Source organism: Acinetobacter gerneri DSM 14967 = CIP 107464 = MTCC 9824 (assembly GCF_000368565.1).
GTDB classification, from domain to species: domain Bacteria; phylum Pseudomonadota; class Gammaproteobacteria; order Pseudomonadales; family Moraxellaceae; genus Acinetobacter; species Acinetobacter gerneri.
The window spans coordinates 95,064-152,734 of the sequence record NZ_KB849544.1 but is presented as its reverse complement, the minus strand read 5'-3'; the positions used below and the strand labels follow the sequence as shown (position 1 = coordinate 152,734).

The following is a 57,671-nucleotide window of genomic DNA, read 5'->3' as shown; positions in this document are numbered from 1 at the left end:
TGTTTGACGCATTTCGTGGCTGTAACTCAAAAAACTCCTTTAAACGACTTGAATTGCTTTTACACAAAACTCTGAAATTTGTTGCACAAAGTTATCTCGATATTCCTCATCAAAATCAACTTCTTGTGATGGATTTAGGGGTTCAACCACAACATAAGTCATCGTAGCAACCACACACTGAGCCGCTGTATTTAAATCTCTAAAATGAAATACGCCCTGCTGTTTTCCTTCATCCAAAATTTGAGTAATGCTTTGTTTTATGCGCTCCTTACTTCGAAAACGTTCATGTTCAAGCTCAGGGTCAACAGGTTCAAACATCAATGAATAAGCCAACTGAGGACGATTCATTGCACGTTTTACAAATGTCGTGACCGCTTTATCGAGCTTTTGTACGGGATCAAGTTCACTTTTTGCGATGCTAAATAAAATCCCAATTTCATGGGTAATCGCATCAGATAAAACTTCGATCAAGACCTGACTTTTATTTTCAAAATAACGATAAACCAAACCGCTAGATACACCAGCTCGTTCAGCAATCGCTTGAATTTGCGCATCCTTAAAGCCCCCTTGGGCAATAAGGTCACGAGCGGATTGCAAAATAATTTTGCGATTTTGCTCCATTCGCTCTTGCATTAAAGTTGATCGTTTATAGCTCATAAAAACCATTCTCATCTATTTAAAATGAATTGTAAATCATTTTCTGAATATGTATTCACTTTTTTTAAAAATTAAAGTATGTTAGTTTAATCGTAACGAAGTTTCCGTAGATGATTTCGTTTAGGAAATAACAAATATAACGCGTTTTAGGATAATAGAAAGGACAAACAACATGGAACTACGCAGTATTGATTTTGGTTTAGATGAAACGCTGATCGCATTACGTGATTCTGTTGCAGCATTTTGTGCCAAAGAAATCGCGCCGATCGCTAAACAAGTCGATAAAGACAATCTTTTCCCACACGATCTTTGGAAAAAGTTTGGTGATATGGGACTACTCGGTCTGACAGTCAGTGAAGAATACGGTGGTTCTAACCTAGGTTATCTGGCTCATATTATTGCAATGCAGGAAATTTCACGTGCATCTGCATCTATTGGTTTGTCTTATGGCGCACATTCAAATTTGTGTGTAAATCAAATTAAACGTAATGGAAATGAGCAACAAAAACAAAAATATTTACCAAAACTTGTCTCAGGTGAATTTGTCGGTGCCCTTGCGATGTCTGAGCCAAATGCAGGTTCTGATGTGGTGAGCATGAAATTGCGTGCTGAGGAAAAAGATGATCATTTTGTTTTAAATGGTTCAAAAATGTGGATCACTAATGGCGGTGATGCCGATGTATTAGTGGTTTATGCAAAAACAGACATTCATGCAGGTGCGAAAGGCATGACTGCATTTTTGGTCGAAAAAGATATGCCAGGATTTAGTCATGGTACGCATTTAGATAAATTGGGCATGCGTGGCTCAAATACTTATCCGCTATTTTTTGACAATGTCAAAGTACCCAAAGAAAACGTGCTCGGTGGTGTGGGCAACGGTACAAAAGTACTGATGAGTGGTTTGGATTATGAACGTGCAGTGCTTTCAGCAGGCCCTCTAGGCATCATGGATGCTTGCTTAGATGTGGTCATTCCTTATGTTCATGATCGTAAACAATTTGGTCAAGCACTGGGCGAATTTCAACTCATGCAAGGCAAAATTGCAGATATGTATTCGACTTGGTTAGCGTGTAAAGCATTGGTTTATGCCGTTGGTGCAGCCTGCGACAAAGCAGATCATGATCGTAGTCTACGTAAAGATGCTGCAAGTGCCATTTTATATGCTGCTGAAAAAGCCACTTGGATGGCAGGCGAAGCGATTCAAACACTGGGTGGCAATGGTTATATCAATGAATATGACACAGGTCGTTTATGGCGTGATGCAAAACTCTATGAAATCGGCGCAGGAACTTCAGAGATTCGTCGCATGTTGATTGGTCGTGAACTTTTCAATGAAACGGCATAACTGAGAGTGGAATGAGGAGCACACGATGAATCAATTACAAAGCAAAATAAATACAAGAAGTGAAGATTTCAAATCTAATCAAACGGCTATGCAAAATTTAGTTGAAGATTTGAAAAATGTTTCACATAAAATCGCTCTCGGTGGCGGTGAAAAAGCACGTGAAAAACATTTAGCTCGCGGTAAATTATTACCAAGACAACGTATAGATCAACTGATTGATGCTGGAACAGCATTTTTAGAAATCGGGCAATTTGCCGCACACAATGTTTATCCTGATGAAGTCCCTGCTGCGGGTATGGTGGCTGGTGTTGGTCAGGTTCAAGGCATTAGCTGTATGATCATTGCCAATGATGCAACAGTTAAGGGTGGAACCTATTATCCATTAACCGTCAAAAAACACTTACGTGCACAAGAAATCGCTGAACAAAATCATTTGCCTTGTATTTATCTCGTGGATTCTGGTGGTGCATTTTTACCACTTCAAGATGAAGTCTTCCCTGATCGAGATCATTTTGGTCGTATTTTTTACAATCAAGCACGCATGTCGAGCATGGGCATCGCCCAAATCGCTGTGGTCATGGGCAGCTGCACAGCGGGCGGTGCTTATGTGCCTGCAATGTCTGATGAAACCATTATCGTCCGCAATCAAGGCACCATTTTCTTGGGTGGCCCACCACTTGTCAAAGCTGCGACTGGTGAAGTTGTAAGCTCAGAAGACTTAGGTGGTGGTGATGTGCATACTCGTCTTTCAGGTGTGGCTGATTATTTGGCTAAAAACGATGAACATGCAATTGAACTTGCACGTAATATTGTGTCAAATCTCAATAAAAAACCACAACAATTTAAAGCCAATATTGATGCCCCACTTTTTGATGAAAATGAACTGTATGGTGTTGTTCCAAGTGATGCCCGTAAGCCATTTGATGTCAAAGAAGTCATTGCCCGTATCGTTGATGGATCACGTTTTGATGAGTTTAAAGCACGATTCGGTACGACTTTAATCACAGGCTTTGCAGAGTTATATGGCAATCCAGTGGGTATTGTTGCCAACAACGGAATTTTATTTTCAGAATCTGCACAAAAAGGCGCACACTTTATCGAGTTGTGCTGTCAACGCAACATTCCTTTACTTTTCATTCAAAATATCACTGGATTTATGGTGGGTCGCCAGTATGAAAATGAAGGGATCGCAAAAAATGGTGCAAAACTGGTTATGGCTGTTGCCAATGCCAATGTTCCGAAATTGACTTTGATTATTGGTGGATCATTTGGTGCAGGTAACTACGGCATGTGTGGTCGTGCTTATTCTCCACGTTTTTTATGGACTTGGCCAAATTCTCGTATCTCGGTCATGGGCGGTGAACAAGCCGCCAGCGTTTTATCTACTTTGAAACGTGATCAAATCGAAAGTAAAGGCGAACAATGGTCGGCTGAAGCAGAAGATGAGTTTAAACAACCGATCCGCAATCAATATGAAAAACAAGGCCATCCTTACTATGCCTCTGCCCGCCTTTGGGATGATGGCGTAATTGATCCTGCCCAAACCCGCCATGTACTGGGGTTGAGTTTAGCTGCGACATTAAATGCCCCAATCGCCCCAACAAAGTTCGGCGTGTTCCGTATGTAAGGAGTTTAGGAAATGGATTTTCAATACATACAATTAGAAATAGCAGAACAAACTGCAACGATTTGGTTGAATCGACCAGAAGTACACAATGCCTTCAATCCAGTTTTGATAGAAGAACTGCAATCTTGTTTTGACGCTTTAAATCAAAATAACCAAGTTCGTGTGGTGATTTTGGCAGGTCGTGGAAAAAGCTTTTCAGCTGGGGCTGATCTCAACTGGATGAAAGCGCAAGGTGAAGCTGAACTCGCAGAAAATGAAGCGGATGCTCTTAAACTCGCACAAATGCTAAATGCTTTGGCGACGCTAAAACAACCCACTATTGCACGTGTGCATGGTGCAGCGCTAGGCGGTGGCATGGGACTCGCCTCAGCTTGTGATATGTGTATCGCAAGCTCGGAAGCTAAGTTTGCAACTTCAGAGGTTCGCTTAGGTTTAGCACCCTCAACCATTAGCCCTTATGTCATTCGTGCTATCGGGGCACGTCAAGCATCACGATATTTTTTAACAGCAGAACGCATTTCGGCAAAACATGCACGTGATATTGGTCTGGTACATGAAGTGACTGAGCCTGAACAGTTGGATCAGAAAATACAAGACATTATTGATGCATTATTACTGGGTGGCGCAGCCGCACAAACAGCCTCAAAGCAATTAATCGCAATGGTTGCAACTGAGCAAGTGAATGCCGAACTTTTACAAAGTACAGCCAAACACATTGCCCATCTCAGACAAGGTGCAGAAGCCAAAGATGGACTCAATGCATTTTTAAATAAACAAAGCCCAAGTTGGGTGAAAACAACATCAGAACAATGATAAGGATAAGCAAATGTTTGAAAAAATATTGATTGCAAACCGTGGTGAAATTGCTTGCCGAGTGATAAAAACAGCGAAGAAATTAGGTATCGCAACTGTTGCTGTATATTCTGATGCTGATAAAAATGCGCAACACGTCAAACAAGCGGATGAGGCCATTTATATCGGTGCATCACCTGCGGCTCAAAGTTATTTACAAGTTGAAAGAATCATTCAAGCCGCACTTGATACAGGTAGCCAAGCTATACATCCAGGTTATGGTTTTTTATCTGAAAATGATCAATTTGCACTCGCATGTAAAAAAAATGGCATCACTTTTATCGGTCCACCAGTAGATGCGATCCTAAAAATGGGATTGAAAGCAACCTCTAAACAACTGATGGAAAATGCGGGTGTGCCATTAACACCGGGTTATCATGGCTCAAATCAAGATCCTGAATTTTTAAAACAACAAGCTGACCAAATTGGCTATCCTGTCCTGATTAAAGCTTCGGCAGGTGGTGGCGGAAAAGGCATGAGTTTAGTTGAAAAATCAGATGATTTCTTGGCTTCTCTCGCCTCTTGTAAACGTGAAGCAAAAGCAAGTTTTGCCAATGATGATGTACTCATAGAACGCTATGTGGTCAATCCACGGCATATTGAGGTACAAGTTTTTGGTGATCAACACGGCAATTATGTACATTTTTTTGAACGTGATTGTTCAGTGCAACGCCGTCATCAAAAAGTCCTTGAAGAAGCTCCTGCACCAAAAATGCCAGAAGATAAATTGAGTGTCATACGCCAAGCCGCTGTAGATGCTGCCAAAGCTGTAAACTATGTGGGCGCAGGCACGGTAGAATTTATCGTCGAGCAAGATGGTACAGCTTATTTCATGGAAATGAATACCCGTCTACAAGTTGAGCATCCTGTTTCTGAAATGATCACAGGGGTCGATTTGGTTGAATGGCAACTTCGAGTAGCTTTTGGTGAACGACTCCCGAAACAGCAAGATCAATTGAAAATCAACGGTCATGCGATCGAAGCAAGGGTTTATGCTGAAGAACCTGAAAAAGGTTATCTACCTGCGATTGGTCAGATCAGTTACCTACATTATCCTGAACAAAATCAAAATGTTCGTATAGACAGTGGCATCATTCAAGGTGATGAAATCACGACTTTTTATGATCCTATGATCGCCAAACTGATCGTATGGGGTGAAAATCGTCAAGCTGCATTGGTTCAAATGCAACATGCACTAGGACAGTTTTATGTAGATGGGCTTGGCAATAACATTGCATTTCTAGATCGTATTATCCGTTCTGAGTCATTTAAAACTGCAAATCTAGATACCAATTTGATCCAACGTGAAGACGATTTTCTATTTAAAAAAATCGCCACAGCGAGTCCTGACACTAAAGTCGCTGCTGCATTTATCGCGCTGCTGTTAAAGTTTTCGGCTGTACCAAACAATCCAATTTGGCAAAATCACAAACTTTGGCGTGTCAATTTAAACAGTAGTTATACCGTAAAACTTGAATATTTAAATGAAACGATTCAAGTTGAATTTACGCAAGAACAAAATACTTATCTTGCGAAATTCCAAGATCAAACATTTGAAATATCAGGTGAATTGGCTGATAAAAATACATTATCACTTTTGATTAATGGCAAACAAATCAAACAAGCTTTCAATCAAAATCAAGATGGTTTGACGCTATATCAAAACGGTCAAAGCTTTATATTTGGCTATATTAAACAAAATTTTGCAGCGGCAGATACGCAAGATAATGAAGCCAATCTTAAAGCTCCGATGCCTGGCGTGATTACACAAGTCTTGGTAGAAAAAAATGCGGCTGTGAAAAAAAATGACGTCTTAATCACTTTAGAAGCCATGAAAATAGAATACTCTATTCGTGCTCCGAGAGATGGCGTGATTAGCCAAGCTTATTTCCAAGTCGGCGATCAAGTTAAAGCTGGGGATGAATTGGTGGAATTTGAACCTATTTCAGAGGATGCAGCATGAGCGATGATGTAAAAATTGTTGAAGTTGGTCCACGTGATGGCCTGCAAAATGAAAAAATGCCACTCACATTAGAACAACGTAAAACATTGATTTTAGCGTTAATGCAAACAGGACTACAGTCGATTGAAGTCGGTTCATGTGTCTCTCCAAAATGGGTTCCACAGATGGCAAATAGTACAGAACTGTTTGCCGAGCTTCCTCAAAATACAGGGATAGCACTGAGTTTATTGACCCCAAATTTAAAGGGTTTTGAACAAGCATTGGCGTGTGGCTGTAAGGAAGTTGCTGTTTTTACAGCAGCTTCAGAAAGCTTTACCCAAAAAAATATTAACTGTTCTATCGCTGAAAGTTTTGAAAAATTTGCTGATGTCATTGCGCTTGCTAAGCAAAATGATATCAAAGTTCGAGGCTACGTTTCATGCGTTGTAGATTGTCCTTATGAAGGTGCAATTTCACCGCAACAAGTCACTCAAGTCGTCACCAAGCTGTTTGATATGGGCTGTTATGAAATCTCTTTGGGTGAAACCATAGGCACAGCAACACCAGATCGAGTGAAGCGATTGTGGGCGAGTGTATTAAATGAAATTGACAGTAAATTTTTAGCAGGACATTTCCACAATACTTATGGCATGGCGATAGCCAACATTTACCAATCACTTGAGCAAGGTATTCGTACATTTGATTCATCTGTTTCTGGCTTGGGTGGCTGTCCTTATGCCAAAGGAGCTGCTGGAAATGTCGCAACTGAGGATTTGTATTATTTACTAAACAATATGGGTTTCAAAACAGGTATTGATATCGATGCCTTAATGCAAGCCAGCCATGATATTAATCAAGTATTACAACGTCATAATCCATCAAATTATGCTCAAGCCTATTTTCAAAATAAAGCCTGATTCACATAGTTTATAGAACGATCAGATCATCATATTTATTGAAAAGTGAATTAAAAAATAAAGTTTTACTTTATTGCTGAGGAAGCAGGATAAATAACAACAATAGTCTATGAATAATTATGATTTGATCATAAATTATTGCTTTGGTTATTGTTATAATTTGAACAACGGATAAATTTGGTCGAGTTTACAAATGATGTAAATTTCGACCAACGACAACAAACAATAGATGTTAGATGACCAAATTAATATGTGTATTTCTGTAGTCTAATTTTAATTATCATTTATAAATCAATTTGATGAGATAAAACAATCACTGTAAATACAATATTATTCACATTATTATTACAACTATTTATAAAGAATGTTAACATTCTTTGGCAGCTTTTGCTGATTCAACAGGAAGTTGAAATACGAAAAAAAATAGGAGGAGTCAAAAGTGAGTGATTCACAAAATATCTTACAAAAATTTGCCATCAAAGTCAGTGATTGGTCAGAAAAATGGTTCCCTGATTCATATATTTTTGCCTTACTTGGTGTCGTGATCGTAGCAATTGCATCGATTGCGATCGGTGCTCCAGCAAAACAGGTTGCACTATCATTTGGTGATGGTTTTTGGAGTTTGATCCCATTTACTATGCAAATGTGTATGCTCATCGTGGTCGGTTACGTCGTCTCAGTGTCTAAACCCGTAGGCTTTCTCATCCAAAAATTGGCGCATATTCCTCACTCTGGACGCAGTGCGATCGTTTTAGTTGCCACTGTGAGTCTCACAGTTTCACTCATTAACTGGGCAATGAGTACCGTTTTAACAGCTTTACTGGTGATCGCACTGTCAAAACGTAAAGAACTGAATATGGATTATCGTGCAGCCGCGGCAGCAGCGATTATCGGTATGGGTGCGACTTGGGCACTTGGAATTAGTTCTTCAGCTGCGCAATTACAAGCAAATAAAGCCAGTTTACCGGACTCACTTTACCAACTTACTGGTGTAATTCCTTTTACAGAAACGATATTTTTACCACAATCTATGCTGATGACAGGCATTTTAATTGTGTTATCTATTGCAATCGCTTTTTGGTCTGCACCTAAAGGAAATGACATCAAAACGATTGACGATTTTGATGTGAAATTGGATGAAGAAAAAACTGAAGTTAGTACTCAAAAACGTCCTGGCGACTGGTTAGAAAACTCCCCTATTCTCTCAATTTTAATCGTCATTCTTGGTTTAATTTGGATGTTTAATGAATTTACAAAAAGCAATCCAATCATGGCAATTTCAGGTTTAAATACCTACAACTTTATATTTTTGATGTTAGGCATTGCCTTACATGGTACACCTAGAAATTTTCTAAATGCTGTATCTAAAGCGATTCCAGCCATATCTGGTGTTTTAATCCAATTCCCATTGTATGGCAGTATCGCTTTTATCATGACTCATGCCATGAACAGTCAAGATTTGTCATTATCACATTATATTGCTGAATTTTTCGTTTCCATTTCATCTAAAGAAACCTTTGCTGTCGTTATGGGGATTTATTCAGCCATTTTAGGATTTTTTATCCCTTCAGGTGGTGGAAAATGGATCATTGAGGCACCTTATGTGATTCAAGCTGCACATGATCTGAAATATCATCTCGGTTGGTCTGTACAGATTTACAATGCTGCTGAAGCTTTACCAAATTTGATCAATCCATTTTTTATGCTACCAATGCTGGGCATATTAAAGCTAAAGGCAAAAGATGTGATTGGTTTTACCGTAACACAGTTAATTTTCCATTTTCCAGTGGTCCTGTTCTTGCTCTGGATTTTAGGAAGAACACTCAGTTATGTACCACCTACATTTTAAATTAATTGAAAGAAAAAGAGCTTGAATATTCAAGCTCTTTTTTTATGTTTTATACAAAGGTAAAGATCTTAATCTAAGTCGGACTGAGTTGACTGTTCAAATCATCTTCTTGATCAAAATCATTTTTCACTGTTGTAAAAATATAATCAGGATGCAGTGAGATTTTGATATTGTACAATACGATATTTAACTCATTTTCAGCTATAGTACCTTGATATTGCGACATTAATTCATCAATATATCTAAATATCTGCTCTCTTGGCATGCTGTTTTTATGAGCCAATTTCAACTCTAAATAATCAATAATATTGCCTAAGAGCCGCTGTACTTGAACTTTCTGTGTCTGATTTTTGCTTTGAAGCAAATACTGCTTGAGATCCAAAAGATTGATCCCTAGTCGAATATCATTTAACAAATGTGTATCTTCATAGAGCTTTTTCTTAGTCGGATGCTTAACTCGGGGCAAAAGTTGATAGGTTTTATCTAGCATTCGATTGATAAAACTTTCACGCTCTTTCCAATATTTTTTAGCGGAAATATCACGTTTTATCGTATTGATAATATCTCTTAAAGCATATTTTTCGATTTGACTAGCAACCCAAATTGGCTTTTTGGAACGCATGGCATAAATCATGAAAAATGCAATACCTATACCTAAAACTGTTGTTAAGCCACTGTTTATCGTAAATAAAAAATCAGAGTGATATTCATTTTTCAATCCCATCAATGAAGCCAAATTAATTGCCAATATCATGCTGATAAAAGCAGTATTTGGAACTGTCATAAATAAAGCTAAGGCAATAAATAGTGGAACAATCACCAATAATAACATTTCATAACTATTGATACTCGGCAGTACCATCACAGCATAAAACAGCACAATCAAGATTGAAACAACGGTAGCATTAATAAACATTTTTAGAGGTGGTAAAGCACTATCAAAGGTTGCAAAAAGTGAACAGGAAATCGCTGCCATCATTGGCATGGATGAGGCTGTGCTATCCCAACCACAAAAAATCCAAAGTAAACAGGTCACCATGATCGTGCAAAAAACAGTAAGTGCAGATAAAAGCGCCAATTTTTGATCTACAAAATAATGTTTTTTAGGTGCTTTTTCATTTGATTTGTACTGATCATTAGTCAAATTTTCATGCAAAATTTGAACTTTATGCATAAAGTGTGTCAACTCGATCAATCTGATGATTAAGGCATAAATCGAAATATTAAACTGAGTTGTTTGTAAATTTGAATATTGCTTTTTTAGCGCGTTCAGTTCAGTTTTTATTTGATGAAATTCATTTTGATTTAATTCAATTTCAGATGATTTTTTTAATTTGTTAAAAATACCTTTTAATTCTTGAGGAATATTTTCTTCGCCCAACAGATTAATTCGTAAAAAAATAGAATCTACAAGCGGTACAATTTGACGCATACTACTTTGTATATTTTCTACAACTGCCGCTTGCTGTCGTCCACGTCGCCCATCATAAACAAGGTGATCCGCTAAGCGTTCAAGATTCATCGGATAGTTTGCAACATTATGTAGAAGGTCATAGCCTTTCCCTTCAGGGTTATTTTCTCGACCATTTAGACTCATTCCAATTAACTGATAAGCATCATTTATCCACTTATCTATCGTCGCTTTAACCGCATTAAATATGTTATTTGGAAACAAAACACGATGCACCAGTGCACTCGACACAACACCAAGTAAAATTTCCTGAAATCTATCCGTCGCAGTCGTAAAAATAACATCTGGCGCCATGACACTTGGAAAGCCAATAATCGTGGCAGTGTAGCCTGCGAGCATAAACATATAACTGCGTGGCGAGCGATCTTGTAATGAGACATAAAGGCACAAAGCAACCCATAAAGAGAATGCTAAACATAAAATAATGGGGGTTTGCACTAAATTTGGCACTAAAAAAAGTGCAACGAGTGCACCGCAAAAAGTACCGATAATTCGGTATAAGCCTTTAGAAAATGTCGATGATGAAAATGGTTGTGATGCGATAAATACTGTTGCAACTGCCCAACTTGGATTAGTCAAATCAAAAGCTAATGAAATATAGAGAGCTAACATTGCTGCGATTGTGGTTTTTATGGCAAATAACCACGAATTTTTTGTTAACCCTAACTTCATATTTTATCCTAATCATATAATCCTAGCATTTCGCTCGGAATTATATTATCAAATTACGATAAAATTGAATAAAAAATATTGTATATTTTTATGTAAATTACAGTATATATCACATATGGATCATTCGACTAAAACGATATGGATTAAAAAACTTTAAGTAGCAAATGCTATTTCCAAACCATATCTAAAGCGTCGATAAGTTTCATATTTAAGTCTTTCTGGTTGATTTGCCAAGCATCGATTTCTGCTTGAGTTGGCTCATTTTGTCCATCACTAGCACTCAAAAAGCGTTTGAAATGATTTAGATAGTGATAAGCAGACACATCGCCTGTTATATCTGCCCCTATTAATTGTCCTTTACATTGTTCAATAAGATTTAATAAATGCTCTGCTAAAAAATGACCTTGATCCCAATTTGTCATTACAACCTCTTTAGACAACACATCTTTATCTATTGACAGATAAATAGGCAAATTAATTTGGCTCATTTCATGTAAAAAATCATCCATTAATTCATCTGGGTTTTGATAGCCGTGCCAAGCCTTTGCAGCACCTATCCACTTCATCCAATGAGCATCCTGTTGGATACTCCAATAATGAACTTTCATTTTACATAGTGGTCTCCAGTGATTTTCCCATGCATGCGCAAGGCTTATATCACTTGAGCTGATCCCCAATACATCAATTCGAGCAACTTGTGGCAATTTACTTGCCCAATTGACCCAAGAACCGCAGTGTATCCCAAATGGATAGCGCATGTTGTCCGGATGATTATCACAAACAATTAAGTGAAATGGCTCGTGATGATTCATTCTTTTTAACAGCAATTGGGTAATATGATGATAGTCACCACTCCCCATCAATACACAACCCAAATTTTCTTGAGCAGGTAATTTAGAACTTAAATAATTTTCTAGCTGACTAAATTGTTTCCATTTACATCCAAATCGAATCATCTCCTGCCATTGATCTAGCTCAATATTTAGCGCTCCATCTGGAATACCTGCAGAGTGATCAAAATTGAGAATAATATGTTGCTTATTCAAGTGATTATTCATGTTTCAATTCCTGCATTTTTTCATGCCAATGACTATCTGATTCAAAGAGGTGCTTTAATTTTCCTAAGACAAATCGCAAAATAGGTTGGCGAATCCAAACAAGATGACGGGTAAATGTAAATTTTGCACCCAGTTGTGATTTCACTTCTGGATCAGTCCAACCTGCAATATAAAAATTTAAACCTTGTTGTTTGGCATAATTTAAATTGATAAACCAACTCACAAAATACAAATTGTGCTCTAATGCGAGAGAATAATTTAAACCAATATATTTATCGATTAAATTGTTTTGGTATTCAAAGCAAATGTTAAAACCAACCAAAATCTCTTGATCCCAATAGAAAAATACTCGCCCACCATTTGAAGCATTAAGTAATATTTCATCAAAAAATTGCGGTGTTAATAAGTCAAAATGTATATCACTTTGCTCATAAACGGCGAGATAGAGTTGATATAATTGCTGTCTAAATTCTGGATTTTGAAACTTTTGATCTCCCGTTTTGAGGATTTCAATATTAAGATTATCAAGACTTTTTAGCTTACGCTTTAAGTTTTTTCGGCGACTTTTCGACAATCTTGATAAATAATCTTCTTGATCCTTAAAATCAATCGGAACATAGGCCAAAGCTTGGCCTTCAACTGAGATAAAACCGTATTTTTCGGCTGTTGTAATGAGTTCTTGGCTAAAATCATTCTCTTTTCTAGACAGCAGTGGTGAATTGATTGGTAAATCTTTAATAATCGTGAGTGTATGATTTTGTGCAATTTGCTTAAGCTTTAAACTCATTTCAATAGCAGAAATATCACTTGATAATGGTGTATATTCACTAACAGTTGTGCCAATAAAACAAGTAGAAAGATTAAGTAATTTTCCCCAATACGGATATGCAAAAAATGATTCTATTTTCTTACGATCTGCAGCATCTAAAGTCGTAAGCAAATTAAATTTGGTAGTAAAAAAAGGTAAAAAATCTGCAGAATTTTGAATACGAAAAGTTTCTGGTGGATATTTTAAAAAAGCGTCTACTAAAGATTGTGGCTCAAGTTGATTTAAATCTGTTCGCATTTTTTTAACTTTATCCAAATAGCTAGGTTTTAAAAATGACATTAATAAATTTTATACTTCTTGAAAATGTGAAAATTACACCGAAATGTAATTTTCACTGTTGCTAGAATAAATTACATTTCTTTTTTTGCACGATTGAACAATTGTTCTAACAATACCATTGCTTGATCAATTTCTTCACGTGAAATTTCCAAGTTAGGTGCAAAAGTGATGACGTTTTTGTAGTATCCACCGACATCAAGAACTAAGCCACATTTTTGGCCTTTATACTCAAGTGTGCCTGATAAACCAATATCCACCATCTTGTCTAAAAGTTCTTTGTTCGGGGTAAAACCATCCGCCTGACAAATCTCAGCACGCAAAGCAAGACCTAGACCATCAACATCACCAATTTCAGGATGGCGAGATTGTAAGTCTTTTAAACCTTCAAGGAAGTATGCACCACTTTCCATGATTTGTTTTTCATAATCTTTTTCTGCAAGCATTTGCATAACTTCCAGACCAACAGCCGTACCTAATGGATTTGAGGCAAAAGTCGAATGTGTAGAACCAACTGGGAACACTTCAGGATTAATCATTTCCTCTTTCGCCCATACACCAGCCAAAGGATTTAGACCGTTTGTCAATGCTTTACCAAACACTAAGACATCAGGTGTAATTCCAAAATGTTCAAACGACCATAGCTTACCAGTACGATAGAAGCCCATTTGAATCTCATCTACCACCAATAAAATACCGTGATCATCCAGTACTTTTTTCAATTCAGGATAAAAATTCATCGGTGGAATAACATAACCACCTGTACCTTGAATTGTTTCAATATAGAAAGCAGCAAATTCACTTTCTCTTACTTTTGGATCCCAAACACCGTGGTATTCATTTTCAAATAAACGTTTAAATTCAGCAACCAATTTAACAGCATACTCTTCAGGAGTCATACCTTTTGGACGTCTAAACGGATATGGGAATGGGATAAATTGAGCACGATCACCAAAATGACCATAACGACGACGATATCGGTAACTTGAAGTAATTGAAGATGCACCTAAAGTACGTCCATGATAGCCGCCTTCAAAAGCAAACATGCGACTTTTACCATGTGTAAAATTACGCACTATTTTAAGTGAATCTTCAATTGATTGAGAACCACCAACATTATAGTGAATACGCCCTTTTACCCCTGTTTTTTTCAGCATATCTTCAGCAATAACTTTACTGAGTTCGATTTTTGTAGGGTGTAAATATTGACTGGCGATTTGAGGTAATATATTGATTTGTTTGATAAGTGCTTGATCTAATCGCGGGTTTTTATAACCAAAGTTGACCGCAGAATACCACATTTGTAAATCTAAATACGGTGTCCCATGATCATCAAAAATGTAGCTACCTTGGCAATCAGTAAATATTTTGGGAGGATTCACATAATGCACAGTATCACCATGTGAACAATATTTTGCTTCGTCTGCCAACAGCTGAGCTTCATTGATTGACATATGACTTATCCTTTAATTTGACCTATTTTAATAGTCCTAATCACAGTCGAATAATTAATATTTTCTATTATTTCAAACTGTTACTTAGAAAACGATGCTATCTTGCTGCCAACTAAGTAAAAATCACTTTGCTGAAATAAAACTTAAAATTTAAAAATAAACCCTAAAGAAGGCTCTATATCAAACCTTCGTTCAACGATTGGGCTATTATGTTGCTGATTAGAAAGATAATTCACTTCAAGTCCTCCAAATAAATTCCAAGTGTTATTTAATTTATAATTCACATTTATATTGGCATAAGGCTGTATGCTATCTTTTGGATGGTATTCAGAGATTCCGGCAGATTTTGCTTCTTGAGCTGATACACCGTAGTAGTAATCATTGTATTTTTTATCATTCCAAGCAAACCCAAGTTCTGGATAAAATGACCAGTCCCCTTTTTTTAGCTCGGCAAGATAAGATAAAGTCCCAACTGTACCATCACTTCGTGACAAAATATCAGTACCAATTTGCGCTTTGAAGCCACCAAATGGTGTAATCCTCATATAACTCGCACCAGCCATTGCAGACCATTTTCTAGATTTTAGAGTACGCAAAGATCCCTTAGGATCAAAACTACTACCGTCATAATACGCATTGATGCGCAGCTCATTCTTATCATCATTGAGCAGATAAAATCCGGCTTCATCACCTTCGATATAGAACTTGTCATTATCATAAAAAAAGGCTGGAAGGATGCTAGAGACAGTAGTATCACCTTGATATGCTTGAAAATCTAAAGAAGTACTTAAACCTACACCGAGCTGATTTTTTTGGTCTTCGGCATGTGCAAATCCTGTAGTAATGCTTAAAATGACCATGCAACTTAAGCTGCTACAAAATGAAAGAACATTATTTTTACTACTTTTCATATCCTCAACCTATTATTTTTAAGACATAAAATTGATTAGTACAGCTAATGAGATATAAGTCTATTTTTAATAGTTTTAAAATCAGATCAGAAAATTAAATTTAAAAAATAGATGATATTTCACATAACTCATAGAATAAATTGATGTATTCAACAGAGGCTAAATCAATAATATTTAAATTAGCTTAATAATTTAAAATTTGAGTATGGTTTAGATGTTTTATAAAGTATATTGTGGTTAAATATTAATCCTCGCTCATGCAATTGTCACAAACTTACGTCCTTTTTCACGTATTAGCAACCTTATTTTCAGTGATTAAAAATAGTAATTTGTTTTATAACAACTCATTTTTATTTGAATAAAGTAAGGATTATTTAAGATTTGAGCGTTATGTTAAAACAGTCCTTCATCACATGTATGAAGAAAATTATTACTATCCACCTGTGAGGCGATGTATGTTCCTTATCAGCCATGATACCTATCCTTCAGCTGTACAATGGCACATTTTATGTGATTTTGACGGTACTATTAGCCTAAATGATACCACTGATTATCTATTACAAAAATTTGCGATGCCCGGTTGGGAGGAAATAGAACAGGAATGGGAACAAGGTAAAATCGGTTCTAAAGTGTGTATGCAACGACAAATCGCATTATTGGATATGTCAAAAAAAGAATTACATCAATGTCTAGACCAAATCGAAATTGATCAAGGGTTTATTGATTTAGTTAAAATGACTATTGCTCAAAAAATTCCATTAACCATTGTAAGCGATGGAATGGATGCTGTAATTCATTATATTTTAAAGAAATATGATTTACCATCGCTACCGGTGATTGCCAACAAACTGGTTCAAACTGGTGACAGGTCATGGCAATTAGAATTTCCAAATGCCAATATTCACTGCGTGAGTCAAAGTGGTACATGCAAGTGCAAAATTGCGCAGCAACATTCTTATGAGCAAATCATATTAATTGGTGATGGCCGCTCAGACTTCTGTTTAGCTGAAACTGCAGATTTTGTATTTGCTAAAAAATCATTGATTAATCACTGTATTAATAACAATATTATGCATGTTGCATTTGAGACTTTTTCTGAGATTCAGAAACCATTGACACAATTGGTTCGCAGTGAGTTTCAACCAGATGAATCAAATTTGGTGACTGCATGACCCCTGATCATTCTTTCTTTTTATCTGGTAATAAAACCGGAATTTTATTGATTCACGGGCTTACCGGTACGCCCAATGAAATGCGCGGTATCGCCAGAACTTTTCATCAAACAGGATACACAGTTTCAGGCGTTCAATTGGCAGGACACTGTGGCAGCGTAGAAGATTTAGTACAAACGCGTTGGGAAGACTGGTATGCCAGTGTTTGCAAAGCTGCCGATGAATTAAAAAAACACGTAAATCAATTATATATTGCTGGTTTATCTATGGGTGCCTTGTTAGCCCTCAAATATGCTTCCGAACATAAAGTTGCAAGTGTGATTAGTTATAGCCCAACATTTCAGTATGATGGTTGGAGCATTCCACTTTGGTCAAAAGTCCTAGCTCCTGTGGTTTTACCTGTGGTTTATCATTTAAATATATGCCGAAATAATACATTTGATGAAGCCGAACCTTATGGCATTCAAAATGAAGCTTTGCGTGCCCGTATCGTCAGTGCGATGAATAGTGGTGACAGTAGCGAAGCAGGTTTACCTGGAAATCCTTGGCATTCTTTATATCAATTGCAAAGACTTTCACGTAATGTTCGTAAAAATTTGAGCAAAATTACTGCCCCTTTACTTGCGCTACATGCTTATAACGACGATGTAGCTCATCGTCGCAATAGCCAAATTGTATATGATCGTGTTTCTGGTCCTAAAAAAATTGTTTGGCTAAATAAAAGCTATCATATGATTACAATCGATAATGATCGTAAACAAGTTATTGAAGAGTCTCTTAAATTTATACAGACTTACACTGATAAAATTGATGAAAAATCTAATGAAAATTTTACTACTGAAAATATCCAATTGAGTAAAGTGATATGAGTCCGATCGTCATCGGGGTATGGTTTCTGACGATTCTTATCGATACGATTGGGCAACTTGCGTTTAAAGCAGCGGCATCTGAAAATACCGAAAATTCTGGTCTTGATCACTGGAAAGCAATGGCAAAGCGCCCTTGGATTTGGATCGGCATTTTTAGTTATATTTTTGAGTTTGTGGCTTGGCTGGCTTTTTTATCGCTCGTTCCGCTCTCTGAAGGTGTAATGCTCGGCAGTATTAATATCGTTGTGATCATGATTGCGGGGCGTTTATTTTTTAATGAAAAATTGACGAAAAATCGCCTAATTGGTGTCATATTAATTTCACTCGGTGTTGCCGTTGTGGGGATTGGGGCATGAAATATTTTTACGTGATCGGCTTTTGTGTATTGATGGCATTTGATACATTGGCTCAAATTAGTTTTAAATATGCTTCGATTTATGCCATGCCTCTCAGTTTTGATCTTGATTGGTTAGTTCGTGTATTTAGTCATCCGTGGATTTATGGTGCATTTATTGGATATATAGGTGCTTTTTTTACATGGATGAGTCTACTCAAACACGCACCTGTAGGTCCTGCCTTTGCAGCTTCACATTTAGAATTGGTCAGTGTCACCTTGCTGTCGATTTGGCTTTTTAATGAACCACTCACTTTGACTAAAATCATTGGCGCAATTTTGATTTTACTTGGTGTCATTTTCTTAGCCAAAGATGAAACTGAAGAAGATGCTAAAGTCCCCCACAATATCCATTCATAAATTATTCATTCGCAGATAAAGTGCAATTTTTGCATCATCATTCAATAGGAGGAAAATAAGCTTGAATAGAGAAATTCCTCCCACAAATGGTCTTCCTATTGAATTTAAAGATCTTTTTTCAAAACAGGATCTCTCTCGAAACCTTTCAAAACAATTAAATATCCTGAAACCTGCTTTAACCTGTTCAGGTACGGTGGCATTGATTCTGGCATTAGAAACCTTACATGAATTAGAACCTGAAAAAAATCAAGTTATTATCCCTGCTTGGACTTGCCCACTTGTGGCATTGGCCATTATAAAAATTGGTTTTGTACCGATCTTATGTGATTTAGCAGCAAATGATTTTCAGTTTGATCAAACTCAACTTTTACAGAAAATATCGCCTAAAACCTTAGCTATAATTGCTACACATTTTGCAGGATTGTACTGTGACCTTGCTTCAATTGTACCATTGGCAAAAAAACACGGCGTATTTGTTATAGAAGATGCCGCCCAAGCACTGGGTGCAAAATACAAACAGCAAAGTGTCGGCTTACAAGGCGATATTGGCTTTTTTAGTCTGGCATTTGGTAAGGGATTAACCAGTGCTGAAGGTGGAGTTTTATTTAGTTCCAATCTACAAATTCATCATATTTTACTAGAAAAATCTAAGAAACTACCTATCTTACGTGACTGGGAAATAAAACGAAAAGTAGAGTTAATTGGCTATTATTTATTATATCGGCCAGCAACGCTCAACTATATATACGGGCATCATTTACGTAAATCTTTAAAGCAAAATGATGAAATATCTGCGGTTGGTGATGACTTTGATCTCAACGATATTCCTATACACCGCTTAGGTATATGGCGTAGCCGAGTTGCGGCTTCGGCTGCCCTACGTTTACCTGAACACAATCAGCGTGCCCATAGACAAGCGCTGTTACGTATCGAGAAACTTAAACAATTACCCAAGCTTAAAATATTTGAAGAAGCAGATAATTATTCATCTAATTTCCCTTTTATACTTATCCTGACTGATAATGCCACTACATGTAAAAATATACTTGATCAACTCTGGACTAAGGGTTTGGGTGTAACCAAGTTATTTGTACGGGCAATCCATCAGTACCCTGCATTATGCCAATTGAAATGTGATATGCCGAACGCTGAAAAATTCGCACAATGTAGTTTCAGCATTACAAATTCATTTTGGCTAGATGACCAAAGCTTTGAAATGATTTATCAAACCATAAAAAATATAGTTGAAACTGAATATTCTATTTCACCCATATCCTGAGAAAATGATTATGCATTAATAGGATTAAAGTCAAGAATAACGGTTAAACCTTGACCTAGACCTGACTCCAATAACATCTGGTAATTGTTTTGTTGCATGAGTACTTTACATAATGCCAAACCTAAACCATAGCCCTGACCTTGTGATGATTTTCTCCAAAAACGTTGACCCGCATTTTTAAGATCATCCTTGGACATCCCTTTACCAAAATCTTGAACATATAATTTATGATTTTTTTGATAAATTTTAACTTGCGAAGTCTCAGCGTGCTTCAATGCATTTTCAATAATATTCCGTAAAATAATTTGTATCGCATCGTCAGCGATCATCACTGATCCTAAACTTTTCCAATCAACCACCACCAGATTTTCAATATCCGCATATATTAATTTTAATTGATCAATCACTTGATTTAGCTCAAAATTTAAATAAATTTTTCCTATTTTCTTATCTTTTTGATGTTCCGTTTGACTGAGGATCAATAATTGCTCTAAAAGATTTTGATAACGTGAAATATTAATTTCTGCATCATTTAAACATTCAACTAAATCCTGATGATTTACATTTTGCTCTGCAAGCATTTTGCTCAGCTGAACATTGGTTTTTATTGCAGTTAATGGACTACGTAATTCATGCGCTGCATAGGCACTAAAATTCTTTTCATTTTCCAAACTGAGTTGCAATCGCTCTACCAATTGTAAAATATTCTCTATAAATGGTTGAATTTCTTTAGGCATCGACTTCAGACTACGATGAGTCAAATATTCAAGTTCTTTATCATGTTTATTTTTATAAATAATCAGTGCTTTAGTCATATCATCTACAGGTTTAAACTCGACACGTATTACCCATAAAATCAATAATATACAAATAATCAATGTCAGTATAAGCGGGTATAAAACTGATTGTAATATTTCAACTAATAATTTCTCTCTTACTTCAACTTTTTCAGCAGAAACGACTCTTAAATGTTGCTTTTTTAAAACATAACTACGCCATACATTTTGATTATGATCAGTCCATGTACTAAATCCTATCGGACGATCACCAAGTTCATTTGGTGCACCGCGTGTTCTTGCAACGATTTGTTTTTCTAAAGAAATATCTGCGCTAAAAAATGAAACCTCACAAGCAATTAAGTTTTGTTGATCTGTTTCATTGACGATTGGCCTAGCTGATTCTAATAATTCATTAGAAGGTATCTGATTTAATAATCTTGCCACCATGTGTGCTGAGGCTGATAGACGTTCATCAAGAGTTTCAGACATTTTATTTTCAAGATTATTATAAAGCCAAGCAAAAGCCACAGCCCACACCACGATAAATGTCCCGACAATACCCAGAACTAAACGCCATTTTAGGCTATAATTTTTCATGTCATTTTCTCAGAATTTGCATGAAATAAATAACCTACACCACGAACTGTTTGTATCCTTTCTGAACCTATTTTTTGCCTAAGATGAAATACATGTACATTCAATGCATTACTTTCAATATTTTCTTGAAATCCATATACTTTATCTATTAACACTTCATTTTTGAGTACTTGGTCAGGATAAAGCATAAAAGTTTCAAGTAATGCATATTCTCTACGTGCTAACTGTACCTCTTCACCTTGAAAAAAAACTTGTTGTGTCGCTTTATCCAATTTCAAATCACCTAAAGTAATTAAATTGCTTGCATAACCACGATGTCTTCGACCTAATGCATGAATTCTTGCAATTAATTCTGTTAATTCAAAAGGTTTTGTTAAATAGTCATCGGCACCCAAATTCAACGCATCGACACATTGTTTCGTTTTATTTCGTGCCGTTAAAATCAAAACGGGTAAATGAACTTTTTTTAGTCTCCAGTTTTTAAGTAGATCTAAACCATCCTGATCAGGTAAACCTAAATCAAGCAAACATAAATCTACGGATGTATTTTGTATATAATAATCCGCATCTTTTGCAGTCCTGACATGCTCTATGGAAAAATTGAGATGTTGCAACGCCAATTTGATACTTTTTGCGATAAATGGATCATCTTCGACTAGTAAAATAAACATCAATTCTCCTTTTGAGATGTTAAATTTACAACTCAAACTTGCTTTAACATGCTCGAATTTGACTATCTTACAAAGAAAAACAACTGTTAATGCTTTCTTAATCTAAATCTATGGATAATGTTTGTAAATGAAATATATTTTTGGAATTATGAATTTTAAATATTTAATAAACTTGGTTCTATTTTCTGTATTGGCTTTGTCGCACATCGCCCACGCCAATACTGGTTTTTTACCGCCAGACCAAGCATTTCAATTTTCGGCAGAATCTACATCCAATGATAAAGCACAATTAAAATGGAAAATTGCGCCGCATTACTATTTATATCACGATCAATTTAAGGTCACGATCAATAATGCCCCTGTAAAGCTCAATTTACCAAGCGGGCATGAAAAAGATGATCCAACTTTTGGTCGAACTTTTGTCCATTACAATCAAGTCCAAAGTACTATTTCGGTAAAACCAAATTCGAGTTACTTCGTTACATGGCAAGGTTGTGCTGAAGATGGACTTTGTTATCCTTTACAAAGAACAACGATAAAAACGGATAGCGATGGTCTTTTTCCACAAACGTCATCTAATGCAAATCATGGTTTAAATATATTTAAGCAACAAAAAAGTGCCAATTTAATTGATAATTCAGCTGAAAACGAAAATAAAATACCCCCAACAACAGCAAAAAAATTAATAGAAAAATCTCCTGTAGAGCATAAACAAGACCCTGTTGTTGATCAGCCGACAGTAGAAAAGCAGGTTCTAAACCCTCAAAAAGATACTGAAACTCAATCTCCAATTGCTTTAACAGATGAAGTCACTCCTGAAACCTCAACTGCTTCAACCGATGAACAGAAGCAAGATATTTCAACTGAATTGGATAATAAAAACATAAACTCAAGCAATGTAAATGAAAATACATCGTCATTACAATGGAATGATGATAGTGCTTTTTTCCATTTATTGAATAAAGACAGTATTTTTATAAATTTATTTATTTTCCTAGGTTTAGGAGTATTGTTGGCATTTTTACCTTGTTCATTGCCTTTAATTCCAATTCTCTCTGGCATCATCGTACAACGTGCCTCGGGTTATAAAGCTGCCGCAATTGCATTAAGTTTTGTCATTAGCATGGCGATTGTTTATAGCATCATGGGAATTGTCGTTGCAGAAATTGGTTATAGTTTTCAGCGATGGTTTCAAAGTCCAATCATCGTTTCTATTTTTGCCCTTTTCTTTGTATTGCTTGCATTGAATATGTTTGGCTTGTATCAATTGGCCTTACCTCAAAGTATCGCGCAAAAATTAGACCGATTACAAAACAAACAAAAAGGTGGAACCTTTTTAGGCGCGATCGTTATGGGGATGTTGTCTGCCTTGATCGTCGGACCATGTATGAGCGCACCTTTAGCTGGAGCACTTCTCTTTGTTTCTCAGTCGCAAAGTGCCTTTTTGGGTGGTTTATATCTATTCATTTTAGGATTAGGGATCGGTCTTCCTTTATTTATTGCCAGCGTTTTTGGCTCTAAATACCTGCCAAAACCCGGTCTTTGGATGGATCGATTAAAAGTCAGTTTCGGTTTTATTATGCTGATGGTTGCCGTCTATTTCTTTAGACCAATGCTAGCAAATTGGCTCTATAACACCTTATTTGCAGCTTTGCTTATTGCACTGGCTATATATCTACTTTGGATTATCACTAAATCACAGAAATTTTCACATAAAATCATTTTGAGTTGCTTAACCCTTCTCTGTCTTGGTCTAAGTATTTGGAATATAAAAAATACAGTAAATCGCATGCATATTGAAAATGCTGAGCAACATTATGAATGGACCACAGTCAGTACTTTGGATGAGCTTAATACTGCGATCGCACAAGCAAAATCTGAAAATAAGCATATTGTTTTGGATGTTTATGCTGATTGGTGTGTTGCCTGCCAACCTATTGAACGTGAAGTTATGCCTCGAAAAGACGTTCAAACAGCTTTGCAAAATTTCACTCGAATTAAGTTAGATTTGAGTAAATACAATGCATCACAAGATATTATTTTGAAAAATAAGCAAATTTTAGGACCACCTACTGTACTGTTTTTAAATCATGATGCGAGTGAAAAACGTGATTTGCGTTTAACAGGTACATTTACAGCTCAAGAGTTGATTACTCAATTAAATAAGGCTGAACCATAAGATGATCACACCAAATGCTGTTCATCTGGGTCCGTTGATGTTGCCGTGGATTATCATTATCCCTGTTTTAGGTATTTTCTGTGCGATTTTAATCAGTGGGTTTTACAGGAAAAGTGCAGAAATATCACAGCCAATATGGGAAAAGTTCAAAGATTCTATTTGGGGCTGTATCATTATCGGTTTGCTGATCGCAAGATTGGTATTTATCGGCTTGAATTTCCAAGCTTATTCAACAAATTGGATTGATATAATCAAAATACAAGATCATGGTTTTGAACCATTTTCTGGATTTATTGCAGCTTTCATTTATTTCTTATTTAAAAATAAGAATTTCAATAAAAAAATCTTGGTCATCGCCTTATCTATTTTCATTGCAATCAATGTTGTTGGCTTTAGTGCCTTAAAGCAATATCAAAAACAGTATCAGATTTTTCCAGAACTTAGCTTTATGGGCTTAGATAATCAACAATATCAACTTAATGACTTTCGCGGAAAACCAATTGTAATCAACTTATGGGCCAGTTGGTGCCCACCTTGTCGCAAAGAAATGCCATTGTTAAGCAATGCACAAATAGCCCATAAAAACGTGAATTTTCTATTTATTAATCAGGGGGAAGATGCTGAGGCGATTCAACAATACCTCGACAAACAAAACATTAAACTTCACGGTATTCTTTTAGATAAAAATGGTGAACTTGCCCAAAAAACAGGACTATTTGGTTTGCCGAGCACCCTTTTCTTTGATGCAAAAGGAAATCTGGTGACCACACATATGGGCGAAATAAGTCACGCAGTTCTAGAGCAAAAGTTGAAATCGATACAGGAATGAAGATGAAAATACATAATCTAGGCTTAATATTTGCAAGTATTTCAATATTTTTGAGTCAAAATGTTTTAGCAGAAACAGTTAAAGAACAATTGCAAAAACAAGGCTACCAATTTGTAAAACAAATCGATGCTCCGCAAGGTTTAACAGGTTGGGCTGGATATAAAGATGAATATCCATCGACCGTCTTTATTTCAAATGATCAAAAATACTATATCGTCGGCGATTTATTTGATAAAAGTAATGTAAATTTGACTGAAAAAGCCATCAATGATCATGTGAAAACGGCTGTATTAGATGAGGTATGGAGTTCACTTGAAAAATCTAAATGGATTCAGGATGGTGATCCCAAAGCCCCTAAAGTTGTTTATGTATTTTCCGATCCTAACTGCCCTTATTGTCATACCTTTTGGAAACAAGCACGCCCTTGGGTTGATTCTGGAAAAGTCCAATTACGCCATATTATGGTGGGTGTGATCCGTCCATCAAGTAAAGCACAAGCAGCAACATTATTGAGCGCTAAAAATCCTGAAGAAGTTTTTAAACTTTATAATCTCTCTGAGGGTAAAAATAAAGTGAAAGAAATGCAAAATATTCCAAAAAATCTATCCGATCAACTCGATGAAAATGCAAAACTCATGGATAAATATGGTTTTTATGCGACGCCGGGTATCGTCTGGAAAAATGCAGATGGTGAAGTGCAAAGCCAACAAGGCGCACCAAAAGATATAGCTAAGTTGCTCAATTAACTAACTTAGAATATAAAAAAGCATGTGGTCTGTTTTATATAAACCACATGCTTAATTTTACTACTCTGTTAACTTAAGGTTTTTCACCATTTGCCAGACGCTGTTCAATATCATCTAGTACAGCAGGTAAATCAGCGATACTATCTATGACATAATGTGCATTTGAAGTGCGCATTTTTATGTATGCTTTTTCTCTTAAAATTTCACGTTCTTTTTCGGTTAAATCTTGCCATTCAGCATAACTCAATCCGACTTCATTACCACTAATTGCTAGGCCCACAGTCCAGCATCCAGCATTTAGACCTTCATGAATCCCAACAATCGTGTCATCTACTTTGACTACATTTTTGATATTGGATACATCTAGTTCAGTGAGATTTTTCCAAAGCATTTCTGGGTTTGGTCGACCATGCTTTACATCACTTGCTGTGATGATACAGTCTGGGTTATACCCTTGTTGAGCTGCTAACTGAACTAATTCACCAATCATCATTTTGGCATAACCAGTATTACTCCCAATTTTTGCCCCACGATTTTTAATATTTTCAAATGTTGCTAAAGCTCCCGGTATCAATTCAGCACAATTCGGAATTGTTTTAAGCTGATACGGAATGAAATCTTGATATAAACGATCAATATCTTGTTCGGTCGCTTTGGCCCCATATACCTGTAACCATGCTTCAGCCACACGTGGCATAGCCAAAACGGCTGCAATATGATCACGCTTTTCTAAACCCATCGGTTCACGTGCTTCTTCAATTGAAATTTCAACATTATTGTCTTTAAATAATGCCATGAATGCTAAAATTGGAGCGCGAGAACCAAAGTCAACTGTTGTACCAGCCCAATCAAATACTACTGCTTGAATTTTATTTACATTTACCATGATAAGTTTACCTAATTAAGTGGTGTTTACTTCAAGTTTGAATTTACTAAAATATTGAATATGTCGATTTTCAAAGTTCTTTTTGGCAATATTGTTCAATTGCCACTAATAAACGATCTATATCAGATGGATAAACTTCTCCGATATTGCCAATACGGAAACAATTTAAATCTGAAACTTTTCCGGGATAAATCACAAATCCTGAGGCTTTAAGTGCTTCATAAAATGCTTGAAAACTAAACTTTTCATTTTCAGGATATAAAAAAGTGGTAATAATCGGAGATTGCTCAACGGTGTTATCTAAAACCAATTTGAAAGCTAACTTTTGCATGCCTTGCTCGAGTTTTCTTTGATTTTCCTGATAACGTTTAAAACGAGCAGCGACCCCGCCTTCGATGTCTAATTCAAGTAAAGCCTGATAAAAAGCGCGTACAACATGTGTAGGTGAAGTAAAGCGCCATTTACCTTCATACTTTTCCATGGTGTTCCATTGATCATATAAATCAAGACTTACAGATCGAGCACGACCTTGGCATTTTTCGATTTGTTCGCGTTTTGCTACTACAAAGCCAAAACCTGGAACACCTTGAATACATTTATTCGCACTAGAAATTAAAAAATCTATTTCTAAATCAGCTAGATCTAATGGGACTCCACCAAATGAGCTCATTGCATCGACGATCCAAATTTTCCCAGATGATTTGACCAACTGCCCAATTTGCTTAATTGGATTGAGGATTCCTGTAGTCGTTTCGCAATGAACACAAGCCACATGTGTGATTTTTTGATCTTGGAGCACTTGTTCTATTTCTTTTAAAGAAGGACTTTGAGTCTCTGCATAATTTAACTCTACAACTTCAATATTTAAATACTTCGCCATTTGCACCATTCGTGCACCATAAGCGCCATTATTAATAATTAAAATTTTTCCATCTCGCGGAATCACTGAACCTAAAACCGATTCAACAGCAAAACTTCCGCTACCTTGCATAAGCACTGCCGTATATAGCTCTGTATTTTTAGTTGATAGATTAACTAATTTTTGTCGTATTTCTTGTACAAGTACATTGTACTCTTTATCCCAAGTACACCAGTCACGTTGCATTGCTTTACGTACTGTATTTGACGTTGATAAAGGTCCAGGAGTGAGCAGTAAATAGCGATTCTCTAAATCGTGATCTATAACTTGGCTCTCAACTTCACTTTGCTCTCGGTTTAGTTCTGTTTGAATATTCATGTAAATGTCTCTTCTTTGATCTATAAATTAATCTTACACCAATCTGGTTTAAACCAGATGACAGAAACAAAAAAATTAAAATATTTTTTGCTCTAAAATTTCTTGCATAAATCCAGCGCCCGTCGTCATTCCCTTACCAGCAATTGCACTAATCAAATAAATATTTGGTTCAGCTTCAGTGACAAGTGCCATTTTTTCAGGGTGACTAAGATAAGAACCAGTCCAACGTTTGGAAATTTCTGGCAGATTTATGCCAATATTTTCACTACAATATTGCAAAATAAATTGATTAATTTCTTCACGTTGTTCATATCGTGGTGTATCACCAATCTCGTCATATTCATGGCTATCACCAATAATCAATTCTCCAAATTCATTTTGTTTAATTAATATATGTATCCCATAATCTTTCACGAGATTGGGCTGTTCATTTTGCTGTAAAGCTACGTAGCTCGGACAGATCTCAAACGCAGGATAACGTACAATCGATAATCCAGAATAAATAGACATGTCGAGCCGTTGATGAAATGGTTTGGTGAGTGCCATTTGTAAAGTACAAATCTTTGCACCTGATTGTTTTAATAAATCAGGATATAAAATATCGACTGTAGCGCCATGACATATTAAAATTTTACTTGAGCTATAGCATTCTGAATTTGCTAGTTTAGCTTTACAAACACCTGATTCATTGAAAGTTTTTATTACACTACTATTTGTAATAACCTCAATTCCTACTGCGCGGGCATAATCGAGTAGTCTAAGTCCGATTAAATGGGGCTCTACCGAATAATCATTTTCAACAATTAAGGCACCTTCAAAATCGTATTTAGGTCGTAAATAATCAAACCTGTTGTTTAACATTTTTGGGCTTAATAATTGACTCGCTATTCCATATGCAGCTGCACTTTCTGAAAATTCTTTTAAAACATTGAACTCCAGTTCTGTATTGGCTAGATATAATCCAGATCTTTTCTGAAATGAAATATCAGTTTTATCTTGAATTTTCTTGTAAAATTCACATGTTTTTAGTGCATATTTATGCCATTTAGTTTCAGGTTTTGCCAAAGTTGAAGTTCCAACCATGCCAAAATTACGTCGTGTAGCTGCGTTGGGTTCAGCATCTTTTTCAATGATACAAACTTTTAACCCGTGTTCCTGAGCTTGAATTGCCGCGCTTAAACCTAAAATCCCAGCACCAACAATAATTAAATCAAATTGCGCTTTCACTTTATTTTCCACTTTAAACTTTTCAAACCAACTAAAATCAAGCAAGTATTTCCACTTACATTATCTTGATAAGAAGATGATTATTAATATGAATCTTCACGCCATTTTTGAGTATTGATTAACAATTTTCGTGTTAAAAGCCAGTGCAATATTTTCACTGCCGCAGAGGTCAATAAAATCAAAATACTCATTGCTACAGCAGCAACCGTATCACCAGCATCATCCATATTAAGCACTGCTACTGCTGCCAGATTTGTATCAGGAGAATAGAGAAATATCGCCGCAGAAACTGTGGTCATTGCATTGACAAACATATAAACCGTAACGTCACAAAGTGCTGGCAAACATAGTGGTAAATAGACTTTCCAGAGCATTTTCCATTTTGATGTGCCGAGTGACTCTGCGGCTTGATCAAGTTGAGCTGGAATTTGTTTAATGGCATTACTCAAGGTTAAATGTGGCACTGTGTAGTAATGGATTACAGTAGAAATCACAAGAAGTGTCATGGTTCCATACAAAACTTCTAAATGACTTGCTGGACGATTAAAGTATAAAATATATGCAATACCGAGGACTAAGCCTGGCACAGCCAATGGCAGTAAAACGAGGATTTGTACATAGTTTTTAATCAATGGATGAGTCTTAAAGCGCTCTGTTAACAAGGCAATCGTAAAAATTAATGCTGTACCAAAAATCGTACTCAATAGCGCCATTTTAATTGAATTAAAATATGCACCCCAGCCACCACCATCTGCATAATCAAAACGATAATGATTGAATGTTAAAGTTAAATCATAAGGCCAATATCTAATAAATGAAGCTAAAATTGCAGTAATAATCACCAATAAAATAAAAGCAGAAATCACACTACAAAAAGCAGTTAATGCAAATTCCAATTTCTTATTTTGCTTCGCAATATAAGGTTTAATTTGAAAACTTTGATATCTTGCCTGACGCTTACTTTGAAAACGATCAAATGCGAATGCTAAGACCGCAGGACAAAGTAACAAAATCGAAATCACCGCACCCATATTAAAGTTTTGTTGCCCAATTATTTGCTTATAGACATCCAAAGCCATCATATTGAATGAGCCACCGATCACTTTTGGGATACCAAAATCTGTCAAAACATAGGTAAATGAAACCAGACATGCACTGACTAATCCATAGCGAATTGCTGGCAAAGTTACGTGAAAATGTGTACTTAATAAGCTCTTGCCTAGTGATTGGGAGGCCTCTATTAAACGCTGATCAATATTTCGAAATGAAGCCATCATCAACATCAAAATTGCAGGAAAAAGCCAGAAACAATAACTGATCAATATTCCAATTGGGCCATATATTTCAGTATTACCAAGCAAGCTTTTAAGTACGCCTTGTTGCCCAAATAAATAAACCAATGCCAAAGATGGCAATAATGACGGTGCTAATATAGGCAAAAATGCGACAGCTTTAAAAAAACCTTTTGCTTTGATATTGACATTAGTTAAGGCAAAAGCATAAATGCTTGCTAAGAACACAGTAAGCGACGTTGCAACAAAAGCGATCCAAAATGAATTAAAGATAGAGCTGAGTAATGAGGCATTAGAAAAATAGGCATAGAAATTAGATAGCCCTATAAGAAACTGATTTTCATCATAAAATGCACTTTTAAACAACATCATCAATGGCGCAATGATCAATAAACTCAATACAACTGCACAGATAAATAGAGCAAGCGTTGAACGTAACGAATAGCGATTTTTCTGACGTGTTTGGGTTTTTAAAATAGCAGATGCTGTCTGATTTAACATAAGGCATGTCCCTGCTCATCAAAAACGTGAAGCATATTCGTTACTACTTTGATCCACATTTTTTCTTGTAAAAATTGAATATTTTGCTGTTCAATTTCAATCTGTAGAATTTCAGTTGATGTACTATTTTCCAAATCAAGCTTAGAAAAAATACGGCGTTTTGCACCTAAAAACTCACTACTTATCACTTGAATAGGTAATAGTAAAAATTGATCATTTTCATGTGGTTTTTCACTCAATATTTCAACAGCTTCTGGGCGAAAACCTACAGTGTATTTCTGCCCTATTTGAACATTTGAAGCAGAAACTTTGATCGTAGTATTTTCAAACACTGTTAATTGATGAGAATCATGTGAAATCGCATCTAAAAAATTCATTGTCCCAATAAACTGAGCTACAAATTTACTTTGTGGTTTATAGTAAATATTATGTGGCGTATCAATTTGTTCAATGATGCCATGATTCATGACCACCACACGGTCAGAAATACTCAGCGCCTCTTCCTGATCATGCGTTACCATTATCGTTGCCAGATTAAATTGTGTTTGAATCGAGCGAATTTTTTGACGCAAATTGAGTCGAACTTGTGCATCAAGCGCCGATAAGGGTTCATCCAATAACAAAAGGTCGGGTTTCGGTGCAATTGCTCGCGCTAAAGCAACTCGCTGTTGTTGTCCACCAGACAGTTGATTTGGATATTTTTTGGCAATATCTGGTAAAGAAATCAACTCTAAAAGGAATTGGATTCGTTCTGCTCGCTGTGCTTTATTCCAAATCTTTTTATCCAATCCAAAGGCAATATTTTCTTCCACAGTTAAATTTGGAAATAATGCATAATTTTGAAAAACGATTCCACATCCTCTTTTTTCAGCATTTTGCAAACTAATATCAACGCCTTTTTTGACGATTTTTCCATAATCCTGGTTTTCAAGACCGGCGATAATCCTTAATAAAGTCGTTTTACCACAGCCTGATGGACCTAAAAAGCTAACAAATTCTCCAGCTTTCAAATCTAAATTGATGTGATCGAGCGCTTTGAATTGTCCAAAATTTTTCTGTATATCAATCATTTCCAAAATTGCTGGATGATGATCAGGATATTTGTAGGTTTTTAGCGTCGTCAGCAAATGACCTGCTGTGTTTTGCTGTGGCTGAGCTTGCCTACTTGATTGTAGCGATGTCGGGATTTGCATAATGCACCTAAATTTTCAATTTTATAAAATGTTATTTTTCAAACCGTTTTGACCATTCAGCCAAAATCCGTTCGCGATGTTCTGCTGACCAATAAAAGTCATTTTTAACCAATTTTTTTGCTAAATCTTTTGGAAAATCTGGGCTGCTCGTTTCAACCCCTTGATATGCCACCATTGAAAAGTTTTTTGCATAAGCTTCATTTGCAGAGCGCGTCACTGACCAATTGATAAATTTCTCAGCACTGCTTAAATGTTTGGTTCCTTTAACGATGGCTGAAGCTTCCATTTCCCAACCTAGCCCTTCACTTGGATAAACGACTTCTAAAGGTGCACCGCGTGATTTCAATTTAAATGCTGGATATCCAAAAGAAATTCCGATTGGAGTTTCCCCCTGAGCTGCCATTTTGCAAGGCTTAGAACCAGAGTGAGTATATTGGGAAATATTTTTGTCGAGTGCTTGCATATAGGTCCAAGCTTTTTGCTCGCCCCATATTTGCATCCAAGCGGTCACATCCAAATAACCCGTGCCACTCGAAGCTGGATTTGGCATAACAATCATATTTTTATAAATTGGTTTGCTTAAATCCTGCCAAGATCGTGGAATAGGTAATGATTTTTTTGCGAGTTCAACGGTATTTACACAAATCGCAGATTCCCAAGCATCCATCCCAGTCCATGTCGGAACGCTTTTTGGACTCACAAAATTGGTTTTTAGATGTTCAACACCTTTAGGTTTATAAGCTTGCAGTAAATCTTTCTTTTCCATGACCAATAAACTGGTCAGTGCCAAGCCAAAAACAACATCAGCTTGGGGATTTTTTTGTTCTGCCAGTAATTTTGCGGTGATCACACCTGTTGAATCACGAACCCATTTCACCCTAAGTTCTGGATAAGCTTTCTTCAATTCCCATTGATAACGCTTGAGTTGATCTGCTTCAACTGCCGTATAAACCGTAATTTGTTCTTGTTCTTTATTGCTCGTATGTGTTGAACAGGCAGCTAAAAATGCACTATTCAATACAACAAATGCCAGTGCTAAAGTCTTTACTTTGAGCAAGCGTATATTTGAAACTTGGCTTTTACCATTCTGAACACGATGTAAGATTTTACTGTGTTGAACATACCGACTCATATTTTTTCCTAAAGATGAGTTTTGTTTTGATGTCAGTATTTCAACAGTTTTATATGACAATTCTATTAAATCTGGTTTAAACCAGATTTAATTTTTTAAATCATTATTTCATTCATTCGCTTCAAAATGTAGATCCAATACATCATGCAACCAATATTCTTGATCGACATCCGTCACCATGCCATGTTCGTTACGATTTGAACGACATATATATAAGCCCATCGCACCTACATTTACATGTAATAATTTTGCCTGTTGTTCAGACAATGCTGTTGGATATAAATTTATTTCTGCTCTAGTAATATGGCACTGATACTCTTTTGCCATCAATTGAGTAATGGATTGTTGTAAATCTTGTTTTAAAAAATTTGGGAAATAATCTGAAATAACACGTAAATGTTCAACTAAAACAGGACGTCCATCAATACTGCGTTTTCGCCAAATTGAATAAATTTCTGCGCCGATTTCAATATTTAAATGCTTAGCATCCCAAGCTGTCGCTTGTGTAACTTGTGCTGAAATCAATTCAGTGCTTGGAATAAAACCTTGTTCTTTCACATATTGATTAAAGCTCTTTGTCGATTGTGGCTGGTAAATAATTCGTGGAGCGCGCACATACCATCCGCGACGGTCCAAACGATAAATTAAACCATCCGTTTCAAGCGCAAGTAAGGCTTCACGAACTGCGACACGGGTCGTATCAAATTGTTCAGATAACACCCTTTCTGAAGGAAGTTTTTGATTGCTCGCTAATGCACCAGATTCTATTTCATGTGCAATCGCATCTCGAATCGGAATATATTTCGGTACTTTTTGTGTTTCTTGATCTATTTCGCTCATGTCAAAAATAATTTAAAAATCATATGACTAATATACTGAAAAAATATTTCAATTATTAGCGTTTAAATGAATTTTAAAAATTTAAGTATGATACGGAAATAATCATTCACGCATTAAACATCTAGCAAAATTGATAATTTTAAATTAAATCAACACTTTACTAAAATTATTTACTCTATCAAAGCAGCTTAAAACAAATTGAACCAATTTTCATAAATTCGATCTAATAGAAAAAATTCATCTTTTTCATAATTTGTTTAGATATATCGCTTGATAGAGCAAATGTTTCAAATATTTATTTGATACCAGTGCGAATTTCACTCACTTGTTTCAACATCAGTGCCAACTGATTTTTATCATCCGCTAGATCATTCAATCCTGCCATTGCCACACCATATAAAGTGCTTTTTTGAGCATTTGTCGTTCTTGATTCATCGTATCTAATCCAATTTGTTGTAGCACTTGTCATGCCGATCTTACCAATCGGATAAAGGCTGATCACAACGGCAGCAGTTGTTTGATAAGGGCTAATTTGAGAAACGGTTGAAAATGAAACCCCTGCATTATTTTGTTTTAATCTTTGACATAGCTTTTCGTAATTATCAAAAGTAAAGCCTTCTTTTTCAATTGCACTCGATAAAGTTTCTGAAGCTTTATAAGTAATAGAACAATTCGCTGCAAAAGTACTTGAACTTAGAAATAAAATCAATGACGATAAAAAAATCTTCTTCATTTTAGAAAAAAACCACAATTAAAAATTAAAATAATATATATCAACAATTTGATTTTATCAATTAATAAGTGAATGTTTAAAAAAATGCGATTATTTGAAAAAATTATGTAAAGTTCAACTTAATTTTGATCTGCAAAACCTAAATTATTCTGATTATTTAGTGTAGAAATAACAGATTTATAAGGACAATAATAAGCTCAGCTAAACAGTTATATATTTTGATTTATGATTTTAATAACTGATATTTGCAACAAGGGATGAGTTTTTTTGCTTATAAGATTATTATTGTGATCTGCTCAAATTATTTTCAAAAAAACGATCAACACTCTATGTATTTGTAATCAATACACATTGTAGCGAGTGCTGATCTAAATTTAATTACAGCGCGAATTTATACAATCAACTCAGCTTGCTTGTTTCAAATCATCCATATTCTTGATTTCATAAGGCAGACCCACATAATTTTCTGCCAAAGTCGTTTGACCTGCTTCAGAACCTAAGATGTAAGCCAACTCAGCTTGTTTGATTTTTAGATCAAAATCACTTTCTGTTTCAAAACGATGCAATAAATGTGTCATCCACCATGAAAAACGCTCAGCTTTCCATACACGTTTCAAACATTTTTCAGAATATTCATCAATACCTTTACTCGAGTTTTCTTTATAAAATTCAATCAAGGCGCTCGAAAGATAGGCAATATCTGAAGCTGCAAGATTTAAACCTTTTGCACCTGTTGGTGGCACGATATGTGCTGCATCACCTGCCAAAAATAACTGCCCAAAACGCATTGGTTCGGTCACAAAACTACGTAATGGTGCAATACTTTTCTCAATAGATGGACCAGTTACAAGATTTTCACGGCTCTGTTCATCTAAACGATTTTTTAATTCATCCCAAAAACGCTCATCAGACCAATCTTCAACTTTATCTGTCAACGGTACTTGTAAATAATAACGACTTCTCGTAGTCGAACGCATACTGCACAAGGCAAAGCCACGTTCTGATTGTACATAGATCAGCTCATCTGATACGGGAGGAACATCCGCCAAGATACCCAACCAGCCAAATGGATATACTTTTTCAAAGGTTTTAATTTTGTCTTGAGGAACGCTTGCTCGGCAGACGCCATGATAACCATCACATCCAGCGATAAAATCACACTGAACCTGATATTGCTGACCATTTTGTGTAAATGTCACATGAGGTTTATCGTAAAAATCATGAATTTGCACATCATTTGATTCATAAAACGTCGTTAATTTTGCTTGCTCACGTGCTGCCATTAAGTCTTTCGTTACTTCCGTTTGCCCATAAACGGTCACTTGTTTACCATGAGTCAGTGATGACAAATCAATTCTGTGCTTTTCACCAGCAGTCAAAATTTCAATCCCATGATGCGGTAGCCCATGTTGATTTAAATGTTCATCAACCCCTGCTTGCTTGAGTAAATCTACAGAAACTTGTTCTAAAATACCGGCACGAATACGTGCAGCCACATACTCACTACTGCGTTGTTCAATGATAATGTGATCAATGCCTGCTTTATAAAGTAATTGTCCTAACAGCAATCCTGCTGGGCCTGAACCAATAATTGCAACTTTGGTATTTAAAATTTCCATTTTCACTGCTCCATTCGATTTATATTTAAATTAATAATTCTGTGAATTTTCAGCTATAGTGAAAAATGAATTTTCACCGATTAACGGTACTCATGTCCGTATATCGGACAAAATTAATGAGTTATATGAAAAAGGGATTTTTTGATGCGTTACGAAATGATTGAAAATAAAACCTCAGGTGAAATCATGAGTAAGGATGATTTTATTGCGGGGCTTGGCAAAGGTCTAAGTTTGCTTGAAGCATTTGGCATAGATCGACAAAAATTAAATGCGACACAAATCGCTGAAAGAACAGGCATGAGTCGAACTGCTTCTAGACGATATTTGAAAACTTTAAAATTTTTAGGTTATTTAGACGGTGATGAGCATTATTTTTGGTTAACACATAAAGTATTAAGATTTTCTAGTTCATATCTCAGCTCAGCACATCTTCCCAAGATTGCACAGCCCATTTTAAATATATTATGTGCGCAAACTTCACTCACTTTTTCGATTGTAGTTTTAGATGATGATGAAGTGGTTCCCATTGCACGAAGTTTTTTACCCCAACAAGATATATTGCGCTCAAGCCCCTATGGTATGCATTTGGGCAACCGCTTACCTGCTCATGCTACGTCTACAGGCAAAGTTTTATTGGCAGCTTTAAGTCCAGATGAACAAAAAAATTGGTTTAATAAATATCAACTTAAGCGTTTAACGCCCTTTACTCTTCAGTCGGAACAAGATTTTTTTCAAGTCTTGAAGCAAGTCTCAACAACAGATTATTGCTTATCTAAAGAAGAACATGAATTAGGCGTTATCGCGATAGCAGTACCGATTGTAAATACGCAAGGACAAACAGTTGCGGCTCTCAATTGTATGTCACAAACACATCGAGTTAGCGATGATTATTTGCTCAATAGTATTTTGCCTTTATTAAGAAATACTGCATATGAATTGAGATCAATGTTATAAATTTGAGGATCTAGCTCTTCATCTGTGCTTCATAAACATGATTTGCATTTTATAAAAATTTATCTCTATATTTTTTGGAACACTGTTCCAAATTATAAATTTAATTGCTAAGATCAAATTTCAAAGCAAGGAGCTAAAATAATGACCTCGAAAAAAATTGCAATTATTGGTGCAGGTGTTATGGGAAAAAAACATGCCCAAACCATTGCTCGACATCAACAAGCAGAACTCATCGCAATTTGTGATCCCTTTTCAGATGTTCTTGCTCAAGAATATAAGGTTGCTCATTACCAAGATTTAGAACAACTCTTTTCACATGAAAAAGTTGATGGTGTAATTATTGCAAATCCAAATCGTTTCCATGTTTCAACAGCAATTACCTGTATGCAACATGGAGTTGCATGTCTCTTGGAAAAGCCGCTTGCTTTAGATACAAATGAAGCATTGCAGTTGATAGTGGCCCAAAATAAGTTGAATATTCCCATATTAGTTGGACATCATCGACGCCATAATAAGATTATTCAACAAGCAAAAGAAATTATAGATCAAGGTATACTAGGCGATATTAATACCTTCAATGTCCTGTGGAGCGTGTATAAACCTGATCATTATTTTGATATCGAATGGCATCGAAAGTCAGGTGCGGGAGTTTTAGCGATCAATTTAGTTCATGATCTGGATTTGATGCGTTATCTCAATGGCGAAATTGAATCTGTACAAGCGATGATGGGGCATAAAAATAGAAATTTAGAAGTTGAAGACACGATTTCTATCACTTTACGCTTTGAAAATGGGGCTTTAGCAACGCTACTTGCATCTGATGCTGCTGTTTCTCCTTGGGGATGGGATCAAAATACTGAAGAAAATAAAACAAGTTTTGCTAGCTCTCCTGATCAAAACTGTTATTTCATCAGTGGCTCAGAAGGTGCTTTAAGTGTACCCCAATTAGAATATTGGAATTATCCACAAAATAATGAAAAAAGTTGGTCAACGACTTTAGTCAAAAATAAAATTGAGCCAGATAAAACTGAAGATGTTTATATCAGCCAACTCTCTCATTTTATTGATGTAATTGATCAAAAAGTTCAACCTATTTCTTCAGCCCAAGATGCGATCAGAAACATTCAACTCTTAGAATGTATTGAGAAATCTGCTAGAGAAAATAGAACAATTTTCATTGAATCCTTAGAATTAGAGCGTAAATCGGCTTAATAAAAAACAAAATTCAGTTGAAATATTAAAAGTTAATATAAAAACTATTCCATCATTTTAGATTTTTCAAATTTATCTGAAAATTCAAAAATGATGGAATTTTACAATTGTGCTTAATCCATGTATCGGCTCATTATATAAGAACTTCATTTTTTTAAGATAATTGATAAAATATCTATTATTTTTTAGGGATACTTAAATTAATACTATAAAAAGATCTTGAAAAGATATAATATAATTACAAAACGTGACATCAAACTCACTTTTATAATAATTCGATAAGCAGAGCAAGCAATTGATTGGTTTTATTCAACTAAATTCGAAAAAGCTTCATGAAAATATACATGCCTTTTTTATTATCGGCATTATTATTTTTAGTTGCTGCCTAATCGGAATTTTAGGTAGACCACTCACATTTTTAGCAACTTTTTGGATTGCAAATGCAGTTTTATTGGGTATTTTTTTAAGATTTCCAAATTATCACAATTTAGGAGGCTGGTTAGGTAGTTTTATTGGCTACATGGCTGCTGACTTAGTCACAGGAAATTACGTTCTACTTACCTTATTTTTAACGATGGCAAATATGATCAATGTATTTGTTAGTATGTTGATTATTCGATGGTTTCATTTAAATTTTCGTAATTATAATAAAGGCTTAACATTTCTTTATTTATTTCTTATAAGTGCTTTAGGCGGTTGCTTAAGTGGTGCAATTTTTGCTGTTTCTACCATTCCTTTTGTCCCTAACACTTTTATGAATCCAGCTCGAATTTGGGTCGATTTTGGTATGTGGTGGACGGGTGAAATTTTAAATATTATTACTTATTTACCGATTGTTTTAGCGATTCCAACTAAAGCTGTACTCCAAGAATATTGGAAGAATAAACGTCAAGAAAACTTTCAATTTATCGAAATATTACCTGCGATTTTTGTCCTTATTTCTGTGATTTTGGCACATTTTTTTACAGGACCAGGCTCAATCATGTTCCCGATTGCAGCTTTGATTTGGGCATCTTTACGTTACAATCTCTTCTTCGTAACGATTATAAATTTGATTGTAGTCACATTTCTTTATACCAGTTTAAGCACATTCTATGCTTCTGAGTCCTCTACTGCATATTTATCTACAGCGATTTCTATTCGTATCGGATTGGTGATGCTAGCTTTAGGTCCACTGACTTTATCTATTATCAGTATGAATCGACAAAAGCTTTATCATCAAATCTTATATCTAGCAAATCACGATAGTTTGACTTCAACGATGAACCGTCGTTTTTTTTATGAAGAAAGTGAGCGCCTAGTCAATCATATTTCTCCAAAAAATGTTTCAGAAAGCATTACCATTTTATTGTTAGATTTAGATCATTTTAAAAAAATAAATGACCATTATGGGCATATGACTGGTGACTATGTCTTGCAAGAGTTTACAAAAATTGTCAAATCTAATTTACGTGAAACTGATCTCTTTGGTCGTTTAGGTGGTGAAGAATTTGCTATTTTATTCAAAAATTTATCGCTTAAACAAAGCACTCAAATTGCGCAAAGAATTTGTAATTCTGTCCATCAAACACCAATTTACTTAGAAAATGGTGAAATTTTAAATATAAGTGTTAGTATTGGTTTAAGTTTTCAAACATTGCCCTATTGTGTTCCATTTCAACAGCTTATCAATCAAGCAGATCTTGCATTATATCAAGCTAAAGAAAATGGTCGCAACCAATTGTGCGTCAAACACAACTTAGGCACGACTTAAAACAATAGCAGATGGTATAACAATGAAATTTGATGAATATTTAAAATATGATGGTTTAGGTCTTGCGGATCTAGTTAAAACCAAACAAGTTCAAGCTTTTGAATTACTTGAAACTGCACTTGAAAGATCACAAGAAATCAACCCCAAACTCAATGCTATCGTGATCAATATGCATGATCGGGCACAAAAAAGAACTGAACAAAACTTAACAGGAATTTTTGCAGGTGTGCCTTTTTTAGTTAAGGATTTACATCAATAATATCAAGGTGTTGCTACTTCTTATGGCTCGAAAAGTTTAAAACGGATCAATTATATTGCCAGTGAAAATGCTGAAATCGTCAATCGCTGGGAACAAACTGGTATCGTAACTTTTGGATTGACCAATTCTCCAGAACTCGGCATTAAAGGAATTACAGAGCCTGAGGCTTGGGGAAGTTGCCGAAATCCATGGAATTTAAAACACAATAGTGGCGGATCTTCCGGTGGATCTGCATCGGCAGTTGCTGCGGGAATCGTGCCGATTGCAGGAGCTAGTGATGGTGGTGGTTCAATACGCATTCCCGCATCATATTGTGGATTATTTGGCTTAAAACCGAGTCGAGGCCGTACGCCTTGGGGGCCTTCAATGAGTGAGGTCATGCATGGTGCAGTTTCTCAACATGTACTGACAAAATCAGTGCGCGATAGTGCCGCGATGCTTGATGCAACACAGGGGCGTGAGCATAGTTCGCTTTTTACCATTGAATCACCGTCGCAAAGTTATTTAAAAATAATGCAACAAGCTCCAAAAAAATTACGTATTGCTTTCTCAACGACGTCACCTATTGCAACCAAAGTATCGAAAGATGCCGTTTTAGCCATTGAAAAAACAGCTAAATTATTAGCTGCACTTGGTCATGAAGTCGTTGAAGCTTCACCTAAAATTGATGGAAAAGCACTCGCAAAAGATTTTTTGACAACGTGGTTTAGCCAATGTGCATACAATATTGAAAATATGAAAGCGCAATACGGCGTCAAAAATAGTGATTTTGAATTGGATAGTTTAGCCATCGCTGCATTAGGGGCAAAAACTTCAGCCTTAGATTACATTCAAAATATCAATAATTGGGGGAAATATGTCACCCAAATGAACTATTTTTTTGATGATTTTGACTTATTTTTAATTCCCTCAACAGCATCGGTTGCACCTAAAAATGGACAAGTTAAAACCCCAGCTTGGCAAACTCCAATTTTAAGAGGATTAATCAGCGTCGGACAAGCGCATCATCTTGCCAAAGGAAAATTGATCGATCAAATTATTCGTAATAATTTACAATGGGTTCCATTTACTCAACTAGCGAACATTACGGGTTTACCAGCCATGTCAGTGCCACTTTATTGGAACAAAGACCATTTACCATTAGGTTCTCAGTTTATTGCCCCATTTGGCCGTGAAGATTTATTATTGCAACTTGCGCATCAACTGGAGCAGGCTGAACCATGGATGCCGATGTATAGACAGATTAAAATTTAAATTTAACCAACTGTAAAATATCATTATATTAGGGTCTGTTGACATTTCAAATTGGTTGCGACGATGAGTGTTTTTTAGATGATATGAGGCGTAGATTGAGAAATTTAGTGATCTAAATGATCAAGCTACAACGAAATAGCATCAAAAAAAACTCTCGTCCCGAAGGGTTGTTGCTAAAATTATCTCAGGCATCGTTACGAAATTTGAAAATGGTCTCGCCATTCTCTGCATTTCGTGCCTTGCCTGCTCAATTTTAGTCAACAACGCAATTCAGTTGTGAAATGTCAACAGACCCTATTATTTAAATCGTAAAACATAAAGGGAAAGCTTCTGCCTTCCCTGTAATTTTATCGTAGTTAACAAATCATCAAATTGATCAATTGATAGAATTTTCTTGTACTTTTGCTGGTAAAAATCGGACAAATAATAAACCAAAAAACGTGCATAATCCTGCAATAATAAAAATATTTTCTCCAGATAATATCTGCCAATATCGTCCAGCCAATATACTTCCTGAGGCAACACCCAATCCCCACATCGTGCTATACAAAGCCTGCCCCCGCCCTTGCTGTGTAATGCTAAAGTTTTGGAATATAATACGCATGGCTATCACATGGAATAAACCAAAACTGAATGCATGGAAAGTTTGTGCAATAAATTGAATTATAAAATGATTTGGAAATAATCCGACTAAAATAAACCGTAGGCATGTCATCATTAGACATAAAATAACGAGATTTCTCCAAGAAAATCTTTTGAGAAAAAAATTGGCTTTTGCAAACATAATAATTTCAGCAATTACGCCTACAGACCATAAAAAGCCAATCTCTGTCGTAGTAAAGCCACTTTGTTTCAAGTAATTACTATAAAAACTATAAAAGGGTGCTTGTGAGAAAAGTAACGTAAATTCGATTAAAAAAAATGCTGCAACAACAGGTCTTTTTATAATGGGAAAGAGTGGTTCCAATTGTTTTTGTGCACTAGGTGCTGTTTCAGGTTCTTTGATGGTAAATGACCAAAGAAATGCTAAAAATGCAATACATAGCAACATAATTGGTAACATAGAAATTGGAACGACTTCCAATAATGCCCCGATCAAAAATACACCTACAATAAATCCAACTGAACCCCATTTTCTAACTTTTCCGTATTGCTCTGCTCTTTTATCTCCTAACCAAAATAAAGTCACGCCTTCAAATTGGGCTAAAATAGCATTTTGAAAAAAGCTGAAAATCAGCATTAAAAATGCAATAGATTGAAAGTTATTTGGAATGATAAAAATTAGAAACCAAATCGTTGCCTCCATCCATGTTGCAATACGCACAAGCAACATTCTTTTGCCTGATTTATCTGCAATCCATCCCCAAATAAAGGGCGCAAAAAAGCGTGTGATAATCGCAATAGAAGATAAAACACCTATTTCTTGGTAACTAAAGCCCTGATCTTGAAGATATAAACTCCAATAAGGCATAAATGTCCCAACAATGGAATAATAGAAAAAATAGAAACCTGCGAGTTTATGGTGTATAGGAATGGATTGCATACAATAGTATTCGCTAGGATTTTCAATTATTTATATTTTAACAGCGTTGTAGCCATTTGTACTATGACATACCTGACACTCAACTGTTTAACCTGCCATAATTCCCCCCAAAATAAATAAAATTATAAAAGTTAAGTTGTTATATCAATTTTAAGATTATTTCTTGAACAATATAATTTTTCTATAAAAAAACCTCCCGAGGGAGGCAAAGTTGTGAAATGTTCAATTAATTGCATTTAATCTTTGGATTAATTTTTTTTCTCTTTCAACATCTGTCTTAATTCCAATTTCTAAACGTAATAGGTAAATTATATTAATCGTAGATTCTGATAAAACTTGAATATAATTATCTAAATCTTTAAATATTTTATGAGTTTGATGTTCGTTAGATGATTCTAGATCACTAATTTCATCGACAATTTTTTGAGATTGTTTTAATTTTGAATTTATTAAATCAAAAGCATTTGAAATTTTTATATTCATTGGACTTTCAATACTAAAATTATCAATTTTTGTATATATGGGCTTTAAACTCATAAGAATTTCACTGTGCTTTTTTTCTAAAGCTTTTATTTTTTCAATTGCCCCATTAAATTCAGCTAAAGATTTAATAAAAACTTTTGTTTTAGGTACAATTGACTCATTGAATTTCACCATCTCTTCTTTAGTTTTTGTTTCACAAACAAACATAGCTTTGTCAAAATTTGTTGAGAAAATATGATATGAATCAATTAAATGTTCTATATCTGTATTCATTTTGAGTGAATGAAGTGAATAAACTAAATTGGAAAAAGATTCAACTAAATCTAGATAAATATTCCTTCTTGTTTCCGCAACTCTAGCATTCTTTTGGATGTGCAAAGCTGTCCACCAGGAGAATATAATTCCTATGCCTATACCAATACCGCCTAAGTAAGCTGCACGAATTGTTGCATCTGCCTGAATTTGAGCAGCTTGGATAGCCGTATCTATAATTTGCGGATTCATTTATGTACTTCTAAATTAACATGCATTAATGCATAAAATTAGATATTTTATTTTAGTTGACTAGAATTTATGTTCTAAATGCAAAAAGACATGATCTCTAGTTTCTGGATATTCACCAAATTTAAATTCAACTTCACCAAAATCTAGCCGTTTCGCTTCTGCCCTAATAGTAGTTGCTGAATCAACCCAAAAAGTTTCAAATGCATGTCCTTTACGAACTATATCATCATCCTCACAAATAGCTAAAACAGTTTGTTCAGGATCTAATTTCTGTAATTGTTCAATTAACTCTTTTACTTTCACTTTTTGTTCCTATAAAAATTATAAACTTTACTCCGAAGTTATATGCTTTCCAATTTTTATGTCTTCGGTGTAATTTTAAAACTGTTGTTGAAGTCTTCAGTCTTAATTTTTATTGCAATATCTTTTAATGAACCTATTTGCATATCTATGTGTTCATCAATATTACGTCTAGAATCTATCATTATTCTGTATTCACTTTGGTGCGCATAATCTATACTTTTAACAAAACCAATTTCTTCATCTTTCAATCTTATTGGTTTAGAGAAATCTCTATAATCTATTAAACCTAACTTTAATATATAATTTAATTTGTTCGAAGCTTCCTTTAATCTCTCAAAAAATACCTCTGGTTTATGAATTATAACCATATGATCACCAAGTTTTTTAGTATCTTCATTTAGTGAAATTTTATCAGTCATTGATTCAATTGTGTACTCAACATCTTTTATTACGCTTGGAGCAAACATACAAAAAACATTCTGATATAAAATATCATTCCTTTGTATATGTAAAGATACAAAATCTGAAATATCAATAACTTGATTCTTATGTTTAATTGTTAATTTAACATCATGATCACCAAGATAGTGAGAACTAATGCCCTCAAGTGGGTCCCCTATATTATAACTATATTCATCAATATAATTTTTAAAACTATTCAATGTATTCATTCTAAACTTTCCAAATTCTAGAAAGTCATCTGCCCACTCTTCTTTTGAAAACAATCTTGCCAATAGCATTATGTAATTCATAAAACCTCCCTGTAAGAAATATCTTAATCATATCCTATAATTTATAGTTTTCAATAACATATTTTTATCTAATACAAAGAATACTATTTAATATGAATACTCAATAATCTAGAAATGCATATGGCAGATGTGTTAAATAAGATAATCTTTTAAAAATACCTTAGCTTTTATTTCTTTCAATCCATAAATTTTCATCAATGCATTTAATCTATGCCTACCTTCGCCTAAATGTATTTTATTATCGCCTCCAATTCGCACTTCAGGATAATAAAATTTAAGCTCAGCAGAATTGTTAGATAGTTCTTTTCTAACCCTATAATACTTAAACGGACTCAATAAGTACCCAGCTTCTCCATTATGAAATCTGTCTAGTACATCTTTAATGTCGACAGTGATTAACTTAAAACATTCTGGATCTAAGTCTTCCCATACTATTTCCTCAAATTCAGGGTATTTAAAATTAAGAGCACAAGGGGGTAAATTTTCATTATTTTCCCAGTTATATGTCCAAAAGTGTGTATCATCATCGCTACAATCTAAAGATGAAAACATAAGCTTGTAATTTTCTGGTATAGATTCCATACTTTTATTCTTTCTATAAAAATTACTTGAATATTAATTTAAATTATTAGTTGAGTTTTATAAAGCAACAAAAATAAACAAAATTCTATACATGTTAGATTTATCAGTTTAATTAACAAAAATAGTAATAACAAAGCTATTAATTGAATCAACCAAAAAGCTCATCTTTCGATGAGCCTTTCAAGATTATCTAGGGTTTTTTATTAATTTTTCTGGTATTGAATCGCCAATGATCTTAATCGGTGGAGTTGGAACAGAAGGAGGAACTGGTTTAGAAGTGTTGTTACTCATATTACTTTCCTTTTCCTTTATCCAAACTTCTTTCTTCAACAATGATTGGTGGCCGATTAACATCTAGTGGTACGGGTTTATTGAATTGCATCTTTTCATATTCCTCATTTAATTATTGTATCAATTACAATAAATAATACAGTAAGAACAAACATCAATCCACAAAATTTTATCTCTTTAAATGCAGAGTTTAAGAAATCAACTTTAATTTTATTGCGCTCTTCGTAACCTTTGATAATCTCAGCAATATCTTTTGATAAGTTAAATTGAATTAATGGCAAGTTTTCTGCACCTGTAAAAAAGTTAATCATATCTAAGCTATTATCTAACTTACCTACTTTCCCAACTTCTAAAACATGAAATAAATTTCTAGCAATAAAACATAATGACAAAAAGATTAAAACCATCATCAGACAAAAAATAATGTAATAAAAATACCTTTATCGGGATTATCAAATAGGTATTGTTTTGAAAATATGCTAATTGCAGCAATTATGATCGATATAAAAGTAAGATATTTAGATGCTTTATCTTCATGTTTAGCATGAAGTGACCTATACACCAGAAAAGCCTCTTGTGGAACCACCATAATCAGGCTGGTGATATAGCCTTTATTTAAAACCTCATCTTAAAATTTAACAAATACTCAATTCATTTCAATTTAAAATTGTTTCAGTTTATATATTATTTTTTAATAAAAATTAATAAAAAAACCTATTGATTAGAAAATCTAACCAAAAATTAATTCTAAAAAATTATTTTGTTAAGTAGATATTAATTATAATAAATTTCAGCTTTTAAAAACTCAAAATTAAATATAAATTATTAATATTTAAACCAAAAAACAAAAATATAGATTTTTTATTTATTTAAAAATAAATATAAAGTATTATAGAAAGATATTATAACTTTTTTAAATCGGAGCTATATGGAAAGCATTCTAAAAAAGAAAAGTGTTGGTAGCGGAATGGTTAACTTACTAAATAAATTTTGCATGCAAAACAATATCCCTTCACCTGTCACCCATATTTATGATGTCTCTGAAAATATCCCTTTTGAAAGATGGCTTAATAAGATTAGTTATATTGATAAAAAATATGGTCGTGAGGGCTTAGGTTTAGAAATAGCAAAATATGTTAATTCAAGCCACATTGGTGTGTGTGCTTATATTGCTGAAAATTCTGAAACTCTGGGTGATTATTTAAATTTTTTTACGAAATATACTAAAATTTGGTATAACTACACTGATAAGAGTATCCTGTCTATTAATAATAATATTGTTATTTCTTGGGATTTAGCAACTTACTACTCAGCTGGCTTTTATATTAAGGAAACAATTATTTCAGAAGAATTACAAGTTGCAATTATTTATCAAAGAATATCTCAACTTTTAGATATTAAAAATCATATTTTTATCAAATTAGAGCTCAGTATTCCTCAGCCTAAAAACGGCTTTGTTGCACAAAGCTATTCTTGAAGGCTTCTTCAGTAATATAATTTCCAGATGAAGAAGCCTACACCTAAAATCTATCGTACAACCAATTGGTCCTCGTATAACCAAGCTTTAATCAAGCGAGGAAATATTTCAATCTGGTTTGATCCTAAGACGCAATGGTATGCACAACCACAAGGCAAGCAAGGACGAAATCAAACTTATTCCGATACAGCGATTCAATGCTGTTTAATGATCAAATCTCTATTCCGTCTTTCTTTACGTATGGTTACTGGCTTTGTTCAAAGCCTGATTAAACTCTGTGGCTTGAATTGGACAGCACCAGATTACTCCACCCTTTGTAGACGACAAAAGCATATTGATATTGCGATAAGCTATCAGAAAAGTCATGATGGGTTACACCTACTTGTCGACTCTACGGGTTTAAAGTTTTTAGGTGAAGGCGAATGGAAGCGTAAAAAACATCAGCCTGAATACCGTCGGCAATGGCGTAAACTGCATATTGGTATAGATGCTGAAACACTGCAAATACGTGCCGTTCAGCTTACTACAAATAATGTCAGTGATTCACAAGTACTAGGTGATTTACTGGATCAAATTCCACTAGATGAGCGAATAGATTCTGTCTATACCGATGGCGCGTACGACACGAAGTGCTGCAGAAAAGTGATTTCAGATCGTCAAGCACATGCAGTAATTCCACCCAGAAAGAATGCCAAGCCCTGGAAAGATTCTAAAATAAGTTCAATAGAACGAAATGAGTTACTTCAAACGGTTAAACATTTAGGCAGAACCCTATGGAAAAAATGGTCGGGTTATCACCGTCGTAGTTTGGTGGAAACCAAGATGCATTGCATCAAATTATTAGGTGATAGGCTGACGGCAAGACATTTTCAAAGTCAGGTCAATGAAATTCATGCGCGTGTGGCAGTTCTGAATAGATTTACGGAATTAGGTAGACCTCGCACCCAAGTTGTGTCTTAAATTTGAATGGATTGGGGAGAACTCAGCTTTTGAATGTTTATGCAACAAAGCCCCTAAAAACCCAAGTATATATGAACGATATTTCAAATGCCCTATAGCCTACAATATGAGTCATACCCGTATTTATATTTCAAAAGATTTACTTGAAATAAAAAATAAAAATGCTGATCATATGCTGTTTATTATCCTGATACAATATGCTGACAAAATTTTGGAAGATATGCCTGATGGATCTGATTTTATTAGATTAGTTAAAATCTCTATTTTGAAATCCATTCTCAATAATGAAGCAACAATTGACACAGTTGCTGAAAATCTCAACTTATCTATTCGGAATCTACAAAAAATATTAAAAAATAAAAATATTACTTTCCAAGAACTTTTAAAAGATACTCGATTTTATTTATCAAAAAAATATCTTTTAGATGACGAAATGTCTGTATTACAAATAGCACATTCATTAGGATATAAAGAGCAGACTTCTTTTATACGTGCCTTTAAGTTGTGGACTGGTGAAAGCCCTAATCAATGGAAAAATTCTCATAAAAACATCTCAAACATATAAATATAATCATTTAATTTTTTATTAATAAAAAACTAAATGTTAACTTTATAATAATCATTTTTATTAGAAAATATAATGATGCGTATTTTCTAATTAAAAACACATTTTACCTGCTTGATAATATCTTTTATTTGCAATAATAAATTTTCTATTTGTATTTTTTACACTTTCATCCTGATATGTCTCACCTGGTAACATATAAAAATGTGTCGCATCTTCATCAGTCCCCTCACATCCTTGGTGAATGATCACTCTAAAAAATGTATTTCCTGTATTTTTAATTATTCCCTTTGCTTCATCAACTTCATATTTTAAAATTTGCTTTCTTGGTCTCACGATGAGGATCGTACTCATTGAAACTGTCGGAAAAAAAATTGTTCCATCTTCTTTACTATTTTTAAATGCAGTTAAAGGTGTTTCAAGAAACACCACTCTATAATATCTTTCCTGATTATCTTTTGGTCCGATATATAATATTTTAAAAAAATTACTACTATTAGGTTCAATTTTTAACTCTAAAGGTGTATGTATGAGTTCGCGATCTTTTACATATATTTTTTTTTCACCACCTGGACCAGGTTTGTCTATTTTAAATGAACTGATTTGATACATACTCAGATTTTTTGTGTCATTTCTGATCGGTTTAGCAATAAAATCCTCATCAGACATCATTTCATATATAAATGATGAAAAATATATTGCTAATGCTGAGTGCGAAATTACACTCAGGCAAACCAGTAAAACAATTCTTTTAATCAAATTCATCATCATATTAGGCAACCCAGTATAAGAAACTTACTTATTTACACCGATCCATTTTGCTTCAACTTGCACTTTACCCTCAGCATGTACAATGCCTAACCAATCTTGACCATCAGTTGAAAATCTTGATACAGGGTCACTCATTGGAAACCAAAGGTTTAGTTCAGTTTGATAAAAGTATCCAGAATTGTTTTGATCCCAAGGTGTTTCTGACCACAATGCATTTGTGATATCTAATTTTTGGCTTTCATCGCAACCGCTATATTTTTCAATTTTCTCACCTAAACCATTTGTATATGAAAGATAAGCAGGTATTGCTACTTCTACAGTACTATCGTCTGATTTAAATGAGCAATATTTTTGCCCACGTGTTTCTACGCTTTCGCCAAGTACATTGGCTGTTACGATATCTGCTTTTCGTGGTGCAGATTGCGTTACACGGTATTTAAACTCAATAGGTTTATTATCTCCAATCCACCCCTCTAGTGCTGTTTGAGTCGAATCTACTGGTTTTATACTTATACTATATTCTCTAGGGTGAATATCTACTTTTAATCCACTTGAAAATTGATAATATCCAGATTCAGGAGTCGGTCCATTTCTAAAACTAAAAGTGAAAACATCATCCATATTTTGCATATTTCCAGCTTGTTTTAAAAATTCTTTAAAAAAATTCTGAGTAAACAATACTGATAAATAGCCTTCTCCATTTGTAACCAATGTCTTAAATGACCTTTCAGTACCATAGTTATACCAAGTATTACCTGCATCCCCTTTCATTTTGACATAACTTGCTGAAGGGCTAAATCCTAATTTATTCTGATCGATTTCCAACTTTAAATAGAGAGTAGAATGAATATTTGCTAGACCTTCAACTTTATATTCAATCATCTTACATGCTATATCCTGACCACCATAACTATTTGCGACATATTCGCAATACTCAGAATTACTAGTCAAACTTGGTTTTCCATCAGATGCTATCCATATTTCTGAAAAAGCTTTCAAATCATGTAGATCAATTTGTGCATTTTTAGTTGCAGTAATATCACTTCTATACCAAGCTCCATATTTTGCATCTGTACATCGCCCGCCAGAAGCTGGATCATAAAACTCTGTTGTTGAGCAATAATTCATACTAAAAGTCTGAGATTGCCCTACAGACAAATTCTTAAGAAATTCATACATAGTGGCCGTAATAGAGGCAAAACCATATCCCCCTCCACCAATACCAATCTTAGCAGGAGCACGATAAAAACCATTTCGATCGGTATATTCAGGTTGAATATACCCACTAGAAGGGCAATCGGTTGCTTTTGTGCATCTAATTCCATTAAATGGTGTACTTACTGGAGAATTCTCTAGCCACATATCCTTATAAGCATTTGAATGAGCCCAAGTGACATCTCCTATATAACCTAAACTAACTTGATTTGAATTAAGTTTAGTCCAAACATTAGCACCTGAAAATCTAGGATCTAGTAAAGATGGAGCAATAAAATACTCATTATCAATTTCATTATTAATAAAAGTAAAAGAGTTTGTACGTTTGATTACTGTACCAGGATTTAAGCCGAAAGCTGGATTAGATAAGACCAAATACAAGCCCCAAAAAAAAAGGGCTTTATTGAAAGTATTAATCATTTTTTCGTACCTCTATACTTTTTTGACTACTCGTTGCTTTATATTTGCACTGAATATCGCCTAGCCACTTTGCGCCACGCACAGTATCTAAGTCCAATTTTGACTCACAAATATCGCCATTTGTTTCAATTACAGTAAGCATCGGATAACGCTTATCAATATCTAGAGAAAACTCGCCATTTTCGTCGGTGATCGCTTTACCGATGTGATTGTGAATATTTTTATTGACTGCAACTTCTCCATCTGGATAAAGCACTCGTCCAAAAATAGTTACCATTTGCTTAATTTCAGGTTGAAGTACAGATACGTTACCCGGATATAAAATGACTGTATTTTTACGACCTTGACCAATCGTCACACTATCTAATGAGTTTTTATCATTTCTAAACTCCACGGTATATTCTTTATATGGACTTAGAGGAATAAAGTTCTTTTTACCTGATAGTATATAATCTTGACCATTAATTAATGCAGACATTTTCCCTTTATCTTTGAGTCCTGTCTCAATAATTACACCCGAATTTAAAGTATTATTACCCAGTGCAAGATGTTTAGCTGTTGCAGCAATAGATCCTTGGCTGTTGTAGTTAAATGAATGGCTATTTTCAGAACCACTAGCTGATAATGTACCTGTATTATATTTTGTATCATAGCTGACATATCCTGATGCCATAAAATCATCAGAACTAATATCATAATTTTTACGGTTTACAACTTGTGAAAGATCAATACCCACATTACTAATCACACTGTTATTAAAGCTTTGTTTATAGCTCGCATTGGCAAGTAAATTATTATTTCGACTACTCAGGCCCGCATTAAACCATTTTGAAATAGGTAAACGTAAATCAAAATAAATATATTTATCATCATAGTTTTGTTGCTCTTTATAATCTGAGCGTTGCATCCCCACTCTAACACTCAGATCAGCATAGCGATTATTAAATAAATTTTGGTTGTATTCGATATTGGTTGTAGAATATTTATTGGCTAAATCTTCAGAATAACCTGCAGATATAAAACCTAGTTTCTTATGAAATTGTTTTAAATTGAGCGATAAGCCTACGTCATAATTATCTGTCTCAGTAAATGATAATTTATTCCCCTCGTCACTGATGCTTCTTGCAGCCCAAACGCTACCATAACCTTTAGGCAAACTATAATTGATCGTTGCCGAAGCGCGATAAGATGAATCTGTCGCAAGCATAGACTGGACGTTAAATGTCGTGTTTAAAGGTAATGTAATATTGCTTTCAACTTCTGCGACTGCATTTGAATCAAACGCGTACAAAGTTGAACGCACACCTACTCCCGACCACAGTGGATAGTTTTTTGCAGCGGCTACGCCAATCAGCCAAGTTTCCTTTTCATCTCTGAGATGCGAGTTACGATCAGCTCTATGCATATATTCCAGCATTCCGCCAAAAACTTGCCAATCAAGCACGCCAGTAACACTTGAGTTTCGACCTAAAGATTTATTGACCTGTGCGATATATGAACTGGTTTCTTGTCCATTGATCAATATCTTAACTTCTACGTTATAAAGACCATAAGGTAGATTTGAAGTATCAACTTCGTGGCTTCCCATAGAAAAGTTTTGAATACTGAGTAAACGACCATCTCGATAAAGCTGTACTGTCCCTGCACTTGGTAGAAATACAACAATTGGCACTAGTGATTGGCTTTTATCCTGAATTGTTGTGCTACTTTTATTGCCATAAGTTGCACCGTAAACCTTACTGGTATTCAAGGCATTTAGGCTGGCGATCGACTGCATACTCCATGTGTCCATCATCCCAACTGCAAGTCTATTACCCTGAAAATCACGTTCATATAAAGCGCGATACATATCTGAACGCGTATTTGACTCACCGATCCCATAGATAGAACCATTCAGTAAAACATGGTGTTCACGTAAAGAACTGACACTATCCAAACTCAAAAAGTTTGATGATGTATTTCGACCGTTATAATCGTTATATGATGCACCTAAGCGATAGTTCAGCACAGAGGAAAAATGATCTGATGTAGACTCGCCAAGCACATCTGTACGTGCAATAAATTTAGTACCTAGAGCATTTTTATTTACGTTTAACTCTAAATATAAAGATTCTAAGTCAAACTGTAAAAATGCATCTTTAGTCACTTTAAGTTGCATATCTGCATCGAATTCTTTTTTTAATACGCCAAGTTCATTTCTAACAGCCTGTGAAAGTTCAGTCGTCTGTACTACGTCTTCAAATACAATCCTATCGACTACCAAATGTCCGTTCTTATAGCTAATCAATGCTTCAGCTATTTTTTGCTTACTTTTGGTATTTTCTATCTGAACATCTTCATCAAATTTCAGATATACAGGTACGCTAAGGCCTTGAACTAAAGCTCTAGAAAGAAGTTCTGGAAAGCGATATTTACCCATTTGAATCCGCGGCTGTACATCATTTGCCTGCACAATCGGAGAAATAGATAAAATTAAGATTCCATACAGAATACGACTTTTCATCATTCTCACCTAGCTACGTTAATGTATTTTTCACCATGCCAAATACCGATATGAGTCCGATCCGCTTTAACGTCAGTATGTTTAAGCGTTATAGATTTACTAGGCATAACGTAATAACGCTCTCGACAACCTTTGCCATCAATATCTTTCGATTGATCAAGACATTTCCCAGCAGCAACTACTCGAAAACTGACATTTCCAGTATTGGTCAAAGTGCCATTTGCATAACTAAAATCGAATTTTTCTTTGCGAGGAGCGACAACTAAAATCGTATTAATCTGCGCTGAAGTTGTCGCTTGACCACCTTTGCTTGCTGTATCTTCACCAGCATTCGCAACAGGCGCATCGATCCAAGATAATCGGTAATAACGCTCTTGATCATCTTGAGGACCTTGATAAATAATTTTAAAAATATCCTTTGCCGAACCAGGTAAAACCAGACCCGAGGGAGTTGATAAGATTTCAGTTTTAGACGTCATAGGAATGATTTCACCATCACTCATGGGCGAACTCAGTCGATAAACTTTTAACCCAACAAAACGTGCGACTTCGGTTGTATTCTCAATCTCTTTAGCTAAAAAATTTTTATCAGCGTTAATGATTGAAGTAATATCTCCAACATTGACTGCTAAACAAGATGTTGATACGAATAGCCCAGTGATCAGACCTGTAATTTTCGAACGCATAAGACCTACCTCTAATAAATAAGGGAGGTATTTCCTCCCTTAATTTTCAATTAAAACTGCTTATTTCAGAATTAATTATGGAGTTGTCCAAGTTGCATTGAATTGAACTGCAACTTCACCATCCCACATACCATCAGTAAGATCTTTAAACTGAGCTACAGTTGTACCATCACTTGTTGCGCTATCAACTTTAAATTCGAATGAACTTTGTGCAGAATGACGACCTGTACCCGCATAAGCTGTAGACTGTGATAGCGCTTCTAAACCTGCATTGATATTTTTAGCTGTATCAATCAAAGTCGTTTCTGTAGTTTTAGAAAGTGCTTGACCATTCCAAGTAACACCTACGTTAAGCGTAGAATCATCACTGCCGCGAGTAAGTGTATTCGTGATAAGTTTTGACGTTAGATCAAAATCAGTTGCGCCACTTTGCCCTTGAATGGTTACATCAAATGCCCCAGTTTGTGTGTTAAATTGCTCTAAACCTTCAGCATACTGAAAGTTTAAAGATTTCAATGGAGTAACAACTAGTGCACTGGTCGTATCTTTCTTAGCAGTTGCATCCCATTTCGCAGTTGCAGAAGCAGAAACATCTGCAAATGAAGCTGTAGCAAATAATGAAGAAGCAGAAGCAATTGTTAATGCCGTAAATAAATTTTTCATAGTGACCTCAATAAAAGGTGTTGCAAAGACACAAAGTTTTCAATCCATCAATTGATGAATCTTACGTAAATTAAAAATTGAGAAGAAATGGTATATATTTCATTCAATTTTTTTACAATTTGGCACTAGCTTCTTCCATAACCATTACTGAGATGGAGATTGTAAAAAATTACAAAAGAATCAAGTTAGTTTCATAATTATAAAAATATGTTTTATTCATGTACTGTCCTTACATGTACACTTTTCTATCATTATGCGAAGTAATATGCTTTATTTTTAAAATACTGCTATATAACCTCATTTATTATTAGAATTAGCTCACACTAACACCTTTTAAATACACAAATATTTTAAAATTTCAATTCTTATATGTAACCAAGGTTTTAATTCATTACGACTTAAGACGTCTCTTCTCATTCGGTGAACGCATTAGATCAACTTGAGATTTGAGATTTGAGATTTGAGATTTGAGATTTGAGATTTGAGATTTGAATTGTGTTACATATAAAACTGAGCAAGCTAAAAGCATGATTGTTTTATCGGCAACACCTGATGAAGTAAATGACAAAATTTTGTATATGAACTAAATCTCACTTTTGTTCTTTTTGTTCTGACATTAAAAAACCCGCCAATGAAGGCGGGTTTAGGACGTGTCATCAATAATTCATTTGATGATTAAAACGTATATTCTACGACCAGGGAAATCTTAGAATGTTTGTTTTAATGGCTTCATTATCATCTAAAGGGCTTATCATTTTCTGACATTTTCATATCATTTCCTGACAACCAACATTTTCAAAAATGAAATATAAAGCAGTTCTATTCTGCTTTCCAAATATCTTCATAATCATCATGGTCGATCATAAAACGGAAACCGATTTCCAAAGCAAGATAAGGAATCACATCAGGAAAAATTTCTTCAAGCTGTTTTACAGTTACGATTTCAAAAAAATCATTCCCTTCCTCAAGCTCTCCGCCATAGATATACCACTCAGTCGTTTCACCTGCTTCAGGGCGTTTACGAATCCCGACAATCGGTTCCTTTTCCAATGTATGCACTGCGATGGCAATCAGGTCATCTTCTTTGACTTTAATATAAGCAGAATCAAATTCCTCACAAACGAGTTTTTGTTCTTCAATAAATTCTTGCATTAGCAGGATTCCATCAAGTTCATCATTTTAAAATTGATTCTATGCGGATGTGGTTTTATACACAACTCAGCTGATGAAATTATCTTTTTATTTGTGCTTTTTTTTGTTATCTTGATTATGCTACATATTCAAGATGATTTTTTATGAATAAACCAACAAGCAAAAATGACCTCTCTCCAAATAGTCATGGTGGTAAAAGAGAAAATGCAGGTCGCAAAGCACAGTACAAGGAAAAAACCGTTGTTATGCGCGTCCCTCAGTCGAAAGTGATTGAAATAAAACAGTATTTAAACCCACAGATTCAACATGATGCTGAAAAGCACCCTGATTTACAGCCAATTCATTTTAAGACAAAGCTTTCTATTGCAGCACCGATCGAATCTGTCGCAGCAGGATTTCCCTCACCTGCCCAAGATTATCTCGATGGTGCGATTGATTTAAATGATTTTTTAGTCAGCTCTCCTGAATCGACTTTTATTTTAAGAGTGAATTCCTTGTCCATGAAAAATGCGGGAATTGAAGTCGGAGATCGTATTTTGATTGATCGAAGTTTACAGGTCGAAACGGGAGATATCGTTTTAGCTTTGATTAATAATGAATTTACGGTGAAACGCTTTATGAAAGAAAAGCTCAGTGATGGCAGTGAAAAAGTTTGGCTCAAAGCAGAAAACCCTGAATATTCACATATTTTCCTGCATAGCGAAGAACAACTAGTGATTTGGGGTGTTGTGACTTGTATTTTAAAAAAATTGCGTTAATACAATAGGGTCTGTTGATATTTCAAATTGGTTGCGACGATGAGTATTTTTAGATGATATGAGGCGTAGATTGAGAAATTTAGTGATCTAAATGATCAAGCTACAACGAAATAGCATCAAAAAATACTCTCGTCCCACAGGGTTGTAGCTAAAATTATCTCAGGCTTCGTTACGAAATTTGAAAATGGTCTCGCCATTCTCTGCATTTCGTGCCTT

50 protein-coding genes and 1 pseudogene are annotated in these 57,671 nt (G+C 35.0%); 22 read left to right on the top strand and 29 right to left on the bottom strand.

All coding sequences use genetic code 11. From position 1 onward, the window contains the following. Nucleotides 1-39: 39 nt before the first annotated feature. On the bottom strand, nt 40-657 hold the full coding sequence (locus tag F960_RS11975; RefSeq protein WP_004865480.1) for a TetR/AcrR family transcriptional regulator: 618 nt from the start codon (nt 655-657) through the stop codon (nt 40-42). Between the two features lie 172 nt (nt 658-829). On the opposite strand from F960_RS11975, the gene F960_RS11970 reads away from it, so the two are divergent. The 6 genes from F960_RS11970 to F960_RS11945 all read left to right on the top strand — a co-directional run bounded on the left by F960_RS11970 (nt 830) and on the right by F960_RS11945 (nt 9,189). Continuing rightward, nucleotides 830-2,002: an isovaleryl-CoA dehydrogenase gene (locus F960_RS11970; RefSeq protein WP_004865478.1), complete on the top strand. Its 1,173-nt coding sequence runs from the start codon at nt 830-832 to the stop codon at nt 2,000-2,002. Nucleotides 2,003-2,027: 25 nt separating this feature from the next. After that, entirely contained in the window at nt 2,028-3,629 is a 1,602-nt protein-coding gene (locus F960_RS11965; RefSeq protein ID WP_004865477.1) for a carboxyl transferase domain-containing protein, read from the top strand. A 12-nt stretch (nt 3,630-3,641) separates the two neighbouring features. Further along, a complete protein-coding gene (locus F960_RS11960) occupies nt 3,642-4,442 on the top strand; it encodes an enoyl-CoA hydratase/isomerase family protein (protein WP_004865475.1) in 801 nt (266 codons plus the stop codon). Nucleotides 4,443-4,455: 13 nt separating this feature from the next. Next, a complete protein-coding gene (locus tag F960_RS11955; protein WP_004865473.1) occupies nt 4,456-6,444 on the top strand; it encodes an acetyl/propionyl/methylcrotonyl-CoA carboxylase subunit alpha in 1,989 nt (662 codons plus the stop codon). Next, the gene (locus F960_RS11950; RefSeq protein ID WP_004865471.1) at nt 6,441-7,340 is read left to right on the top strand and encodes a hydroxymethylglutaryl-CoA lyase; all 900 of its coding nucleotides are present in this window, start codon (nt 6,441-6,443) and stop codon (nt 7,338-7,340) included. The genes F960_RS11955 and F960_RS11950 overlap by 4 nt, the downstream gene beginning before the upstream one ends. A gap of 439 nt (nt 7,341-7,779) precedes the next feature. Further along, nucleotides 7,780-9,189: a short-chain fatty acid transporter gene (locus F960_RS11945; RefSeq protein ID WP_004865469.1), complete on the top strand. Its 1,410-nt coding sequence runs from the start codon at nt 7,780-7,782 to the stop codon at nt 9,187-9,189. 73 nt (nt 9,190-9,262) lie between these two features. Here the strand turns inward: F960_RS11945 and F960_RS11940 are convergent, their stop codons facing one another. The 5 genes from F960_RS11940 to F960_RS11920 all read right to left on the bottom strand — a co-directional run bounded on the left by F960_RS11940 (nt 9,263) and on the right by F960_RS11920 (nt 15,860). Further along, nucleotides 9,263-11,332, bottom strand: a complete 2,070-nt coding sequence (locus F960_RS11940) for an FUSC family protein (RefSeq protein ID WP_004865467.1) — start codon at nt 11,330-11,332, stop codon at nt 9,263-9,265. Between the two features lie 167 nt (nt 11,333-11,499). After that, the gene (locus tag F960_RS11935) at nt 11,500-12,390 is read right to left on the bottom strand and encodes an arginase family protein (RefSeq protein ID WP_004865464.1); all 891 of its coding nucleotides are present in this window, start codon (nt 12,388-12,390) and stop codon (nt 11,500-11,502) included. After that, nucleotides 12,383-13,456, bottom strand: a complete 1,074-nt coding sequence (locus tag F960_RS11930) for a GNAT family N-acetyltransferase (RefSeq protein WP_035373152.1) — start codon at nt 13,454-13,456, stop codon at nt 12,383-12,385. Before F960_RS11930 ends, F960_RS11935 begins: the two co-directional genes overlap by 8 nt. A 113-nt stretch (nt 13,457-13,569) precedes the next feature. Then, the gene (locus tag F960_RS11925) at nt 13,570-14,949 is read right to left on the bottom strand and encodes an aspartate aminotransferase family protein (RefSeq protein ID WP_004865458.1); all 1,380 of its coding nucleotides are present in this window, start codon (nt 14,947-14,949) and stop codon (nt 13,570-13,572) included. A gap of 143 nt (nt 14,950-15,092) precedes the next feature. After that, nucleotides 15,093-15,860 carry a MipA/OmpV family protein gene (locus F960_RS11920; RefSeq protein ID WP_004865457.1) on the bottom strand — a complete coding sequence of 256 codons (768 nt, stop codon included), beginning with the start codon at nt 15,858-15,860 and terminating at the stop codon, nt 15,093-15,095. 455 nt (nt 15,861-16,315) lie between these two features. Between F960_RS11920 and F960_RS11915 the strand changes: the two genes are divergently transcribed. The 5 genes from F960_RS11915 to F960_RS11895 all read left to right on the top strand — a co-directional run bounded on the left by F960_RS11915 (nt 16,316) and on the right by F960_RS11895 (nt 19,934). Next, a complete protein-coding gene (locus tag F960_RS11915; RefSeq protein WP_004865456.1) occupies nt 16,316-17,032 on the top strand; it encodes an MtnX-like HAD-IB family phosphatase in 717 nt (238 codons plus the stop codon). Next, nucleotides 17,029-17,901, top strand: coding sequence for an alpha/beta hydrolase (locus tag F960_RS11910; protein ID WP_004865453.1), 873 nt, complete (start codon nt 17,029-17,031; stop codon nt 17,899-17,901). Before F960_RS11915 ends, F960_RS11910 begins: the two co-directional genes overlap by 4 nt. After that, nucleotides 17,898-18,257 (top strand): EamA family transporter, encoded by a 360-nt coding sequence (locus F960_RS11905; protein WP_004865451.1) that lies wholly within the window; start codon nt 17,898-17,900, stop codon nt 18,255-18,257. Before F960_RS11910 ends, F960_RS11905 begins: the two co-directional genes overlap by 4 nt. Beyond that, nucleotides 18,254-18,655 (top strand): DMT family transporter, encoded by a 402-nt coding sequence (locus F960_RS11900; RefSeq protein ID WP_004865447.1) that lies wholly within the window; start codon nt 18,254-18,256, stop codon nt 18,653-18,655. Before F960_RS11905 ends, F960_RS11900 begins: the two co-directional genes overlap by 4 nt. A 61-nt stretch (nt 18,656-18,716) precedes the next feature. After that, nucleotides 18,717-19,934: a DegT/DnrJ/EryC1/StrS family aminotransferase gene (locus F960_RS11895; RefSeq protein WP_004865444.1), complete on the top strand. Its 1,218-nt coding sequence runs from the start codon at nt 18,717-18,719 to the stop codon at nt 19,932-19,934. An 8-nt stretch (nt 19,935-19,942) separates the two neighbouring features. Here F960_RS11895 and F960_RS11890 read toward each other — a convergent pair whose 3' ends face one another. Next, nucleotides 19,943-21,310: a sensor histidine kinase gene (locus tag F960_RS11890; RefSeq protein ID WP_004865441.1), complete on the bottom strand. Its 1,368-nt coding sequence runs from the start codon at nt 21,308-21,310 to the stop codon at nt 19,943-19,945. Next, nucleotides 21,307-21,981 (bottom strand): response regulator, encoded by a 675-nt coding sequence (locus tag F960_RS11885; protein ID WP_004865439.1) that lies wholly within the window; start codon nt 21,979-21,981, stop codon nt 21,307-21,309. The genes F960_RS11890 and F960_RS11885 overlap by 4 nt, the downstream gene beginning before the upstream one ends. 127 nt (nt 21,982-22,108) lie before the next feature. On the opposite strand from F960_RS11885, the gene dsbD reads away from it, so the two are divergent. Genes dsbD through dsbG form a run of 3 tightly spaced genes read left to right on the top strand, consistent with a single transcriptional unit; the run spans nt 22,109 to nt 25,735 of the window. Continuing rightward, entirely contained in the window at nt 22,109-24,160 is a 2,052-nt protein-coding gene (gene dsbD, locus F960_RS11880; protein ID WP_004865437.1) for a protein-disulfide reductase DsbD, read from the top strand. Between the two features lies 1 nt (nt 24,161). Beyond that, nucleotides 24,162-24,989, top strand: a complete 828-nt coding sequence (locus tag F960_RS11875) for a TlpA disulfide reductase family protein (RefSeq protein WP_004865435.1) — start codon at nt 24,162-24,164, stop codon at nt 24,987-24,989. A 2-nt stretch (nt 24,990-24,991) separates the two neighbouring features. Next, nucleotides 24,992-25,735 (top strand): thiol:disulfide interchange protein DsbG, encoded by a 744-nt coding sequence (gene dsbG / locus F960_RS11870; protein WP_004865431.1) that lies wholly within the window; start codon nt 24,992-24,994, stop codon nt 25,733-25,735. Nucleotides 25,736-25,808: 73 nt separating this feature from the next. Here dsbG and phnX read toward each other — a convergent pair whose 3' ends face one another. The 9 genes from phnX to pobA all read right to left on the bottom strand — a co-directional run bounded on the left by phnX (nt 25,809) and on the right by pobA (nt 36,395). Next, nucleotides 25,809-26,621, bottom strand: coding sequence for a phosphonoacetaldehyde hydrolase (gene phnX / locus F960_RS11865; protein WP_004865429.1), 813 nt, complete (start codon nt 26,619-26,621; stop codon nt 25,809-25,811). 70 nt (nt 26,622-26,691) lie between these two features. Beyond that, nucleotides 26,692-27,858, bottom strand: coding sequence for a 2-aminoethylphosphonate--pyruvate transaminase (gene phnW, locus F960_RS11860; protein WP_004865427.1), 1,167 nt, complete (start codon nt 27,856-27,858; stop codon nt 26,692-26,694). A 75-nt stretch (nt 27,859-27,933) separates the two neighbouring features. Beyond that, nucleotides 27,934-29,085, bottom strand: coding sequence for a TIGR03364 family FAD-dependent oxidoreductase (locus F960_RS11855; RefSeq protein ID WP_035373150.1), 1,152 nt, complete (start codon nt 29,083-29,085; stop codon nt 27,934-27,936). A gap of 83 nt (nt 29,086-29,168) precedes the next feature. Then, nucleotides 29,169-30,878, bottom strand: a complete 1,710-nt coding sequence (locus F960_RS11850; RefSeq protein WP_004865424.1) for a putative 2-aminoethylphosphonate ABC transporter permease subunit — start codon at nt 30,876-30,878, stop codon at nt 29,169-29,171. Then, on the bottom strand, nt 30,872-32,071 hold the full coding sequence (locus F960_RS11845; RefSeq protein ID WP_004865420.1) for an ABC transporter ATP-binding protein: 1,200 nt from the start codon (nt 32,069-32,071) through the stop codon (nt 30,872-30,874). The genes F960_RS11850 and F960_RS11845 overlap by 7 nt, the downstream gene beginning before the upstream one ends. A 31-nt stretch (nt 32,072-32,102) precedes the next feature. Further along, a complete protein-coding gene (locus F960_RS11840) occupies nt 32,103-33,203 on the bottom strand; it encodes a putative 2-aminoethylphosphonate ABC transporter substrate-binding protein (RefSeq protein ID WP_004865416.1) in 1,101 nt (366 codons plus the stop codon). A gap of 108 nt (nt 33,204-33,311) precedes the next feature. Further along, nucleotides 33,312-34,043: a UTRA domain-containing protein gene (locus tag F960_RS11835; protein WP_004865415.1), complete on the bottom strand. Its 732-nt coding sequence runs from the start codon at nt 34,041-34,043 to the stop codon at nt 33,312-33,314. A 295-nt stretch (nt 34,044-34,338) separates the two neighbouring features. Further along, a complete protein-coding gene (locus F960_RS11830; RefSeq protein ID WP_004865410.1) occupies nt 34,339-34,776 on the bottom strand; it encodes a hypothetical protein in 438 nt (145 codons plus the stop codon). 404 nt (nt 34,777-35,180) lie between these two features. Continuing rightward, nucleotides 35,181-36,395: a 4-hydroxybenzoate 3-monooxygenase gene (gene pobA / locus F960_RS11825; RefSeq protein ID WP_004865407.1), complete on the bottom strand. Its 1,215-nt coding sequence runs from the start codon at nt 36,393-36,395 to the stop codon at nt 35,181-35,183. Between the two features lie 144 nt (nt 36,396-36,539). Here pobA and F960_RS11820 point away from each other — a divergent pair, with 144 nt between their 5' ends. The 4 genes and pseudogenes from F960_RS11820 to F960_RS11805 all read left to right on the top strand — a co-directional run bounded on the left by F960_RS11820 (nt 36,540) and on the right by F960_RS11805 (nt 41,827). Continuing rightward, nucleotides 36,540-37,349 (top strand): IclR family transcriptional regulator domain-containing protein, encoded by an 810-nt coding sequence (locus F960_RS11820; protein ID WP_004865404.1) that lies wholly within the window; start codon nt 36,540-36,542, stop codon nt 37,347-37,349. A gap of 141 nt (nt 37,350-37,490) precedes the next feature. Further along, nucleotides 37,491-38,561, top strand: coding sequence for a Gfo/Idh/MocA family protein (locus F960_RS11815; protein WP_004865402.1), 1,071 nt, complete (start codon nt 37,491-37,493; stop codon nt 38,559-38,561). Between the two features lie 295 nt (nt 38,562-38,856). Further along, on the top strand, nt 38,857-40,314 hold the full coding sequence (locus tag F960_RS11810; RefSeq protein WP_004865398.1) for a GGDEF domain-containing protein: 1,458 nt from the start codon (nt 38,857-38,859) through the stop codon (nt 40,312-40,314). Between the two features lie 22 nt (nt 40,315-40,336). Next, nucleotides 40,337-41,827 (top strand): annotated as a pseudogene (locus F960_RS11805) (amidase). A 376-nt stretch (nt 41,828-42,203) separates the two neighbouring features. Here F960_RS11805 and F960_RS11800 read toward each other — a convergent pair. The 6 genes from F960_RS11800 to F960_RS21555 form a co-directional block, all read right to left on the bottom strand. Continuing rightward, nucleotides 42,204-43,370, bottom strand: coding sequence for an MFS transporter (locus tag F960_RS11800; RefSeq protein ID WP_035373136.1), 1,167 nt, complete (start codon nt 43,368-43,370; stop codon nt 42,204-42,206). Between the two features lie 222 nt (nt 43,371-43,592). Then, nucleotides 43,593-44,357: a hypothetical protein gene (locus tag F960_RS11795; RefSeq protein WP_004865387.1), complete on the bottom strand. Its 765-nt coding sequence runs from the start codon at nt 44,355-44,357 to the stop codon at nt 43,593-43,595. Between the two features lie 60 nt (nt 44,358-44,417). After that, nucleotides 44,418-44,660 carry a hypothetical protein gene (locus F960_RS11790; RefSeq protein WP_004865384.1) on the bottom strand — a complete coding sequence of 81 codons (243 nt, stop codon included), beginning with the start codon at nt 44,658-44,660 and terminating at the stop codon, nt 44,418-44,420. 56 nt (nt 44,661-44,716) lie between these two features. Next, nucleotides 44,717-45,412, bottom strand: a complete 696-nt coding sequence (locus tag F960_RS11785) for a hypothetical protein (protein ID WP_004865382.1) — start codon at nt 45,410-45,412, stop codon at nt 44,717-44,719. A gap of 132 nt (nt 45,413-45,544) precedes the next feature. Further along, nucleotides 45,545-45,994 carry a hypothetical protein gene (locus F960_RS11780; protein WP_004865379.1) on the bottom strand — a complete coding sequence of 150 codons (450 nt, stop codon included), beginning with the start codon at nt 45,992-45,994 and terminating at the stop codon, nt 45,545-45,547. A 395-nt stretch (nt 45,995-46,389) separates the two neighbouring features. Further along, the gene (locus F960_RS21555; RefSeq protein ID WP_020846648.1) at nt 46,390-46,677 is read right to left on the bottom strand and encodes a hypothetical protein; all 288 of its coding nucleotides are present in this window, start codon (nt 46,675-46,677) and stop codon (nt 46,390-46,392) included. Between the two features lie 536 nt (nt 46,678-47,213). Here F960_RS21555 and F960_RS11770 point away from each other — a divergent pair. The 3 genes from F960_RS11770 (at nt 47,214) to F960_RS11760 (ending at nt 49,287) form a co-directional block, all read left to right on the top strand. Continuing rightward, the gene (locus tag F960_RS11770) at nt 47,214-47,762 is read left to right on the top strand and encodes a hypothetical protein (RefSeq protein WP_004865370.1); all 549 of its coding nucleotides are present in this window, start codon (nt 47,214-47,216) and stop codon (nt 47,760-47,762) included. Nucleotides 47,763-47,789: 27 nt separating this feature from the next. Beyond that, nucleotides 47,790-48,722 carry an IS5-like element ISAha3 family transposase gene (locus F960_RS11765; RefSeq protein ID WP_004812228.1) on the top strand — a complete coding sequence of 311 codons (933 nt, stop codon included), beginning with the start codon at nt 47,790-47,792 and terminating at the stop codon, nt 48,720-48,722. A 106-nt stretch (nt 48,723-48,828) separates the two neighbouring features. Continuing rightward, nucleotides 48,829-49,287: a helix-turn-helix domain-containing protein gene (locus F960_RS11760; protein ID WP_004865367.1), complete on the top strand. Its 459-nt coding sequence runs from the start codon at nt 48,829-48,831 to the stop codon at nt 49,285-49,287. A gap of 93 nt (nt 49,288-49,380) precedes the next feature. Here F960_RS11760 and F960_RS11755 read toward each other — a convergent pair whose 3' ends face one another. The 6 genes from F960_RS11755 to F960_RS11730 all read right to left on the bottom strand — a co-directional run bounded on the left by F960_RS11755 (nt 49,381) and on the right by F960_RS11730 (nt 56,697). Further along, nucleotides 49,381-50,058 carry a fimbrial biogenesis chaperone gene (locus F960_RS11755; RefSeq protein ID WP_020846519.1) on the bottom strand — a complete coding sequence of 226 codons (678 nt, stop codon included), beginning with the start codon at nt 50,056-50,058 and terminating at the stop codon, nt 49,381-49,383. Nucleotides 50,059-50,082: 24 nt separating this feature from the next. After that, the gene (locus F960_RS11750; RefSeq protein ID WP_004865362.1) at nt 50,083-51,693 is read right to left on the bottom strand and encodes a fimbrial adhesin EcpD family protein; all 1,611 of its coding nucleotides are present in this window, start codon (nt 51,691-51,693) and stop codon (nt 50,083-50,085) included. Further along, nucleotides 51,686-54,196, bottom strand: a complete 2,511-nt coding sequence (locus F960_RS11745; RefSeq protein WP_004865359.1) for a CS1-pili formation C-terminal domain-containing protein — start codon at nt 54,194-54,196, stop codon at nt 51,686-51,688. The genes F960_RS11750 and F960_RS11745 overlap by 8 nt, the downstream gene beginning before the upstream one ends. A gap of 5 nt (nt 54,197-54,201) precedes the next feature. Beyond that, on the bottom strand, nt 54,202-54,882 hold the full coding sequence (locus F960_RS11740; protein WP_004865357.1) for an EcpB family pilus assembly chaperone: 681 nt from the start codon (nt 54,880-54,882) through the stop codon (nt 54,202-54,204). A 75-nt stretch (nt 54,883-54,957) separates the two neighbouring features. After that, the gene (gene ecpA / locus F960_RS11735; protein ID WP_004865355.1) at nt 54,958-55,545 is read right to left on the bottom strand and encodes a common pilus major fimbrillin subunit EcpA; all 588 of its coding nucleotides are present in this window, start codon (nt 55,543-55,545) and stop codon (nt 54,958-54,960) included. 819 nt (nt 55,546-56,364) lie between these two features. Then, nucleotides 56,365-56,697 (bottom strand): immunity protein Imm33 domain-containing protein, encoded by a 333-nt coding sequence (locus F960_RS11730; RefSeq protein WP_004865350.1) that lies wholly within the window; start codon nt 56,695-56,697, stop codon nt 56,365-56,367. 143 nt (nt 56,698-56,840) lie between these two features. On the opposite strand from F960_RS11730, the gene F960_RS11725 reads away from it, so the two are divergent. Then, nucleotides 56,841-57,455: a LexA family protein gene (locus F960_RS11725; RefSeq protein ID WP_004865347.1), complete on the top strand. Its 615-nt coding sequence runs from the start codon at nt 56,841-56,843 to the stop codon at nt 57,453-57,455. The last annotated feature ends 216 nt before the right edge of the window (nt 57,456-57,671 follow it).

Bases quoted from the DNA above. Each gene is read 5' to 3' on its own strand.
- F960_RS11975 (WP_004865480.1), bottom strand. From the start codon at position 657: ATGAGCTATAAACGATCAACTTTAATGCAAGAGCGAATGGAGCAAAAT.
- F960_RS11970 (WP_004865478.1), top strand. From the start codon at position 830: ATGGAACTACGCAGTATTGATTTTGGTTTAGATGAAACGCTGATCGCA.
- F960_RS11965 (WP_004865477.1), top strand. From the start codon at position 2,028: ATGAATCAATTACAAAGCAAAATAAATACAAGAAGTGAAGATTTCAAA.
- F960_RS11960 (WP_004865475.1), top strand. From the start codon at position 3,642: ATGGATTTTCAATACATACAATTAGAAATAGCAGAACAAACTGCAACG.
- F960_RS11955 (WP_004865473.1), top strand. From the start codon at position 4,456: ATGTTTGAAAAAATATTGATTGCAAACCGTGGTGAAATTGCTTGCCGA.
- F960_RS11950 (WP_004865471.1), top strand. From the start codon at position 6,441: ATGAGCGATGATGTAAAAATTGTTGAAGTTGGTCCACGTGATGGCCTG.
- F960_RS11940 (WP_004865467.1), bottom strand. From the start codon at position 11,332: ATGAAGTTAGGGTTAACAAAAAATTCGTGGTTATTTGCCATAAAAACC.
- F960_RS11935 (WP_004865464.1), bottom strand. From the start codon at position 12,390: ATGAATAATCACTTGAATAAGCAACATATTATTCTCAATTTTGATCAC.
- F960_RS11930 (WP_035373152.1), bottom strand. From the start codon at position 13,456: ATGCGAACAGATTTAAATCAACTTGAGCCACAATCTTTAGTAGACGCT.
- F960_RS11925 (WP_004865458.1), bottom strand. From the start codon at position 14,949: ATGTCAATCAATGAAGCTCAGCTGTTGGCAGACGAAGCAAAATATTGT.
- F960_RS11920 (WP_004865457.1), bottom strand. From the start codon at position 15,860: ATGAAAAGTAGTAAAAATAATGTTCTTTCATTTTGTAGCAGCTTAAGT.
- F960_RS11915 (WP_004865456.1), top strand. From the start codon at position 16,316: ATGTTCCTTATCAGCCATGATACCTATCCTTCAGCTGTACAATGGCAC.
- F960_RS11910 (WP_004865453.1), top strand. From the start codon at position 17,029: ATGACCCCTGATCATTCTTTCTTTTTATCTGGTAATAAAACCGGAATT.
- F960_RS11905 (WP_004865451.1), top strand. From the start codon at position 17,898: ATGAGTCCGATCGTCATCGGGGTATGGTTTCTGACGATTCTTATCGAT.
- F960_RS11900 (WP_004865447.1), top strand. From the start codon at position 18,254: ATGAAATATTTTTACGTGATCGGCTTTTGTGTATTGATGGCATTTGAT.
- F960_RS11890 (WP_004865441.1), bottom strand. From the start codon at position 21,310: ATGAAAAATTATAGCCTAAAATGGCGTTTAGTTCTGGGTATTGTCGGG.
- F960_RS11885 (WP_004865439.1), bottom strand. From the start codon at position 21,981: ATGTTTATTTTACTAGTCGAAGATGATCCATTTATCGCAAAAAGTATC.
- dsbD (WP_004865437.1), top strand. From the start codon at position 22,109: ATGAAATATATTTTTGGAATTATGAATTTTAAATATTTAATAAACTTG.
- F960_RS11875 (WP_004865435.1), top strand. From the start codon at position 24,162: ATGATCACACCAAATGCTGTTCATCTGGGTCCGTTGATGTTGCCGTGG.
- dsbG (WP_004865431.1), top strand. From the start codon at position 24,992: ATGAAAATACATAATCTAGGCTTAATATTTGCAAGTATTTCAATATTT.
- phnX (WP_004865429.1), bottom strand. From the start codon at position 26,621: ATGGTAAATGTAAATAAAATTCAAGCAGTAGTATTTGATTGGGCTGGT.
- phnW (WP_004865427.1), bottom strand. From the start codon at position 27,858: ATGAATATTCAAACAGAACTAAACCGAGAGCAAAGTGAAGTTGAGAGC.
- F960_RS11850 (WP_004865424.1), bottom strand. From the start codon at position 30,878: ATGTTAAATCAGACAGCATCTGCTATTTTAAAAACCCAAACACGTCAG.
- F960_RS11845 (WP_004865420.1), bottom strand. From the start codon at position 32,071: ATGCAAATCCCGACATCGCTACAATCAAGTAGGCAAGCTCAGCCACAG.
- F960_RS11840 (WP_004865416.1), bottom strand. From the start codon at position 33,203: ATGAGTCGGTATGTTCAACACAGTAAAATCTTACATCGTGTTCAGAAT.
- F960_RS11835 (WP_004865415.1), bottom strand. From the start codon at position 34,043: ATGAGCGAAATAGATCAAGAAACACAAAAAGTACCGAAATATATTCCG.
- F960_RS11830 (WP_004865410.1), bottom strand. From the start codon at position 34,776: ATGAAGAAGATTTTTTTATCGTCATTGATTTTATTTCTAAGTTCAAGT.
- pobA (WP_004865407.1), bottom strand. From the start codon at position 36,395: ATGGAAATTTTAAATACCAAAGTTGCAATTATTGGTTCAGGCCCAGCA.
- F960_RS11820 (WP_004865404.1), top strand. From the start codon at position 36,540: ATGCGTTACGAAATGATTGAAAATAAAACCTCAGGTGAAATCATGAGT.
- F960_RS11815 (WP_004865402.1), top strand. From the start codon at position 37,491: ATGACCTCGAAAAAAATTGCAATTATTGGTGCAGGTGTTATGGGAAAA.
- F960_RS11800 (WP_035373136.1), bottom strand. From the start codon at position 43,370: ATGCAATCCATTCCTATACACCATAAACTCGCAGGTTTCTATTTTTTC.
- F960_RS11795 (WP_004865387.1), bottom strand. From the start codon at position 44,357: ATGAATCCGCAAATTATAGATACGGCTATCCAAGCTGCTCAAATTCAG.
- F960_RS11785 (WP_004865382.1), bottom strand. From the start codon at position 45,412: ATGAATTACATAATGCTATTGGCAAGATTGTTTTCAAAAGAAGAGTGG.
- F960_RS11780 (WP_004865379.1), bottom strand. From the start codon at position 45,994: ATGGAATCTATACCAGAAAATTACAAGCTTATGTTTTCATCTTTAGAT.
- F960_RS11770 (WP_004865370.1), top strand. From the start codon at position 47,214: ATGGAAAGCATTCTAAAAAAGAAAAGTGTTGGTAGCGGAATGGTTAAC.
- F960_RS11765 (WP_004812228.1), top strand. From the start codon at position 47,790: ATGAAGAAGCCTACACCTAAAATCTATCGTACAACCAATTGGTCCTCG.
- F960_RS11760 (WP_004865367.1), top strand. From the start codon at position 48,829: ATGAGTCATACCCGTATTTATATTTCAAAAGATTTACTTGAAATAAAA.
- F960_RS11755 (WP_020846519.1), bottom strand. From the start codon at position 50,058: ATGATGATGAATTTGATTAAAAGAATTGTTTTACTGGTTTGCCTGAGT.
- F960_RS11750 (WP_004865362.1), bottom strand. From the start codon at position 51,693: ATGATTAATACTTTCAATAAAGCCCTTTTTTTTTGGGGCTTGTATTTG.
- F960_RS11745 (WP_004865359.1), bottom strand. From the start codon at position 54,196: ATGAAAAGTCGTATTCTGTATGGAATCTTAATTTTATCTATTTCTCCG.
- F960_RS11740 (WP_004865357.1), bottom strand. From the start codon at position 54,882: ATGCGTTCGAAAATTACAGGTCTGATCACTGGGCTATTCGTATCAACA.
- ecpA (WP_004865355.1), bottom strand. From the start codon at position 55,545: ATGAAAAATTTATTTACGGCATTAACAATTGCTTCTGCTTCTTCATTA.
- F960_RS11730 (WP_004865350.1), bottom strand. From the start codon at position 56,697: ATGCAAGAATTTATTGAAGAACAAAAACTCGTTTGTGAGGAATTTGAT.
- F960_RS11725 (WP_004865347.1), top strand. From the start codon at position 56,841: ATGAATAAACCAACAAGCAAAAATGACCTCTCTCCAAATAGTCATGGT.